General features: G+C 52.9%; 57 protein-coding genes, 2 pseudogenes and 1 riboswitch. Of the genes and pseudogenes, 53 read left to right on the forward strand and 6 right to left on the reverse strand.

Annotated features, from left to right (window positions below; all coding sequences use genetic code 11):
* Positions 1-81: 81 nt before the first annotated feature.
* From fakB to GJ1_RS01855, 17 genes are all read left to right on the forward strand, one after another.
* The gene (fakB, locus tag GJ1_RS01775) at positions 82-927 is read left to right on the forward strand and encodes a DegV family protein (RefSeq protein ID WP_066227634.1); all 846 of its coding nucleotides are present in this window, start codon (positions 82-84) and stop codon (positions 925-927) included.
* Positions 928-1,488: 561 nt separating this feature from the next.
* Entirely contained in the window at positions 1,489-2,862 is a 1,374-nt protein-coding gene (locus tag GJ1_RS01780) for an ATP-dependent helicase ComFA (RefSeq protein WP_066227637.1), read from the forward strand.
* Positions 2,859-3,551, forward strand: a complete 693-nt coding sequence (locus GJ1_RS01785) for a ComFC family protein (RefSeq protein WP_066227639.1) — start codon at positions 2,859-2,861, stop codon at positions 3,549-3,551. The genes GJ1_RS01780 and GJ1_RS01785 overlap by 4 nt, the downstream gene beginning before the upstream one ends.
* A gap of 392 nt (positions 3,552-3,943) precedes the next feature.
* Positions 3,944-6,154: a hypothetical protein gene (locus tag GJ1_RS01790; RefSeq protein ID WP_066227642.1), complete on the forward strand. Its 2,211-nt coding sequence runs from the start codon at positions 3,944-3,946 to the stop codon at positions 6,152-6,154.
* Positions 6,151-6,447, forward strand: a complete 297-nt coding sequence (locus GJ1_RS01795; RefSeq protein WP_066227645.1) for an EscU/YscU/HrcU family type III secretion system export apparatus switch protein — start codon at positions 6,151-6,153, stop codon at positions 6,445-6,447. Before GJ1_RS01790 ends, GJ1_RS01795 begins: the two co-directional genes overlap by 4 nt.
* Positions 6,448-6,503: 56 nt before the next feature.
* Positions 6,504-6,926: a flagellar export chaperone FliS gene (gene fliS / locus GJ1_RS01800; RefSeq protein WP_066227648.1), complete on the forward strand. Its 423-nt coding sequence runs from the start codon at positions 6,504-6,506 to the stop codon at positions 6,924-6,926.
* 22 nt (positions 6,927-6,948) lie between these two features.
* Positions 6,949-7,776 (forward strand): flagellin N-terminal helical domain-containing protein, encoded by an 828-nt coding sequence (locus GJ1_RS01805; RefSeq protein WP_066227653.1) that lies wholly within the window; start codon positions 6,949-6,951, stop codon positions 7,774-7,776.
* 79 nt (positions 7,777-7,855) lie between these two features.
* On the forward strand, positions 7,856-8,293 hold the full coding sequence (locus tag GJ1_RS01810) for a YaaR family protein (RefSeq protein WP_066227655.1): 438 nt from the start codon (positions 7,856-7,858) through the stop codon (positions 8,291-8,293).
* 133 nt (positions 8,294-8,426) lie between these two features.
* A complete protein-coding gene (locus GJ1_RS01815) occupies positions 8,427-8,837 on the forward strand; it encodes a TIGR03826 family flagellar region protein (RefSeq protein ID WP_066227861.1) in 411 nt (136 codons plus the stop codon).
* A 71-nt stretch (positions 8,838-8,908) separates the two neighbouring features.
* Positions 8,909-9,175, forward strand: a complete 267-nt coding sequence (gene flgM / locus GJ1_RS01820; protein WP_066227658.1) for a flagellar biosynthesis anti-sigma factor FlgM — start codon at positions 8,909-8,911, stop codon at positions 9,173-9,175.
* A 15-nt stretch (positions 9,176-9,190) separates the two neighbouring features.
* A complete protein-coding gene (locus tag GJ1_RS01825; protein ID WP_066227864.1) occupies positions 9,191-9,658 on the forward strand; it encodes a flagellar protein FlgN in 468 nt (155 codons plus the stop codon).
* Positions 9,659-9,669: 11 nt separating this feature from the next.
* Complete coding sequence (gene flgK, locus GJ1_RS01830; protein ID WP_066227660.1) at positions 9,670-11,265, forward strand: flagellar hook-associated protein FlgK; 1,596 nt, start codon at positions 9,670-9,672, stop codon at positions 11,263-11,265.
* 9 nt (positions 11,266-11,274) lie between these two features.
* Complete coding sequence (gene flgL, locus GJ1_RS01835; protein WP_066227663.1) at positions 11,275-12,168, forward strand: flagellar hook-associated protein FlgL; 894 nt, start codon at positions 11,275-11,277, stop codon at positions 12,166-12,168.
* A 43-nt stretch (positions 12,169-12,211) separates the two neighbouring features.
* Positions 12,212-12,766 (forward strand): DUF6470 family protein, encoded by a 555-nt coding sequence (locus tag GJ1_RS01840; RefSeq protein WP_066227666.1) that lies wholly within the window; start codon positions 12,212-12,214, stop codon positions 12,764-12,766.
* 21 nt (positions 12,767-12,787) lie between these two features.
* Complete coding sequence (fliW, locus tag GJ1_RS01845; protein WP_066227669.1) at positions 12,788-13,222, forward strand: flagellar assembly protein FliW; 435 nt, start codon at positions 12,788-12,790, stop codon at positions 13,220-13,222.
* A 13-nt stretch (positions 13,223-13,235) separates the two neighbouring features.
* The gene (gene csrA, locus GJ1_RS01850) at positions 13,236-13,475 is read left to right on the forward strand and encodes a carbon storage regulator CsrA (protein ID WP_066227676.1); all 240 of its coding nucleotides are present in this window, start codon (positions 13,236-13,238) and stop codon (positions 13,473-13,475) included.
* Between the two features lie 200 nt (positions 13,476-13,675).
* The gene (locus GJ1_RS01855) at positions 13,676-15,046 is read left to right on the forward strand and encodes a flagellin N-terminal helical domain-containing protein (protein WP_066227680.1); all 1,371 of its coding nucleotides are present in this window, start codon (positions 13,676-13,678) and stop codon (positions 15,044-15,046) included.
* Between the two features lie 449 nt (positions 15,047-15,495).
* On the opposite strand, the gene GJ1_RS01860 is transcribed toward GJ1_RS01855, so the two are convergent.
* Positions 15,496-15,921, reverse strand: a complete 426-nt coding sequence (locus GJ1_RS01860; RefSeq protein ID WP_157068342.1) for a hypothetical protein — start codon at positions 15,919-15,921, stop codon at positions 15,496-15,498.
* On the opposite strand from GJ1_RS01860, the pseudogene GJ1_RS01865 reads away from it, so the two are divergent.
* The 8 genes and pseudogenes from GJ1_RS01865 to GJ1_RS01895 all read left to right on the forward strand — a co-directional run.
* A pseudogene (locus GJ1_RS01865) lies at positions 15,920-16,612 on the forward strand (DegT/DnrJ/EryC1/StrS family aminotransferase); the annotation flags it as partial. The gene GJ1_RS01860 and the pseudogene GJ1_RS01865 overlap by 2 nt on opposite strands.
* Before the next feature lie 240 nt (positions 16,613-16,852).
* Positions 16,853-17,095 carry a hypothetical protein gene (locus GJ1_RS17500; RefSeq protein WP_083509916.1) on the forward strand — a complete coding sequence of 81 codons (243 nt, stop codon included), beginning with the start codon at positions 16,853-16,855 and terminating at the stop codon, positions 17,093-17,095.
* A gap of 32 nt (positions 17,096-17,127) precedes the next feature.
* Complete coding sequence (locus GJ1_RS01870; protein WP_245629323.1) at positions 17,128-17,574, forward strand: hypothetical protein; 447 nt, start codon at positions 17,128-17,130, stop codon at positions 17,572-17,574.
* A 307-nt stretch (positions 17,575-17,881) separates the two neighbouring features.
* Positions 17,882-18,241 carry a flagellar protein FlaG gene (flaG, locus tag GJ1_RS01875; protein WP_066227688.1) on the forward strand — a complete coding sequence of 120 codons (360 nt, stop codon included), beginning with the start codon at positions 17,882-17,884 and terminating at the stop codon, positions 18,239-18,241.
* Between the two features lie 15 nt (positions 18,242-18,256).
* Positions 18,257-19,861, forward strand: coding sequence for a flagellar hook-associated protein 2 (locus GJ1_RS01880; protein ID WP_066227692.1), 1,605 nt, complete (start codon positions 18,257-18,259; stop codon positions 19,859-19,861).
* Positions 19,862-20,020: 159 nt separating this feature from the next.
* Positions 20,021-20,422 (forward strand): flagellar export chaperone FliS, encoded by a 402-nt coding sequence (fliS, locus tag GJ1_RS01885; protein ID WP_066227695.1) that lies wholly within the window; start codon positions 20,021-20,023, stop codon positions 20,420-20,422.
* Complete coding sequence (gene fliT, locus GJ1_RS01890) at positions 20,422-20,775, forward strand: flagellar protein FliT (protein WP_044732651.1); 354 nt, start codon at positions 20,422-20,424, stop codon at positions 20,773-20,775. The genes fliS (GJ1_RS01885) and fliT overlap by 1 nt, the downstream gene beginning before the upstream one ends.
* 12 nt (positions 20,776-20,787) lie before the next feature.
* Complete coding sequence (locus GJ1_RS01895) at positions 20,788-21,174, forward strand: DUF8042 domain-containing protein (RefSeq protein WP_066227698.1); 387 nt, start codon at positions 20,788-20,790, stop codon at positions 21,172-21,174.
* Positions 21,175-21,229: 55 nt separating this feature from the next.
* Here the strand turns inward: GJ1_RS01895 and GJ1_RS01900 are convergent, their stop codons facing one another.
* Positions 21,230-22,309 carry an HD-GYP domain-containing protein gene (locus GJ1_RS01900; RefSeq protein ID WP_066227702.1) on the reverse strand — a complete coding sequence of 360 codons (1,080 nt, stop codon included), beginning with the start codon at positions 22,307-22,309 and terminating at the stop codon, positions 21,230-21,232.
* A gap of 173 nt (positions 22,310-22,482) precedes the next feature.
* Between GJ1_RS01900 and hpf the strand changes: the two genes are divergently transcribed.
* From hpf to merR, 14 genes and pseudogenes are all read left to right on the forward strand, one after another.
* A complete protein-coding gene (hpf, locus tag GJ1_RS01905) occupies positions 22,483-23,028 on the forward strand; it encodes a ribosome hibernation-promoting factor, HPF/YfiA family (protein ID WP_044732649.1) in 546 nt (181 codons plus the stop codon).
* Between the two features lie 82 nt (positions 23,029-23,110).
* Positions 23,111-23,626: a hypothetical protein gene (locus tag GJ1_RS01910; protein WP_066227704.1), complete on the forward strand. Its 516-nt coding sequence runs from the start codon at positions 23,111-23,113 to the stop codon at positions 23,624-23,626.
* 109 nt (positions 23,627-23,735) lie between these two features.
* Positions 23,736-26,249: a preprotein translocase subunit SecA gene (gene secA, locus GJ1_RS01915; RefSeq protein ID WP_066227707.1), complete on the forward strand. Its 2,514-nt coding sequence runs from the start codon at positions 23,736-23,738 to the stop codon at positions 26,247-26,249.
* A gap of 94 nt (positions 26,250-26,343) precedes the next feature.
* Positions 26,344-27,448 (forward strand): peptide chain release factor 2 gene (gene prfB, locus GJ1_RS01920; protein ID WP_157068343.1). Its coding sequence is split into 2 segments (ribosomal slippage): positions 26,344-26,418 and positions 26,420-27,448, totalling 1,104 coding nucleotides; the frame shifts between segments, so codons are not numbered across the junction.
* A 111-nt stretch (positions 27,449-27,559) separates the two neighbouring features.
* Entirely contained in the window at positions 27,560-27,817 is a 258-nt protein-coding gene (locus GJ1_RS01925; RefSeq protein WP_083509917.1) for a hypothetical protein, read from the forward strand.
* Positions 27,786-28,048: pseudogene (locus GJ1_RS01930) on the forward strand (type II toxin-antitoxin system RelE family toxin). Before GJ1_RS01925 ends, GJ1_RS01930 begins: the two are co-directional and overlap by 32 nt.
* Positions 28,049-28,184: 136 nt before the next feature.
* A complete protein-coding gene (locus tag GJ1_RS01935) occupies positions 28,185-29,048 on the forward strand; it encodes a YitT family protein (RefSeq protein WP_066227710.1) in 864 nt (287 codons plus the stop codon).
* A gap of 61 nt (positions 29,049-29,109) precedes the next feature.
* Positions 29,110-29,445, forward strand: a complete 336-nt coding sequence (cccB, locus tag GJ1_RS01940) for a cytochrome c551 (RefSeq protein ID WP_013146412.1) — start codon at positions 29,110-29,112, stop codon at positions 29,443-29,445.
* 252 nt (positions 29,446-29,697) lie between these two features.
* The gene (gene ftsE / locus GJ1_RS01945; RefSeq protein WP_066227713.1) at positions 29,698-30,393 is read left to right on the forward strand and encodes a cell division ATP-binding protein FtsE; all 696 of its coding nucleotides are present in this window, start codon (positions 29,698-29,700) and stop codon (positions 30,391-30,393) included.
* Positions 30,374-31,267, forward strand: coding sequence for a permease-like cell division protein FtsX (ftsX, locus tag GJ1_RS01950; protein WP_066227718.1), 894 nt, complete (start codon positions 30,374-30,376; stop codon positions 31,265-31,267). The genes ftsE and ftsX overlap by 20 nt, the downstream gene beginning before the upstream one ends.
* Positions 31,268-31,295: 28 nt before the next feature.
* Positions 31,296-32,594 carry a murein hydrolase activator EnvC family protein gene (locus tag GJ1_RS01955; RefSeq protein ID WP_066227721.1) on the forward strand — a complete coding sequence of 433 codons (1,299 nt, stop codon included), beginning with the start codon at positions 31,296-31,298 and terminating at the stop codon, positions 32,592-32,594.
* Positions 32,595-32,789: 195 nt separating this feature from the next.
* On the forward strand, positions 32,790-33,083 hold the full coding sequence (locus GJ1_RS01960) for a transporter (RefSeq protein WP_066227723.1): 294 nt from the start codon (positions 32,790-32,792) through the stop codon (positions 33,081-33,083).
* A 71-nt stretch (positions 33,084-33,154) separates the two neighbouring features.
* Positions 33,155-34,795, forward strand: coding sequence for a mercury(II) reductase (gene merA, locus GJ1_RS01965; RefSeq protein WP_066227727.1), 1,641 nt, complete (start codon positions 33,155-33,157; stop codon positions 34,793-34,795).
* Positions 34,796-34,997: 202 nt separating this feature from the next.
* Complete coding sequence (gene merR, locus GJ1_RS01970) at positions 34,998-35,426, forward strand: mercury resistance transcriptional regulator MerR (RefSeq protein WP_066227730.1); 429 nt, start codon at positions 34,998-35,000, stop codon at positions 35,424-35,426.
* Between the two features lie 246 nt (positions 35,427-35,672).
* Here the strand turns inward: merR and GJ1_RS01975 are convergent, their stop codons facing one another.
* Entirely contained in the window at positions 35,673-36,518 is an 846-nt protein-coding gene (locus tag GJ1_RS01975; RefSeq protein ID WP_066227732.1) for a thrombospondin type 3 repeat-containing protein, read from the reverse strand.
* A gap of 40 nt (positions 36,519-36,558) precedes the next feature.
* Positions 36,559-36,644: riboswitch (cyclic di-GMP riboswitch) on the reverse strand.
* Between the two features lie 479 nt (positions 36,645-37,123).
* Here GJ1_RS01975 and GJ1_RS01980 point away from each other — a divergent pair.
* The 3 genes from GJ1_RS01980 to GJ1_RS01990 all read left to right on the forward strand — a co-directional run bounded on the left by GJ1_RS01980 (position 37,124) and on the right by GJ1_RS01990 (position 40,914).
* Positions 37,124-38,185 (forward strand): RNA-guided endonuclease InsQ/TnpB family protein, encoded by a 1,062-nt coding sequence (locus tag GJ1_RS01980; RefSeq protein WP_066227734.1) that lies wholly within the window; start codon positions 37,124-37,126, stop codon positions 38,183-38,185.
* A 186-nt stretch (positions 38,186-38,371) separates the two neighbouring features.
* Complete coding sequence (locus GJ1_RS01985; RefSeq protein WP_066227737.1) at positions 38,372-39,085, forward strand: pirin family protein; 714 nt, start codon at positions 38,372-38,374, stop codon at positions 39,083-39,085.
* Positions 39,086-39,465: 380 nt separating this feature from the next.
* Entirely contained in the window at positions 39,466-40,914 is a 1,449-nt protein-coding gene (locus GJ1_RS01990; protein ID WP_066227740.1) for a S41 family peptidase, read from the forward strand.
* A 195-nt stretch (positions 40,915-41,109) separates the two neighbouring features.
* Here the strand turns inward: GJ1_RS01990 and GJ1_RS01995 are convergent, their stop codons facing one another.
* From GJ1_RS01995 to GJ1_RS02005, 3 genes are all read right to left on the reverse strand, one after another.
* The gene (locus tag GJ1_RS01995; RefSeq protein ID WP_066227743.1) at positions 41,110-42,102 is read right to left on the reverse strand and encodes a glycosyltransferase family 2 protein; all 993 of its coding nucleotides are present in this window, start codon (positions 42,100-42,102) and stop codon (positions 41,110-41,112) included.
* Between the two features lie 16 nt (positions 42,103-42,118).
* Complete coding sequence (locus GJ1_RS02000; protein WP_066227747.1) at positions 42,119-43,789, reverse strand: DUF6044 family protein; 1,671 nt, start codon at positions 43,787-43,789, stop codon at positions 42,119-42,121.
* A gap of 166 nt (positions 43,790-43,955) precedes the next feature.
* Entirely contained in the window at positions 43,956-44,477 is a 522-nt protein-coding gene (locus GJ1_RS02005) for a MerR family transcriptional regulator (RefSeq protein WP_066227750.1), read from the reverse strand.
* Positions 44,478-44,695: 218 nt separating this feature from the next.
* Between GJ1_RS02005 and GJ1_RS02010 the strand changes: the two genes are divergently transcribed.
* From GJ1_RS02010 to GJ1_RS02060, 11 genes are all read left to right on the forward strand, one after another.
* Positions 44,696-45,868, forward strand: coding sequence for a PDZ domain-containing protein (locus GJ1_RS02010; protein ID WP_066227753.1), 1,173 nt, complete (start codon positions 44,696-44,698; stop codon positions 45,866-45,868).
* Positions 45,869-45,881: 13 nt separating this feature from the next.
* Positions 45,882-46,109, forward strand: a complete 228-nt coding sequence (locus tag GJ1_RS02015; RefSeq protein WP_066227755.1) for a CsbA family protein — start codon at positions 45,882-45,884, stop codon at positions 46,107-46,109.
* A gap of 289 nt (positions 46,110-46,398) precedes the next feature.
* Entirely contained in the window at positions 46,399-48,375 is a 1,977-nt protein-coding gene (uvrB, locus tag GJ1_RS02020; protein ID WP_066227757.1) for an excinuclease ABC subunit UvrB, read from the forward strand.
* A gap of 7 nt (positions 48,376-48,382) precedes the next feature.
* Positions 48,383-51,250, forward strand: coding sequence for an excinuclease ABC subunit UvrA (gene uvrA, locus GJ1_RS02025; protein WP_066227760.1), 2,868 nt, complete (start codon positions 48,383-48,385; stop codon positions 51,248-51,250).
* 128 nt (positions 51,251-51,378) lie between these two features.
* Entirely contained in the window at positions 51,379-51,705 is a 327-nt protein-coding gene (locus GJ1_RS02030) for a magnetosome magnetite crystal formation protein family (protein WP_066227764.1), read from the forward strand.
* A 116-nt stretch (positions 51,706-51,821) separates the two neighbouring features.
* Positions 51,822-52,184 carry a phage holin family protein gene (locus GJ1_RS02035; RefSeq protein ID WP_011232553.1) on the forward strand — a complete coding sequence of 121 codons (363 nt, stop codon included), beginning with the start codon at positions 51,822-51,824 and terminating at the stop codon, positions 52,182-52,184.
* 205 nt (positions 52,185-52,389) lie between these two features.
* Positions 52,390-53,325, forward strand: coding sequence for an HPr(Ser) kinase/phosphatase (gene hprK, locus GJ1_RS02040; RefSeq protein ID WP_011232552.1), 936 nt, complete (start codon positions 52,390-52,392; stop codon positions 53,323-53,325).
* A gap of 68 nt (positions 53,326-53,393) precedes the next feature.
* Positions 53,394-54,203, forward strand: a complete 810-nt coding sequence (gene lgt / locus GJ1_RS02045) for a prolipoprotein diacylglyceryl transferase (RefSeq protein ID WP_066227767.1) — start codon at positions 53,394-53,396, stop codon at positions 54,201-54,203.
* Positions 54,204-54,270: 67 nt separating this feature from the next.
* The gene (locus GJ1_RS02050; RefSeq protein WP_066227770.1) at positions 54,271-55,209 is read left to right on the forward strand and encodes a nucleoside recognition domain-containing protein; all 939 of its coding nucleotides are present in this window, start codon (positions 54,271-54,273) and stop codon (positions 55,207-55,209) included.
* A complete protein-coding gene (gene ppaX, locus GJ1_RS02055; protein WP_066227774.1) occupies positions 55,206-55,850 on the forward strand; it encodes a pyrophosphatase PpaX in 645 nt (214 codons plus the stop codon). Before GJ1_RS02050 ends, ppaX begins: the two co-directional genes overlap by 4 nt.
* A gap of 20 nt (positions 55,851-55,870) precedes the next feature.
* Positions 55,871-56,368, forward strand: coding sequence for an acyltransferase (locus GJ1_RS02060; protein WP_066227869.1), 498 nt, complete (start codon positions 55,871-55,873; stop codon positions 56,366-56,368).
* Positions 56,369-57,047: the final 679 nt, after the last annotated feature.

Consider the following 57,047-nt stretch of genomic DNA (forward strand, 5'->3'; position numbering starts at 1 on the left):
CTCATTTGGATTGGTAGTAGTGGGCGTGTCTCCTTTTTGGTATAATGGAAGAAAATCCGAAATCAGGAAGGAATGGCGCCCGTGAAAACTGCGATTGTCACTGACAGCACGGCCTACTTGCCGAAAGAGGTGCGCGAGAGGCTTGGCATTCGTTTGATTCCGCTCAGCGTCATTTTCGGGGATGAGGCGTATCGTGAAGAAGTTGATATGACGGCGGATGAATTTTTCGCCAAAATCAAGCAGCACCCGGCGTTGCCGACGACTTCCCAGCCGTCGGTCGGCGAGTTCGTTGACTTGTTCACTGCCATTCGCGAGGAAGGGTATGACGCCGTCATCAGCATCCACCTATCGAGCGGCATCAGCGGCACGTACCAAGGGGCGGTCACTGCAGGAACAATGGTGGATGGCTTGCGCGTCTACGCGTACGACTCAGAAATCAGCTGCATGGCGCAAGGGTTTTACGCCATCGAAGCGGCTGAAATGGCGCAGGCGGGGCGGTCTCCAGAAGACATCATCGCCCGATTGGACGCCATCAAACGGACGTTGCGCGCCTACTTTATGGTCGACGACTTGGCCCACTTGCAGCGCGGCGGGCGGCTGTCGGGCGCCCAAGCGTTCATCGGCGGCCTCCTGCAGATCAAGCCGCTCCTCCATTTTGAGAACAAAGTGATCGTGCCGTTTGAAAAAATCCGCACGCGCAAAAAGGCGGTGAAACGCATCGAGGAATTGTTCGCTGAAGACGCGGACAAAGGCGTGCCGCTTAAAGCCGCCATCATCCACGCCAACCAGCCCGACGAGGCGAGCCGTTGGCGCGACGAACTGTCTGCTCGCTACCCGCACGTCGAATTTTGGATCAGCTATTTCGGCCCGGTCATCGCCACGCACGTCGGCGAAGGCGCGCTTGGGCTGACGTGGTATCAGACGTAATGGCTGCGACGAGTCCGGAGGCGGATCCTTGGGTCGTGCACAGCCATCAGCCGTAATCTGTCGCCAGGCGGTGCCGTTTTCAAGAATCGTTTCTGTTCGCACCGCCTGGCGCGGCCGATCGGCCGCTTGATTTTGTTCGTTTGCGGCGTTGTTTCTGTAGGAAAGTACGCAGCTTTCAGCCGTTGAGTTCATTCCCAATTGGAGGGCGAAACGCGCTCATGGACGCTTTCTGCCGATTTTTCGCTTCTGCTATGGCCTCGCTTGCTTTGTTTCGTCCGCCTCGGCAATGTATGTTAACGGTTCGCCTTCCTCTCTCTTTTGTCCTCATCACGCTCTTTCTTCGCTAGACGGTTTTTCTTGTCAACGTTTTGTTCTGGGCCGTTGCTCATCGATGTGCAGGCGTTGGCCAGTTCATTTTTTTAAAAGTCGTCATCGTGATTGCCTTTCTTGGTAGTACATTGTCGAGCGGTCTCTTGTCTTCGGGAATGTTGTCAATATTTCCTCGGGAATGTTGTCGAAAAACGTTGCATCCACATCGTTTCCGCGAAGGAGGAATGTTCATTGAATGTTTCCCCGCTTCTATCGTTTCTGCAAGGGTTCCGTCTTCCGAGGGAGCAGCTCCCGTTTTCCGAAAACGAAATCGAAGACGCCTTGCGCGCTGGATGGCTCGGCGAACAGCCCGGATTGACCCGAACGCCTCGCAGCTGGCGCTGTATGCGCTGCGGGAATGACGACCCGCTTCGTTTCGCTTCGTTTCCGTGCGCCCGCTGTGGAAAGAATTGCGTCTATTGCCGCAAATGTTTGTCAATGGGGCGGATCAGCGCTTGCACCCGCCTTGCGCACGTGTCACTTCCGCTTCCGTTCGAGCGGCACGAGGCGCCGCTTGCTTGGCAGGGAGAGCTATCCCCTGCTCAAGCGGAAGCCGCTATGGCCGTGCAACAAGCAGTATTGGATAGTCGTGAACTGATTGTTTGGGCCGTATGCGGTGCGGGGAAAACCGAGATATTGTTTCCCGCCATCGCCGCCGCGCTTGAGAAGGGCTGGCGCGTCTGCCTTGCCACGCCGCGGACCGATGTCGTCCGCGAGCTCGCCCCGCGCTTCCGCCAAGCGTTCCCGCGCGTTCCGCTCGCCGTGTGGCATGGCGGAAGCGACGAGCGCGGGCGGATTGCTTCCTTGGTTCTCTCCACCACCCACCAGTTGCTGCGGGCCTACCGCGTCTTTGACGTCATGATCGTCGATGAAGTCGACGCCTTCCCATACTCGGTCGAGCCGATGCTCGAATACGCCGTCAGTCAAGCGCGGAAAGAACAGGCGAGCCTCATTTATCTAACCGCCACCCCATCCCGCGCTTGGCAGCGCGACATCGCGCGCGGCAAGCGGCAAGCCGCCGTCATCCCCGCCCGCTACCACGGCCGTCCGCTTCCTGTCCCCGCGTTCGAATGGTGCGGAAACTGGCGCAAACAGCTCGAACGCGGCCGCTTGCCCGAAAATGTCCTCTCGTGGGTTCTCCACCGTCTGGAGCAAAGAAAACAAGCGTTTTTGTTCGTCCCCCATATCGATGAGCTCGAAGCCGTCACCCGCATCTTGCAGCGCGTCGATTCCCGCATCGTCGGCGTTCATGCCGAAGCCCCAGATCGTGCGGAACATGTTCAGGCGTTTCGCGATGGGCGCGTTCCGTTGTTGGTGACAACGACGATCCTTGAGCGCGGGGTGACGGTGCCGAACATCGATGTCGCGGTTCTCGGCGCTGAAGACCGCATCTTCACGGAAAGCGCCCTTGTGCAAATCGCTGGCCGCGTCGGTCGAAGCGCCGCGTTTCCCGATGGGGATGTCCGCTTTTTTCATCACGGAAAAACGCAGGAGATGGTGCGAGCGCGCCGCCACATCATCCGCATGAATGAAGAAGCGCGAAAAAGGGGGCTGTTGCGTACATGAACTGCCTTCTGTGCCATTCTCCATACAATCCAATTACAAATTGGCGCCAGCTTCTTTTCCTTGAAGACCCCGACGTTCTTTGCCCGCGCTGCCGCGGGTCGTTCAAACTCATTGACGGCCGACTTTGTGAGATATGCGGCCGCCTGCTTGAGGAGGCGGCGCCATCGCTGTGCGCCGATTGCCTCCGTTGGCAGGAAGATGAACAGTGGGGGAGGGTGCTCGTGAAAAACCGATCCGTATACACGTATAACGACTGGATGAAGGATGTCATCGCCTTATGGAAATTCCGCGGCGATTACGTGATCGTCGAGGCGTTCCGCCACCCGTTTGCCCGTGCGTTTGCCGAACATTTCGGCCGCGGCTGGCACGTTGTTCCGATCCCGTTAAGCCCCGAACGCCTGTGTGAGCGCGGCTTCAACCAAGCAGAAGCGCTCGCTTGTTTGCTTCCATTCCCATCTTTTCCTTGGCTCGCCCGCCGGCATTCAGAGAAACAATCGAAAAAATCGCGCCGAGAGCGGATGGAGACGGACAACCCGTTTTTTCTCCCGGGCCATCCGCCGCTAGCTGGGAAGCGAATCGTTCTGATCGATGACATTTATACAACGGGCATCACCGTCCGCCACGCCGCCCGCGTTTTGCTTGGGGCAGGGGCGGCCGAGGTGGGGGCGCTGACGCTTGTGCGGGCGTGAGAGAGACAAACATGTCTCGGCATACGACGCACGATGGGAGGTTTTGAGGAGCGCGCGCTTAGAAGGCTGGTGATTTCACCAAATATGCGGCTTCACAGTGTTTCTTAATGAGAAACCTTGTCACATCTGTTTCTTTTTTCGCACGATCACCAATCTATCAGGGGAAACCGTTATTTTTCATCAGTTCCTTAGGCGAGTGATGGATCAAGCGGTCACTATGCGTTTCGCGGGTAGTTTGGCGGACACAGGACCGAACACAACATCTTTTTTGCCCGATTCCATGTGGCTGACATGTTTAACGTGGGAGCTTTCTCAGTTGAAGACCATAAACATTTGGGCGAAACGTGCCGATATAAACAGTAGCAACCGAATTGAGCGGAAGGTGAATGGGGATGGAAATTCGCGGTGTGTTCATGGGACGTACGATCGCGGTTTCGGAACAGCCGTTGCAACAAGGCCAAACATACGAGGCAGCGATCAAAGAAGTCAAAGGCGGCGAAGCAGTCGTAAACATCAAAGGGACAGACGTGCGTGTTTGGACGGAAGGCACGTGGCCGGAGGAAGGGCGCGCAACGATCAAGATTGTCGGTGAACAAGACGGACTTCCTGTGGCGCGAATCGTTCCCCGCCCGCAACAAGAAGCGGCCGAACGGGCGATTCGCCCCGTTGTTTCTGAACCGTTGTCCCCTGAATGGAAACAAGTCGAATCTTGGTTGCAAAAACAAGGACAGCCGCTCACGAAAGAGGTCCTTTCCACGTTGCGGATGTTTTTCGCGGAAGCTCCGGGCACAGTAGAACAAAAATTGGACACCGTCCGCGCTGTCATGAATAAACAGTTGGAACTAACAAGCACTCACCTTGCCGCTGTTCACGAGGCATTGCATGGACAATCGTTTGGCGAGCAGTTGTTGGCCATTGCCAACACACTGGATCCAACATTTACGTTGGCCAGCCAAGAACAACAAAGCATGGCGGAGGAAGCCGCATTTGGACGCCGCATAGGCGCGACAGCGGATGTTTCAGGTGGGATAGAAAAACCCCAACAAACGCGCGAACAAGTGTTGTTTCAACGTTTGGCCGCCCTGCTGTTGGAACAGCGTGCAGAGGACATGGGGGGTGGTGAGGAACGGCTCGTCTTCTCTCCGGCACCAAGTGGAGCGACGGACAATGCGGGCCACTTTGCCCAGCAGATCGAGCAGTTGCATGAAGCTGTTCGCCGGGCGATCAAGCTGTTGAAGCAAGAACCTCATTTAGAAAAAGCGTTGAGTGCGGTTCAGACAGAGATCGGAGAGGCGATCCGGGCTCATCCTCACTGGGGGCAGACACTCGCTGAGGCATTGGCCAAAGCACGGGAATTTGTGGGAAAAGGAAGGGAGTTTGCCGCAAGGAAAACGGTGCTTGAAACATTGAGCGAAATGGAAGTGTCACTCTCTTCGCCGACGAACGATCGCCCGTTTGACGATGCATGGCAAACGAGCTTGCCGCTCGAAACAAAAGATGTTCTCGTGCGAACGGTGACGAAAAAAATGGCGCAGGCCGCTCGTGATTTTCAAACGGTCAAACGCGACGTGATGCGCCAATTAGAAACAACGCTCAAGCTGGCGGAAACAAGCGGGCCCGCCGCCCGCCTGCAGGCGAAATCGATGGTGGAGGCGATAATCAAACAGCTCGACAACGCCATTTTAAAAAGCGACATCATGCTGTTTACCGATATGACCACGGAAAAGCAGCTGATGAAAGCAAGCTCTGAACTGACCGAGGCGAAAAAGCGGCTCCAACAAGGAGACGTGGCCGGAGCGCGGAAAATCGTGAGCGATGTGAAGAACATGTTGTCCACTCTCGTGTTTAAACCGTCTGATGTGGAAGTGAAACACTTTGTGGTGGGACAAAGCGGGATGCAGCTGGATCCATCTAAAGCGTTTCTTGAGCAAGTGAACCGAGTGATGCGTCCGCCGGCTGATGGGCCATCGGCGCGGCACTTGTTTGACGCAATTCGCCGATTGGGCTTGACGCATGAGTACGAGGCGGCCCAATCGCTCGCATTAAACGGCAACGAGGAGAGAGCAGCTCCCATCAATATGAAAGAGGCGCTGTTGCGGATGGCGCAAAGCGGAAATGAATCGGTCGCGCGGCAGGCCGAACAGGTGTTGACGAATTTGACCGGCCAGCAGCTGCTCAATAAATGGGACGTTGGGGCAGGCGTGCAAAGCTTTTTTTTCTCCTTGCCGCTGTTATGGCACAACGAAGTGCGGAACGTCAACGTGTATGTCAACGCTCGCCAAGATGGCGAGCGAATCGACTGGGAAAACTGCCAGTTGTATTTCTTGCTGGAAACAAAGAAACTTGGAGATCTTGGCATTTTGCTTCAAGCCAATGAACGAAACTTGTCGATCACCCTTCGCAACGACCGCGATGATTTTGCCGAAAAAGCAAAGCCCTTTCTTGATGTGGCAAAAGAGAGATTGGAAGAAATCGGCTACCACGTCACAGGGATCAACGTGACGAGGCTGACCAATGACATAGAGAAGAAAGGAGAACAGGTGGCGCCCTCGGTTCCCCCATATCGAGCATTCACCGAAAGAGGGTATGATATCACGATATGATGACAGCGTATTTCAATCAAAAGAAGCGAAAAACAATGAGCGGCCCGACAGCGGCGGTCATCCGCTATCACGAAGCGAGCGGCCAGGCGCCGACATTGATTGCTCAAGGGAGCGGACGGGTGGCGCAAAAAATCATTGAACTGGCGAAACAGCACCACGTTCCTATTCAAGAAGATCCGCTGCTCGTGCAAAACTTGCTTCAGCTTGATCTTGGCGACCGCATCCCGCCGCAGTTGTACGCGGTGATTGCCGAAATTTTGATTTTGATTGAGGAAATTGAAAAAAATGATTAAACATGGTCAACTCATCGCCGATATAAATGGGAGAGGGCAAATGGGGGTGCACGGCGTTGGATTTTTTAACGGAAGAGTGGATTTATCAAAAAAACTCGCAGCAGTTGACGGCGTTGTTATATGAGGGGCTCATCGAATGCTTGGAAGAAGCCATTACGGCCATTGAACAAAAAGACCATTGGAGAGCGAACAAACAGTTGCAAAAAGGAAACGACATCCTCCACCGCCTCGGCGTTGGCTTGCGCTATGATGCCGGCATTATCGCTCATCAGTTGGATGCGCTCTATAACTATATGGCAGATCGCCTGATTGAGGCAAATATGAAAAAAGACGCCAAGATTGTTCGGGAAGTGCTGCAGCTAACCACCACGATCGCCACGGCGTGGAACGAGGCTCTGAAAAGCGGCGCCTCCTCCACGAAGACGGCGCTCAAGCCAAAAACAGCAGCCTACGAACAGTTTGTTGCATATGAGGAATAAAAAGAAAGAGGAGCGGATGTTCATGCGGATCAACCATAACATTCAGGCGCTGAACGCTTATCGCAACTTAGCTGCCAACCAAGCAAGCATTTCGAAAAACTTGGAGCGCCTCTCGTCCGGTCTGCGCATCAACCGTGCGGCTGACGATGCAGCTGGGCTGGCCATCTCGGAAAAAATGCGCTCGCAAATCCGTGGCTTGCAAATGGCGGAACGGAACGCCCTCGACGCGATCTCGTTGATCCAAACGGCGGAAGGGGCGTTAAACGAAGTCCACAGCATTCTTCAACGGATGCGGGAGCTTGCCGTGCAGGCGGCGAACGGGACGAACCAAGATACCGATCGCGAGGCGCTTGACAGCGAGTTTCAGCAGTTGATTGAAGAAATTGATCGTATCGGGCAAGATACGCAATTTAACAAAATGAATATTCTTGCTGCTGATCAAAATATCGATATTCAACTCGGAGCCAACAACGGGCAAACGTTGACATTATCTTGGAAACAGCAGTTAAAAGGCTCCCTTGGCGAGGACGCTGCAGACATTAGCAATTTAAATATTAAAACGGTTACTAATGCCCAGAATGCGATCACGACATTGGATAATGCCATCATCTCTGTATCCAAATCCCGCTCTAAGATGGGGGCTTATCAAAACCGCCTCGAGCATACGATCAACAACTTAACGACTGCCAATGAAAACTTAACGGCCGCCGAATCCCGCATCCGCGATACGGATATGGCGATGGAGATGGCCGAGTTTACGAAAAACAACATTTTGACCCAGGCGGCGCAGGCGATGCTGGCCCAATCGAACCAGCTGCCGCAAGGAATTTTGCAGTTGCTGAAAAGCTAATGCTACACTGGGCGGGGCAAGAAAGCCTCGCCCTTTTCCTATCGTTATGCGATAATGGTAGTAACGAGAGGTGATCGCGATGGAAGTGCAAAAGGTGACGCGCGCTGGGTTAGCGAACGTCAATCGCAAAGAGGAACCGGTGATGGAATCGGTGTCGTTTACCGAAGTGATGGCGAAAACGCGCCGCGATGTCATGTGGGAGCGCATCAACGAACAAGTCCGGCAAATTGAGGAGCAAGGAAAAAAGCTCGCCGAATCGCGGACGGTTGAAGATTTGCACAAATATAAGCAGCTCGTCAAGTCGTTTTTGGACGACGCGGTGAAAAACGGCCTCCAGCTCGAGGAACAACGTGGATTCAGCCGCGGCGGCCGGGCGCGAATTTATAAACTTGTGAAAGAAGTTGACCAAAAATTGATCGAGCTGACGAACGAAGTGCTGCAAAAAGAGCAGCGCGGGCTTGAGGTTTTGCGGCTCGTTGGTGAGATTCAAGGACTGATCATCAACATCTATACATGACCCATCGGCAGGCTGAAACGCCTCCATTGGCCATAGTGAGTCCAACATGCTACTGTGCGGCCGCATGAAAAAGCAGGAGAGCTTATATGATCAGACCAAGCCGTTTGATGTCGACAATCGGGAGGGGAAGACGATGGCGGAGTTGGCCAATTGCGCGAAGTGCGGGCGGTTGTTTGTCAAACACTCTGTCCGCGACGTATGTGAATCGTGCTATCAAGAGGAAGAGAGGCAGTTTGAGCGCGTCTACGCGTTTTTGCGCAAGCGGGAAAACCGCACGGCGACGATGGCGCAAGTCGTCGAAGCGACGGGCGTGGAGGAGAAGCTGATCATCAAATGGATTCGCGCGGGGCGGCTGCAGCTCGTCCATTTCCCGAACCTCGGCTACCCGTGCGATTCCTGCGGGGCGATCATCCGCGAAGGACGGCTGTGTGCGAGGTGTCTAAGCCAGCTGCAAGCCGATTTGCGCCGGACAGAGGCAGAAACGGAAAAAGAAGCCCGCTCCCGCCATGCCACTTATTACACCCAAGACCATCAAGAACGCTAAACATTTCCGCCAATTTTCCGATATAAATAGTAGTGCGAAGCGAAGAGCATCGGTCAAGCGAGGTGAACGAAATGAAAATCCATCATATCGGCCCGATGAGCGTCAATCCATACCAGCGCCAGCTCGCAAAAACAGAGCGGCTGGCGGCGGGGAAGGCGTCTAGCGATAAAGTGGAAATTTCGAAAGAAGCGAAAGAGCTGCAAGAAGCGGCAGGCTGGGAACAGGCGCGGCAGGCGAAACTCGAAGAGCTGCGGCAACAAATTGAAAGCGGCACATACCAAGTCGACCCGAAGGCGGTCGCGAAGCGGATGATCGACTATTACCGAAACAACCGATAAAGGAAGCGGGTCATGATGACGTTTACGACGCTCATCCGTCTTTTGCGGGCGCACATCGAGCTGCATGAAAGCTTGTTGGCGCTTTCGCGGCGGAAAACGGAAGCATTGAAGAAAAACGATATCGAGGCGCTGTCGGCCTTGCTTGCGGACGAGCAAAAACATATATTGGCCATTCGCCAACTCGAAGAACGGCGGCAGCGCTGGCTGAAGGAGGTGCTCGGCGACGAGGCGGCGACCGTCGTCCGATGCATCACCATGGCAAAAGGCAAGGAGCGCGAGGAGCTAAGCGAGTGCCATAAGCGGCTCAAAGCGACGGTGGAAGCGGTGGCCGAGGTGAATGAGTTGAATCGTCAGCTCATTGAGCAGTCGCTTCAGTTTGTCACCGCCATGATCGAGACGTTCGCTCCGACGCCGTCCACTTACAGCCGCACGCAACAATACACGCCGACGCCTGAGCGCCCGCTGTTTGAATCAAAAGCGTAAGGAGGGGAACAATGCTCTCGACATTCCATGGCCTTGAAGCCGCCCGGCGCGCTATGATGGCCCAACAAGCCGCCTTGTACACGACAGGGCATAACATCGCCAACGCCAATACGGAAGGGTACACACGACAGCGCGTCCAATTGCGGCCGACGCCGCCGTTCCCAACGCCTGGGCTCAACCACCCGAACATCCCTGGGCAAATGGGGACAGGGGTCGAAGCGTCGTCGGTTGAACGGGTGCGCGAATACTTTTTGGACGTCCAATACCGCGGCGAAAACAGCAAACTCGGCTATTGGGAAGCGCGGGCTGATGCGGTCGCTAAAATGGAAGATATTATGAACGAACCGTCCGACAGCGGACTGGCGAAAACGATGGACCAGTTTTGGCAAGCCCTCCAAGACTTGAGCACCCATCCGGAGAACGAAGGAGCGCGCTCCGTCGTCCGCCAGCGCGGATTGGCAGTTGTGGAGACGTTCCATTACTTGTCCAATTCACTCACGCAAATCCGTGAGGACATCGGTTCGCAAATCGGGGTGGCGGTGACGGAAATCAACTCCCTTTTGCGCCAAATCAGCGCCTTAAACGAACGAATTGCCGAAATCGAGCCGAATGGCTATTTGCCCAACGACTTGTATGATGAGCGCGATCGATTGATCGACCAGCTGTCGCAGTTCGTCGATATACAAGTCGAAAAACATCCGGTCGGCGGCAACGCCTCGCCCGCGGCGGAAGGAATATATGATGTCTATATGTTAAACGGCAATGAAAAAGTATATCTCGTGCAAGGGCGCACCTCCTCGGCCGTGTCGTTCCCGGACGGCAGCGATGTCGACGGCGATGGCGTGAAGGAAATGCCTCCTAATACGGGGGTGGGGAACATCACGATCGGCGCGAACACTGTCGCGTTTTCCTCCCTCCCGAACGGCAAACTGCGCGGGCTGATCGAAGGATATGGCTACCAAAACGGAACAGATGCCAACGGCCAACCGATCATCAAGGGGCTTTATCCCGACATGCTCGCCAATCTGGACAAGCTCGCCTACACGTTCGGCACCTTGTTCAACAACGTGCATCAACAAGGCTACGGCCTGAACGGAAGCACGAATCACCTGTTTTTTGCCGGGCTGGGCGGGGTGAACGGCGCGGCGAAAACGATCACGCTCGCAGCCGACATAGACGATTTAGCGAACATCGCCGCGGCGACGAAAAGCGGGGAGTCGGGAAATGGCAACAATGCCATCAATCTGGCCAACGTCCGCAGCCTGCTTTTGTCCAATGCAACCGTTTCGCTGCAAGACGGAATATCGGTCGACCTTGCATCGCTTAGCCTGCCGCTTTCCTCGGGAACGGTCGAAACGAACTACCAAGGCTGGATCGGGCAGCTTGGCGTTGACGGCGAACAGGCGAATCGAATGAAAAGCAACAGCGAAACGCTGCGCCAGTCGGTTGAAGAAAAGCGCCAGTCGGTGAGCTCGGTGTCGCTTGACGAAGAGATGATGAACATGATCAAATTCCAGCACGCCTACAACGCCGCGGCAAGGCAAATCACGGTGATTGACGAAATGCTCGATAAAATCATCAACGGCATGGGCGTGGTTGGAAGGTAGGTGGATATCATGCGCATCACGCAAAGCATGTTAGCGAACAATATGCTTAAACAAATCAGTCGAAGCTACGAGAATTTAGACAAATACCAAACCCAACTGTCGACGGGGAAAAAAATCACCCGTCCGTCCGACGATCCGGTCGTGGCGATGAAAGGGATCGCCTATCGCTCGAATTTGGCGGAAGTCGAGCAGTTCAAACGCAATTTTTCCGAAGCGTACAACTGGGTGGAGAACTCCGATTCCGCGCTCGATAAGGCGACGCAGGTGCTGCAGCGCATCCGCGAGCTCGTCGTTCAGGCGAGCAACGATACGTACGAAGAAACGCAGCGCCAGGCGATCGCCAAAGAAGTGCGGCAGCTGACGGAGCATTTGGTGACGATCGCCAATACGAAAGTCGGCGACAAATACATTTTCAACGGCGCGAAAACGACCGAACCGCCAGTCAAGGTGAATGCCGATGGCACGATTTCGGTGTCGACGAATGATCAACAGTTGAACATCGAGCTGGCCAAAGGCATTTACATCCCGGTCAACATTCCTCCTAGTGCGGCGTTTGGGGCAGGCAGCGGATTGTTTTCCGACTTGCAAAATTTGGCCGCTTCATTGGAAAATTCAAGCACGACAGGGGATGACCTAACGGGCTATTTAGACAAGCTCGACACCCATCTCACCAACTTGCTCGGTGTCCGCTCTGAACTTGGTGCGCGCATGAATCGGATCGAGCTGATGGAAGACCGCATCGACAGCCAACAAGTGATCGCGGAAAAAATGCTGTCGGACAACGAAGACGTCGATCTCGAAAAAGTCATCACCGACTTAAAAACGCAAGAAAGCGTCCACCGCGCGGCGTTGGCGGTCGGCGCGCGCGTCATCCAGCCGACATTGGTCGACTTTTTGCGCTAAGCTAGCTTCCCGCTAGCTTTTTTTCACCGAAAGGAGGAAGAAGATGCGCATTTCGCAGCTCAGGATGGAAGCGACGTACGCCAAGCTGGCGATCTCAACCGTTCCTGCAAAGCTTGACATCACCCAGCCGCCAGCTGAGGTGACGATCGAACAGCCGCCTGCCGAAATGAGCGTCACTTCTATTCCCGCGCGCTTGACGATCGACCAGTCGCTGGCATGGGCGGCGGTGAACAACAAGCACGTGTTCCAGTTGATCAAAGACGCCGCCGATCGCGGGCGCCAAGCGGTGCTTGATTACATCGAGCGCGCCGCCGTCCAAGGCGATGAGCTCATGCGCATTGAAAACGGCGGCGATCCGCTCGCCGATCAAGCCGCGGCCAACAGCGAAGGCTCCCCGTTCGAGTTTAACATCGCCCTCGTCCCGCCGCCGTTTAGCGTGAAGGTGGACTACGAACCCGGGCAGCTCGACATCGACTGGCACATCCAAAAGCCGCGCATTGCCGTGAACACGCATGCGCCGATCATCCGTTACCAACAAGGAACGGTCAAGATCGATCTCGCCCAGCGCCCGTCGCTTCACATAGACGTCGTCATTTGACGAAAACAGGAGGAACAAGCCATGAACATCGACACGAAATACCACGGAACGATGGCGGTGAACGAACAAGACATCATCCGCTTCCCCCACGGCCTGCCCGGATTCGCGGACGAGAAGCGGTTCGTCCTTCTCCCGCTCGCCGACACGCCGTTTGTCATCTTGCAGTCGGTCGACACGCCTGCCCTTGGGTTTGTGTTAATTGAGCCGTTTTCGTACTTTCCAGCGTACGAATTTGAACTCGACGAGGCAACGGTCGAACAGCTCGGCATCGAAAGCGAACGCGACGTCGCGGTGTACGTCATCCTCACCGTCGCCGAACCGTTCCACGAGACAACGGCCAACTTGCAGGCGCCGGTGGTCATCAACGTCCGAAAACGAACTGGCAAGCAAGTGATCTTAACCAACACCCCATACAAAACGAAACATCGCCTCTTCCCGGAAAAAGTGGCGACGTAAAGGAGGCGGCCCGATGCTTGTCTTAACGCGCAAAATCAAAGAAGCGATCCAAATCGGCGATGACATCGAAATCACCGTCCTCGCCATTCAAGGCGATCAGGTGAAGCTCGGCATCAACGCTCCAAAACATATCGACATCCACCGCAAAGAAGTGTATCTTGCCATCCAAGCGGAAAACAACGCTGCCTCCGAAGCGTCCGAAACGTCGCTTGCCGAACTGACCGCCAAGCTGAAACAATGGAACACCTCATAAACGAATCAGGCGCCCAAGCGGCGCTTTTTTTGTCACCATCGACAAAAAATTTAAATTTCCCTATTAAACTTCCAAAAAACGCGCCGATATAAAAAGTGAACGCGGCATAGCGAAGAAAGGCGGCCGACTTTCTTCCTATCCGCGGAATCTATCATTCCACAAGGACGTGGAAGAAAAATCATTTCAAGGAGGAAGAGAACATGAGAATCAACCACAACATCGCGGCGTTGAATACGTATCGCCAACTGACGATCGGTCAAGGCGCCGCAGCGAAAAACATGGAAAAACTGTCTTCCGGTCTGCGCATTAACCGTGCGGGCGATGACGCAGCAGGCTTGGCCATCTCGGAAAAAATGAGAGGGCAAATTCGTGGGTTGGAGCAAGCAAGCCGCAATGCGCAGGATGGGATCTCGTTGATCCAAACGGCAGAGGGTGCGTTGAATGAAACACATGCGATTTTGCAGCGGATGAGGGAGCTCGCAGTACAAGCTTCCAACGATACTAATACAGCAGATGATCGGGCAGAGATTCAAAAAGAAATCGATCAATTAGTGTCGGAAATTGACCGAATTTCTACCGACACGGAATTTAACACTAAAAAATTGTTAAATGGTGATATGGGCAAGGTAGCAACTAAAACGGGTGGTACGGCTGTTTTAACTAACCTACAGGCTACCGGTGCTGATTTAGATAGCGGTAACTATACTATTACATTAACAAATACTGGTACAGATACAATTACTGTAACATCAGGTGCAACAGCCGTAACTACCTCCACGATTCAAGATAACATTAGTGTGGCTAGTGGAGCAACTATTAAATATGGACAATACACATTAAACGTAACAAACTACAATAGCTCAGCTAATACAGCTGATTTCGAATTAATCGGTCCAGACGGGACAACTACTAGGGTTACAGGTTCTTCTACAAATTCAGGTACATTGAATATCGGCGGGCTTGCAATTGATGTAGGGACGGAGAATATTATTGGAAATGGTACAGTTAAGTTTACCTTGTCTGCAAATGGACTGGATATAGATTTATCTGGAGATAAGACGGTGAACTTAGCTACATTTAACTATACTGGTGGGACGATTAATCTTGGAGGATTTGAGTTTGAGTTGTTAACCAATCATGGCTCGACGGGTGATACTGCTAGTTATACTGTTGTGAATAATGCTGTTAAATTTCATATTGGTGCAAACTCTGATCAAAGTACTCAATTAGCCATTAACAATATGAGTTCAACTGCATTAGGCGTCAACGGTATCAACGTAACCAACCAGACTGGTGCTAACACAGCGATTACTACGATTGATAATGCTATTCAGCGTGTATCGTCGGAGCGTTCTAAACTGGGGGCAGTTCAAAATAGATTAGAACACACGATTAACAATTTAGGAACTGCTGCGGAAAACTTGACAGCGTCTGAATCCCGCATCCGCGACGTCGACATGGCGAAAGAAATGATGGAATTTACGAAAAACAACATTTTGGCGCAAGCGGCGCAAGCGATGTTGGCTCAAGCAAATAGCCAGCCGCAAGGAGTATTGCAGTTATTAAGATAACGGCTGGATATTTGCAGGGCGTCTTAGCTGGAAACGGCTAAGAGGATCACTGGGTGAATTGCTGGGACCCCCTAAAGCTTTCCTTGCCACAACGTAGCTGGAAACGGCAGGCGTGACGGCTTGAAAAAAGGAAAGATGCAACAATGGGCAACCAGCAGCCAAGCTCCTGTCCCGAAAGGGTGGAGAAGGTTCAACGACTAGGACATACCACCTAAGGCGAAACGCTATGGTGATGAAGTCCGTAGGGGAGGCAAGCGCCGAACCGAAGCGCCCAGCCCTTCGCCAGCGGCAAGCTGGAAAGGTGAAGATGTAGTCTACACAACGTTCGAAAGACGTTGAGGCATGGCAAGCCAACCAACAACCACAAGGAGTATTGCAATTGCTTCGTTAATCATAGCGAAACGCAAAGAGACCTTAGGTTATCTAGGGTCTCTTTTTTCATGAACACCTTATTTATCTTTTATCTCTCTCCATTTATACACAACAGACCAATAGCTTCTTTGCAGAGCGTCTGCGATTTCTTGGATCGTAGCTCCTTTTTGCTTCATTTCTTTCAATAACCGTATTTCTTCAATGGAATATGGTTTCACGCGCTCGGTGCTGCTAACGAAAATATCGAAATCCGGAAGCTTGCTTTTCCATTTGCGTTTCTCTGCTTTAAGTCGTTCGTTCCAGTTGGTTTTGTAATACATAGAAGGGCAGTCATGAATAACAGGGGCGATCGTTTCAAGAAAGTGGAACGTATCTTTGACCGATGTCGTTTTTAAAATACTGCCTTGGCCATCGGGACGTTTGCTTAAGCGAAACGTGATGCCGAAATGAGTAAAAATGTGGTTCTGTAATTGTTGCAGTTCATGGGGCGGGTAGCATTGCAAGGATGCCGCCCATTCTTTAGGAGCTTGTTATAAAGGAAAAAAAGTAGGCTCGTTAGCAGATATGACGATGTTCAGCTTTCATCCTGTCAAGCCTATTACGACGGGTGAGGGTGGCGTTATTGTCACTGATCATGAAGAATACTACCTTAAATTAAAACGTTTTCGTACGCATGGGATTACAACGGAGAATGTAAGAAAGAATGAAGGGCCTTGGTATTATGAGATGGTGGATCTTGGCTACAATTACCGAATGACGGATGTGCAGGCAGCGCTCGGGCTTAGCCAATTGACAAAGCTTGATGCATTTGTGCAGAAACGGCGGGAAATTGCCGCGATGTATCATGAGGCGTTTTCTCGCATTCCTGGGGTGCGCATTCCTTATCAGCTTCCGTATGTGGACTCAAGCTGGCATTTATACGTGCTTCAGTTGCAATTAGAGAATTTTCGGGTGGGACGCAAAGAGATATTTGAAGCGTTGCGGGCAGAAAATATCGGAGTGCACGTTCATTACATTCCGGTTTATTTTCACCCTTATTATCAACAATTAGGATATAAGAAAGGAATTTGCCCGGTTGCGGAAAAGTGGTATGAAGCGGTGTTAACGATTCCCCTTTTTCCGAAAATGAGCGAATATGATATTCGAACAGTTATGGAAGGGGTGAACAAAGTGCTCTCCTTTTATCGAAAATAACGAGGTTTGCCACCTCGTTTTCATTTTACGGAAGCAGCTTTCTGAGTTTTATTGGTGATCACGGCAGGAAGTTGCTATGGGAATGGAGAAAGTAAAAATACGGTTTCATGATTTAGGTATCGTTAAGGATTTTGGCCTCAGGTTATCAGGGGCAATATCGTCCTTGTTGTCAGGTTATCTTGTTCATTTCAAAACGTATGTTCATAATGAAAATAAAGACTGTTGCGTGGAGGTTGTATCATGTCTGGCAAAGAAAAGGTCGTTCATTTTAAATACTTGTTTCCCGATGACTATAATCCTGTCTACGTCAATGGGGCGCACGGCGGAATTTCTCCGCAGGGGGAGATTGTTGTGAACTTTTATTTTGAACGCCGTCCTTTGCCTCCCGTGCAGGGAAGTCTTCATCTACTGGGATCGATGGGTATTTTTGTTTGCCGAAACCCCAAGCAGTCCGTGCCCGTTTCCCCGTTTCGAAGCCATTGATTCGGGGAACAGTGGGAGAGGAATATGTTCGGTTGTCTGACGTTGAGGAAACAACAACGCCGATGAAAACGGCGATATGGCGAAATGAGCATTCTTTTGGACGGGTGACGCCGTTTATTTATGACCAAGTGCGAAAGGCAGAAAACATAGCCAAACTGCAAGCCATCAGAGAACTGGGGAACGATTGGAATGGAAATGGAGCGGATCCATTTTCCGATAAATTGATTGAGAAGGTCTTCAGTGTGATTCACACGGTCATTAAGCAGCCGAAGTTGTTCCCTACAGCGCGGGATAGCATTCAGCTTGAATTTGAAAAAGAAAATGGAGATTACTTGGAGCTTGAACTTTTTGAAAACAACATCAATATTTTTATTTCATATGCAGATGGGCGTGAAATGGAAACATCGATCCCATACGATGTGCGGGAGATCAATCGAATCATTGTTGACTTTTATGAAACTGCTCTAAAAGGACGGTGAAAAACGACTATGTTTGCCAAATCGATGGAGTTCGTCGGGAAATAAGAGCTGATTTTACAAGAGTTCTCAATTTGAGAAGAGCTGGTTTTGAACTGCTTTTTCTCATTAAATCACCGGCCTTCTAAATGCTCCACCCCCAACGTACTCATCTCCTTTGCTTTTCGCTGCCTTTCATTATACATCGAATTTCTCGGGAAGTTCACTTTTCTTTTTATCCATTGCATTTGTCTGCTTCGGCCTCTTCACACTTCCTGCATTTCATCCGATATAAACGGTAGAAAGCGTCTAAAACAAAGGAGCGGGTCGTATGACGATTGAACGGGTGTCTTCTTCTTTCCTTTCATATGAACCGACGCGAACCGAGCAGGTGAATCCAAAAGCCGAACTCTCGGCGGCGCGGCCGCAGGAGGCAGAGGCGTCGTCTCCTCTTGAGAGGCTGCCATCGGAGGAAACGCTTGAGAAAGTGGTCAACGGTTTGAATGAGTTGGTGCAGCCAAGCCATACGTCGGTTCGGTTTGAGCTGCATAAAGAGTTGAACGAGTATTACGTGCAAGTAATCGATGAAAAGACGCATGAGGTGATCCGCGAAATTCCGCCGAAAAAGCTGTTGGATATGTACGCGGCGATGATGGAGTTTGTCGGGCTTTTAGTGGATAAAAAAATTTAACGGTGGTGAGTCGAAATGGCGAATACGTTGCGCATCAGCGGCCTCGCGAGCGGGATGGACATTGACAAAATCGTGAGCGATTTGATGAAAGCGGAGCGGGCGCCGCTTGATAAGTTAAAGCAGAAAAAGCAGCTGCTCGAGTGGCAGCGTGATGATTATCGGGAGATGAATAAGCTGCTCAGCGAGTTAGATACATCGATCTTTGATGGAATCTATCGGCAGGCGACGTTTACGAAGCAGACGGTTATCAGTTCGAATGAAGCGGCTGTTTCTGTTCGAAACATTAGCTCTACTTCCCAATTGACATCAACTATCAAAGTGACACAACTAGCAGAGAATGCTTATATGTATGGAGCGGTTGCCGTAGGCAATGCCAATTTCGATCCATCCCAAACGTTGCTCAGTCAAGATAGCAACATCACGAAAAATAACGGCTACACGTTGAGCAGCGGGACAAAGGAGATTCGGATTAAGGCGATTAAGAGCGATGGCACGATGCCGACAGAGTGGACAACGATTCAATTTGATCCGAGTGTTGATTCATTAAACTCGTTGATTAATAAAATTAATAGCTCTCAGGCCGGGGTAGTGGCTTTTTACGATAGCCGAACGGGCAGAGTGTCATTGACGGCGAAAAATACAGGCGATGCGTCAGAAGGCGCTGAAATTGTAATTGATGATACCGCTGACAGGTTTTTGATTGACGTGTTAAAGCTACCTCAAGACAGTGATATTGCTGCTGCAACACCGGACCCGAGCGATAATACGATCATGTTGGGGAGAAAAGGAAAGAACGCTCAGTTTACAATTAACGGTTTACCAACGGAACGTCCAACGAATGTGTTTCAGATTAACGGGTATGAGTACACATTAAAGCAAACAACAGCAAGCGAAGTAACCGTGACTGCCTCGACGGACGTTGATGCCATTTTCAATTCGATCAAGTCATTCGTCGACAAATACAACGACACAATCGCCAAAATCAACGCCAAGCTGAAAGAAGAGCGCTATCGCGACTATCCGCCGCTTACGGACGAGCAAAAAGAGGCGATGACGGAAAAGCAAATCGAGCTGTGGGAAGAGAAGGCAAAAAGCGGCATGCTTCGCGGCGATTCGATTTTGTCCAGCGCCCTCAGCAAGATGCGCATGAACTTGTACACAAAAGTCGAAGGGGCGAACATCCCGAGCGGATTTTCGCAGCTGGCGCAAATTGGGATTACGACATCGTCGAACTACCTCGACGGCGGGAAGCTGATCATTGACGAGACGAAGCTGCGGGAGAAAATCAAGGAAAACCCCGATGCCGTGTATCAGCTGTTCAATCAAAACGGCGCGACGGATGCGGAAAAAGGCATCGCCCGCCGCCTGCGCGATACGATTAAGGAAACGATCGGGAAAATCGAACAAAAGGCGGGGAAGACGATTTGGACGAACCAGCAGTTTGCGATCGGGCGCGATTTAATTCAAATCAATGACCAAATTGACCGCTTCCAAGACCGCTTGAAACAAATTGAAGACCGCTACTACCGCCAATTCACAGCGATGGAAGAAGCGATCCAGCGCGCCAACCAGCAAAGCATGTACTTGATGAACGCCTTTGGCGGCGGCATGCAAGGATAACGATTGGCGGATGGGGACTGCAGGCGGCAATGGCGGTTGGCACTTGCTAATGAACGGGGGGATTAAGGGGTTTTGTATTGAAACTTTTGCCGAAACCGTCGTTTTTTCATCAGTCCTGTAAGGTGTCAAGCACTTGATGTGGAAAAGGAGTGACCGATGATGGCAACGAACAATCCGTATCAACACTACCAAGCGAACGCCGTGCAGACGGCGTCGCCTGGAGAGTTGACGCTGATGCTCTATAACGGCTGCTTGAAGTTTATCAAACTTGCGCGCCAGGCGATCGAAAACGGTGACATTGCGGCACGCAATGAAAACTTGATTAAAGCGCAAAACATCATTTTGGAACTGATGAAGACGTTGAAAATGGAGTATGATGTCGCCAAATCGATGATGACGATGTACGACTACATTTACCGCCGTCTCGTCGAGGCTAACGTGAAAAACGATGCGGCGATTTTGGACGAGGTCGAGGGGTATGTCGCCGAGTTTCGCGATACGTGGAAGCAAGTGATTCAGCTGAATCGGCAGCGGCAATACGCGGGAGGCGGGAAAGTATAATGGGGGTTGTGCGCGACGTTTGGCTTGTCACGAAGCAGCTGCTTGAGGCGGTGATGGCGCCATGGCCCCCTGAGGAGCGCGAGGCGCGGATGGCAGTGGTCGATGAGCTGTTGAGGCGGCGTGAGGCGCTGCTTCCGAAGCTGCGGCCGCCATACAGCGAGGAAGAACAGGAGCTTGGCTGTGAGATCATCGTTTGGAATCAAGAGATTGAAGCACGGCTGCGGCGGGTGTGCGAAGAGATTCGCCGCGATTTGCGGATGGCGGGGGCGAAGCGGCAGGCGACCGTTTGCTACGCTCACCCGTACGAGCAGCCGCTTTCGTTCGATGGGATGTTTTACGACAAACGGAGATAGGGTGGGGTGAGGATGGCGGAATTGACAAGCGCGGCGCTGGACATCATCCGCCAGTACGCATCGCTGCTTGAGACCGTTGAGGAAGGGCTCGATTACGTCACAGCGAGTTTTGCTGACCCGCAGCGGAGGCATGCGGATCGGTTGCTTGCGGATATTTTGCTGGCGCTTGGGAAAATCGGCGAGACGAACGTGTATTTAGAGCAGCTGTTCGCTGAGGAGAGCGATTTCGTCCGCCAACTTGAACGGTTTGCCGATGTGCTCGACGCGGCCGAGGCGCTCGATGGGAAGTTCGCCGACGCGGCGGCGAAAGAGCAAATTGTACGGGGATGGCTGTCGCCGGCGTTTCAGGCGTGGAAAATAGCTGTGGAGGGCGGCTTGCGGCGGTATCTCGTGCAGTAGGCGCAACGGGGCGGCTGGAAAGCAAAAAGGACAGCGGCGCGCTGCCCTTTTCGCTTCAGACGGCTTTGACGATCGTGACGTTCATCTCTTTTCGCAAGTCGATCTCATACGGGCTTTTCAACTCTTCGCCCGCCGGATTTTTAATAATCCGAACGACGGGGCGGAGCGGGAAACCCGGGAACACTTGCGAGACGACGCCGATATGCCCGGTGTTGAGCAAGACGGTCGTGGCGACCGGATAGATGGCGATGTAGGAGAGAAACAGCTTGATCAGTTCATAGTCCAAAAGGCCGCCGGCGGCGGATAAGTATTCGGCCGCTTCGTGCGGCGAATATTGCTTTCGATGGTAGCGGGCCGATGTCAAGGCGTCAAAGACGTCGGCGATGGCGACGATGCGGGCGTATTCGTGAATCTCGTTTCCGGATAAGGCGCGCGGGTAGCCGCTGCCGTCGCAACGCTCGTGGTGCTGCAAGGCGCAATGGGCGGAAAAGAGCGAAATGTTGCGCTGGCGCCGAAGCAGCTCAAAGCCGAGATAGGTGTGGCGGTGGACGATTTCCTTTTCTTCTTCGGTCAGTTCCCCTTTTTTCCGCCAAAGGCCATCGGGCAGCTGGGTCATGCCGATGTCAAACAGAAGCGCCCCGACGCCGAGGTCAAGCAGCTGTTGGGGGCTGTACCCTTTGGCGATGCCGATGACGCCGGCGATGGTGGCGACGTTGACCGAATGATGGAAAAAGTAGCCGTTTGAGATGACCAAATCCGACAAATTGATGAGCAAGTTCTCCTGCTTCAGCAAGTAATCCAAAATGTCTTTGAACACCTTCTCGTACTCTTTTCCTAAATCGAGCGAGGAGGCGCGGCGGAGCAGCTTTTTTTGCTCGATCAAAGCGGTCATCGTCTCGTACACTTTCTTGACCGCCTGCTGGCGCACGGTCGCGCTGATCAATGGCAGCGGACGGATGTCATATGTTTGCTTGTCGTCAATATAAATGTATTGAACCCCTTTTTGCGCTAAAGAACGGATGTAGCCGCTTGTCAGCCGCACGCCGCGCGACAAAAGCACGCTGCCGTTGGCGGCGAACAGATCAACGGCGAGCACATCGCCGCTTTTCGCATGGGAAATATGGACCTTTCGCATTCGATGACACACTTCGTACTTTCCGCATCATAAGAGTAAACACCTATTCCTATCTTACCATATTTTTCTGTGTTTTCACAAAATCTTCGAAAATATTTTTGATTGAAGCCGTGGTTTGATGGGTAATAAAAAAGTGTAGGGATTTACAGTTTGAAGATAAGGAGTGGTCAGCGATGATGTATCACATTCGCGGGGAAAACATCGAAGTAACTCCTGCGTTGCGCGAGTACGTGGAGAAAAAAATCGGCAAATTGGAGCGCTATTTCGACCGCACCGATGACGTGAATGTCCATGTCAATTTAAAAGTCTACAACGATGGACAAGGGAAAATCGAGGTGACCATTCCGATGCCGCATCTGTTGTTGCGCGCCGAGGAGCGGCATGACGATATGTATGCGGCGATCGATTTAGTGACGGATAAATTGGAGCGGCAAATCCGCAAACATAAAACGAAAGTCAATCGGAAGCTGCGCGATCGGGAGAAAGAGGCGAAGCTGGCTGCCCCTGTCCCGAGCGGCGCCGCGGCGGAGAATGAAGAGGAGTTTGAAATCGTGCGCACGAAGCACTTCAGCTTGAAGCCGATGGACAGCGAAGAAGCGATTTTGCAAATGAATTTGTTGGGGCACAACTTCTTCATTTTTACGAACGCCGAGACGAACCGGACGAACATCGTTTACCGCCGCAAAGACGGAAAGTACGGACTGATCGAGGCGAATTGAACAACCCTTCTATGCGCATCCCCTGCTTTTTTTGGCAGGGGATGTTATAATATGTGTGAAAGAAGCAAAAAGGGGGAGAACGATGGAGGAACTGCTGCGTCAAATATTGTCCAAGTTGGATAACATGGAAAAAGGATTTTTGGCTTTTCAAGAAGAAACTCGCCAACGTTTTGCGCAGATTGATGAACGGTTTGCCCAGATTGATAAGCGCTTTGCCCAGATTGACGAATGCTTTGCTCAAATGAATGAGCGTTTTGTGCAGATCGATGGCCGTTTAGCAGAAATGAGCGGGCAAATTGGTTCGCTGACGACTCACGTTGAAGCGCTTGAAGGCCGCGTCGATGAAATGAACGGGCGCATCAGCCGCCTTGAACAAGAAATGGAAGAGGTGAAAGCACGGTTAGACCGTGTGGAGGTGGAATTGGGAGAAGTGAAAGAGACGCTTCATCGAGTCGAAACGCAGCTTGTGGATGATGTGCAAATATTGCTTCGCAAAATTCATGAAAAAGTAGATGAGAAAAGTTTTGAAATTTATGCGCTTAACCGGCGTCTTCATCATGCGGAAGCGGCGATTGAGCAGCTTCAGTCCAAGGCGTGATCCCCTCTCTTGGACATGCCCCTCTCTAAGCCTGTGCAATAGTTGTCACCTCCCACTGCAAATGATATGATTAATAAGTGAGTCCATTGAAAAATAAGGAGCGTTTCCTATGCTTGGAGTCTTAAAAAAAGTATTTGACCCGAACAAGCGTCAGTTGGCAAGATTGGAGAAAATTGCGGATCAAGTCGATGCGCTCGGTCCGGAGATGGCAAGACTGACGGATGACCAGTTGCGGCAAAAAACCGAGGAATTCAAAGCCCGCTACCAACAAGGCGAATCGCTCGACGACCTGCTCGTTGAGGCGTTTGCCGTGGTGCGCGAAGGGGCGAAGCGCGTCCTCGGTTTGTACCCATATAAAGTGCAAATTATGGGCGGCGTCGTGTTGCATGAAGGCGACATCGCCGAGATGAAAACCGGGGAAGGGAAAACGTTGACGGCGACGATGCCCGTCTATTTGAACGCCTTGACGGGGCGCGGGGTGCATGTTGTGACGGTCAACGAATACTTAGCGACGCGCGACGCGACGGAGATGGGCAAGCTGTACGAGTTTTTGGGCATGACCGTCGGCTTGAACTTAAGCGGCATGTCGCGCGAAGAGAAGCAGGCGGCGTACAACGCCGACATTACGTACGGAACGAACAACGAGTTCGGCTTTGACTATTTGCGCGACAACATGGTGCTGTACAAAGAACATATTGTGCAGCGTCCGCTCTATTATGCGATCATCGACGAGGTCGACTCGATTTTGATCGATGAAGCGCGGACACCGCTCATCATTTCAGGGACGGCGCAGAAGTCGACCAAGCTGTATGTGCAGGCGAATGCGTTTGTCCGCACGTTGCGCAAAGATGTCGATTACACATACGATGAAAAGACGAAAAGCGTCCAGCTGACGGAAGAAGGAATAAACAAAGCCGAGCGGGCGTTTGGCATCGACAACTTGTTCGATTTGAAACACGTCACGCTCAACCACCACATTCAGCTGGCGCTGCGGGCGCACGTGACGATGCAGCGCGATGTCGACTACGTCGTGCAAGACGGAAAAGTGATCATCGTCGACCCGTTCACCGGGCGCTTGATGCACGGCCGCCGCTACAGCGATGGGCTTCATCAAGCCATTGAGGCGAAGGAAGGGCTCGAGATTCAAAACGAGTCGATGACCTTAGCCACGATTACGTTCCAAAACTATTTCCGCATGTACGAAAAGTTGGCGGGGATGACCGGAACGGCGAAGACGGAAGAGGAAGAGTTCCGCAACATTTACAACATGCGCGTCGTCGTCATTCCGACAAACCGCCCGGTCATCCGCGAAGACCGTCCGGATTTGATCTACCGGACGATGGAAGGGAAGTTCCGCGCCGTGGTCGAGGATATCGCCGCCCGCCATGCGAAAGGGCAGCCGGTGTTGGTCGGCACGGTGGCGATCGAGACGTCCGAGATGTTGTCAGAGATGCTCAAAAAGCGCGGCATCCCGCACAATGTCTTAAACGCGAAAAACCATGCGAAAGAGGCGGAGATCATCGCCCAAGCGGGGCAAAAAGGCGCGGTGACGATTGCGACGAACATGGCCGGGCGCGGGACGGATATTAAGCTCGGCGAAGGGGTCAAGGAGCTTGGCGGGCTTGCGGTCATCGGCACGGAGCGGCATGAGAGCCGGCGCATTGACAACCAGCTGCGCGGCCGCTCGGGGCGTCAAGGCGACCCTGGAGTGTCGCAGTTTTACTTGTCGCTTGAAGATGAGCTGATGCGCCGCTTTGGCTCCGAGAGCCTCATGGCGATGATGGACCGCCTGGGGATGGACGACTCGCAGCCGATTCAAAGCAAAATGGTGACGAAAGCGGTCGAGTCGGCGCAAAAGCGGGTCGAAGGCAACAACTTCGACGCCCGCAAACAGCTGCTTCAGTATGACGACGTCCTGCGCGAGCAGCGGGAAATCATTTACCGCCAGCGCTATGAAGTGCTTGATTCCGACAATTTGCGCGGCATCATCGAAAAGATGATTCAATCGGTGATCGAGCGCGTCGTCAACGCCCATACGCCGAAGGAAGAGGTTCCGGAAGAATGGAATTTGAAAGGACTCGTTGAGTATCTCAACGCTCATCTGCTTCCAGAAGGGGATGTGACGGAAGCCGACTTGCGCGGCAAAGAGCCGGAAGAGATGATCGAGCTCATTTGGGAGAAAGTAAAGGCGCGCTATGATGAGAAAGAAGCGCAAATCCCGCCGGAACAAATGCGCGAATTTGAACGCGTCGTCGTTTTGCGGGCCGTTGATATGAAATGGATGAACCATATCGACGCGATGGAGCAGCTCCGCCAAGGCATCCATTTGCGCGCCTACGGGCAAGTCGACCCGCTGCGCGAATACCAAATGGAAGGGTATGCGATGTTTGAAAACATGATCGCTTCGATTGAAGAGGAAGTCGCCACCTATATTATGAAGGCGGAAATCCATCACAATCTCGAGCGTCAGGAAGTGGCAAAAGGCGAAGCGGTCCACCCGAAAGAAGACGGCGAAGAGCCGAAGAGAAAACCGGTCCGCAAGGCGGTGCGCGTCGGCCGCAACGACCCGTGCCCGTGCGGCAGCGGGAAAAAATATAAACATTGTTGCGGAAGAGCGGTGTAACCGTTTATAAATATAAAAGGGGAGGCTTAGCCTCCCTTTTGAATGGCAGACATTCATCGTTGGCATACTATATTCATGATGAGGTGAGGACAACATGATTGATTTGGTCGAGATTAAGCAAGAGCTCGAGAAAATGGCTAAGCGATTAGCGGAAATCAGGGGGTCTCTTTGACCTCGAAGCGAAGCGGGCGCGCATTCGCGAATTAGAAGAACAGATGGCGGCGCCAAACTTTTGGGATGACCAAAAGGCGGCGCAGGCGGTCATTTCCGAGGCGAATGCGCTCAAAGACCTTGTCGAGGAATTTTCCTCGCTTGAAGAACGGTTTGACAACTTGGAAGTGACGTACGAATTGCTGAAAGAGGAGCCGGATGACGAACTCCAAGCCGAGCTCGTCGAGGAAGCGAAAAAGCTGACGAAAGACTTCAGCGAGTTCGAGCTGCAGCTGCTGCTTAACGAGCCGTACGATCAAAACAACGCCATTTTGGAGCTCCACCCGGGCGCGGGCGGCACGGAGTCGCAAGATTGGGCGTCGATGCTTTTGCGCATGTATACACGCTGGGCGGAGAAAAAAGGGTTTAAAGTCGAGACGCTCGATTACCTCCCGGGCGAGGAAGCGGGGATTAAAAGCGTGACGCTGCTCATTAAAGGGCATAACGCCTATGGCTACTTAAAGGCGGAAAAAGGGGTGCACCGTCTTGTGCGCATCTCCCCGTTTGACGCCTCGGGCCGACGCCATACGTCGTTTGTGTCGTGCGAGGTTGTGCCGGAATTGGATGATAACATTGAAATTGAGATCCGGCCGGAAGAGCTGAAAATCGACACATACCGCTCAAGCGGCGCGGGCGGGCAGCACGTCAACACGACCGATTCGGCGGTGCGCATCACCCACTTGCCGACGGGCATTGTCGTGACCTGCCAATCGGAGCGCTCGCAAATTAAAAACCGCGAAAAAGCGATGAATATGTTGAAGGCGAAATTGTACCAAAAGAAACTCGAGGAGCAGCAAGCCGAACTCGCCGAGCTGCGCGGCGAGCAAAAAGAAATCGGCTGGGGCAACCAAATCCGTTCGTACGTCTTCCATCCGTATTCGCTTGTCAAAGACCATCGGACGAACGTTGAGGTCGGCAACGTGCAAGCGGTGATGGATGGAGAAATTGATGTGTTTATTGACGCGTATTTGCGTGCGAAGTTGAAGTAAAGGGCGATCATCGGATCGTCCTTTTTTTCGCTTCAAAATCGTGTTTTGGCCTTTTGACGCATCTATGCTTTCGTGATACGCTGAAGGTAATGATAAGGAAAAAGGAGGGCGATGGCGTTGGCGGTACACAAACAAATGCTTTACGAATTGATTGATCAGCTGAACGAGTCGGATCATCAAACGGCGTACGATTTTTTGACATACTTGCTTGATCGGGCGAGACGGGAACGATTGGTGTGGGAACAGATCGATGAAACGGACGAAGAAGGGTTGACCGAAGAAGAGCGCCAGCAGCTGCAAAGCGATGAAGGATATATCGCTGGGAGAGACGCCAAGCGTGAATTCGGGCTACAAGTTGATCTACCGTAAGGCTGCAGTCAAATTCATTGCCCGTCAAGAAAAAAGAACGTGCAAGAACGGTTGGCTTTAGCGCTGCAAGGTCTGCTTGCAATCCCACCGCAGGGGGATATTAAAAAGATGAAGGGCCAAGAAGGATTATATCGGCTGCGAATCGGAACATATCGTGTTTTGTTTCGCATCAACCATGAAGAACGAATCATCTATATTGAGGCAATCGGCAACCGCGGCGATGTATATTGAGTTTTTGATTTTTCAGTTGGGGCGATCATCGGATCGTCCTTTTTTCCTTTACCATAGCAGATCGCTATCGCGTTAACCGGCTGTCATTTACTTGCCAAAACGGGCATGCTATACTCACAGAGGAAGGTGGGGAAGCATGCGCAAAAGAAGAGACAAGACCATGCCTCCGGCGGTGGAGGCGGCTTTGGAGTATGCGTATGTTCTTATCGGCGCGGCGATCGTCGCTGTGGCGTTTAACGTGTTTTTGCTGCCGAACCGGATCGCCTCGGGCGGAGTGAGCGGCATCAGCACGATTATGCACGCGCTGTTTGGCATTGAGCCTGCCTACGTCCAATGGGCGCTCAACATTCCGCTCTTTATCGCTGGCGTTGTGCTGCTGGGACGGCAGTTTGGCGTGAAAACGTTCGTCGGGACGGTGTTTTTGCCGCTTGTCGTCTATTTGACGAAAGGGATGGAGCCGGCGACGACCAATCCGCTTCTTGGCGCAATCTTTGGCGGCATCGGCGTCGGACTTGGCCTCGGCGTTGTCTTTCGCGGCCGCGCATCGACCGGCGGCACCGATTTGGCTGCGCAAATCATTCATAAATACACCGGGTTGTCGCTTGGAATGTGCGTCATTTTAATCGATGGTTTGATCGTTTTGACCGCGGCGTTTGTATTTGATATTGAACGGGCGCTCTATGCGTTGATCGCGTTGTATGTGACGAGCAAAACGATCGACCTCGTCCAAGTCGGGCTTGGGTATTCAAAAATCGCTCTTATTATTACAAAGGAAGAAGAAAAAGTGCGCCGCGCCATTTTGCACGAAATCGACCGCGGAGTGACGAGGCTGCCGGCGTACGGCGGCTACACGGAACATGAACGGCCGATGTTGATGTGCGTCGTCGCACAATCGGAGTTCACGAAATTGAAACAATTGGTCCGAACCATTGATCCGACAGCGTTTGTCATCGTTGCGAACGCCGCTGAGGTGCTCGGCGAAGGATTTCAACGTACGTAAAACGGGAGAAATCGGTTATAATAAATGAGAACGAAATTTTTGTTTTCAGGGGGAGTTCGCCATGAAATGGAAGTTGGCTGCGATGTTCCTTGGCGTTTCGCTCGCGCTTGCCGCGTGCGGCGGTGGCGGGGACAATGCCGGGGAGAAAAACGGTGGCAGCAACGGCGGAGGGGATACCGCAGCGGCTGCCGAGCAAATTTTTAAACAAAACTGTGCGTCCTGTCATGGACAAGACTTGTCGGGCGGGGTCGGCCCGAACTTGCAAAAGGTTGGAAGCAAGTATTCCAAAGATGAAATTAAAAACATTATCGCCAACGGCCGCGGCGCAATGCCGGCAGGAATCATTAAAGGGGAAGACGCCGACAAAGTGGCGGAATGGCTGGCCGCGAAAAAATAACGGGAACATGTTTTTAACGCTGTGAACATTTCAACCAAAGGAGATGCACCGCCTTGTTCGCTTAAGAACGGGGCGGTGTTTTCTGTTTTTGAATCTTTTGTCCTAGTTTCGCCAGTGTCCCTTCATTTGAAATATAAATGTAAAATTCGACAGCGGAAAATCGTGTTATAATAATCCTTGCGGAATTTTGCAAGATTCATTCGAAACAGCTCGAGAAATGGCAGCAAACGAGTCGAAAAATAGGTGATTGCGATGATTGAAATGCAAGATGTATACAAGACATATCCAAACGGCGTTGTTGCGTTGAACGGCATCAACGTTCGCATCAAGCAAGGAGAATTCGTCTATGTCGTTGGGCCCAGCGGAGCTGGGAAGTCGACGTTTATTAAAATGATGTACCGCGAGGAAAAGCCGACGAGCGGGAACATTATGGTCAATGGCGTCAACCTTGCCAAGCTCAAAGACAGCAAAGTCCCTCTTTTGCGCCGCCATATCGGCGTTGTATTCCAAGATTTCAAGCTGCTTCCGAAGCTCAATGTGTATGAAAATGTCGCCTTTGCCTTGGAAGTGATTGAAGAATCGCCGAAAGTGATCCGCAAAAAAGTGATGGAAGTACTCGACCTAGTCGGCCTCAAGCATAAAATCCGCTCTTATCCGAACGAATTGTCCGGGGGCGAACAACAGCGCGTCTCGATCGCCCGCTCAATCGTCAACTCCCCGAAGATCGTGATTGCCGACGAACCAACAGGAAACTTGGACCCGGAAACCTCATGGGGCATTGTCGAGTTGTTTGAAAAAATCAACGACCGGGGAACGACGATTGTGATGGCGACCCACAATAAAGAGATCGTCAACGCGACCCGGCGGCGCGTCATCGCCATCGAAAACGGGAAAATCGTCCGCGACGAGGCGAAGGGGGAATACGGCTATGACGCTTCATACGTTTAAGCGCCACGTCCGGGAAAGCATCAAAAGCCTTGGCCGCAACGGTTGGATGACGTTCGCGTCCGCGAGCGCCGTCACGGTGACGTTGTTGCTTGTCGGCGTCTTTTTTGCCGTCATGTTCAACATCAACCATTTTGCGCAAAAAGTTGAAAATGATGTGGAAATTCGCGTCCATATCGAGCTGACGGCTGACAGCCGGCAAAAAGACGCCTTGCGCCGGCGAATTGAAGCCATTCCAAACGTGAAGGAAGTCCGCTATTCATCGAAGGACGAAGAGTTGAAGCGGCTGATCAAAAGCATGGGAGACGAGGGTTCGTCGTTTCGGTTATTTGAACAGGACAACCCGTTGAGCGATGTATACGTCGTGAAAGCGGCCCATCCACAAGACACCGTGAAAATCGCCAAACAAATCGAAACATTGCCGTTCGTCCATAAAGTCAATTATGGACAAGGGACGGTCGAGAAGCTGTTTGATGCGCTCAAGGTGGCGCGCAATGTTGGGCTTGTGTTGATCCTTGGGTTGCTGTTTACGGCCATGTTTTTGATTTCCAACACGATCAAAATTACGATTTTCGCCCGCCGCCGCGAAATTGAAATTATGCGGCTTGTCGGGGCGACGAACGGGTTTATCCGCTGGCCGTTCTTTCTCGAAGGGCTATGGCTTGGGTTGCTCGGCGCTCTCTTCCCGATCGCGGCGCTTTCGATCGTGTACTACAACGTGTATGAAGTGTATGAACAGCGGGTTTCCTTGCCGTTTTTTGAACTTCTTCCGTTTTCGCCGTTTATGTGGCAGTTGAGCGGACTGTTGCTGGCGATCGGCGCGGGCATCGGCATTTGGGGAAGCGTCATGTCAGTGCGCAAGTTTTTGAAAGTGTAAAAAAGAGTCATAGGGAGAGGGGAAAACGATGAAAAAGAAAAACATGATGGCGCTCGCCGTCGTGGCGGCGCTCGGCCTTGGCGTTTTGCCGCCGGCGGCGAACGCCGTCAGCACTCGTGATATCGAACAAAAGCGAAACGAAATCGACGCGCTTCGCTCGAAGCGATCAGAGGTGCAGGAAAAGATCAGCGAGGCGCAAAAAAACATCGAAGCCCTTCAGTCGCAACAAAAACAAGTGGCCAATGATATTGAGAAGCTGAATGTCGCCATTGAGGAAACGAGCGGCAAAATCCGCAACGTCAGCGCCGATATTGACAAAACGGAGCAAGCCATTGACCAATTGAAACAAGAAATTGCCGAAATTCAAGAACGGATTGAAAAACGAAATGAAATTTTGAAAGAGCGGCTTCGTTCCTTGCAGGAAAGCGGCGGGGCGATCAGCTACTTGGAAGTGTTGCTTGGCGCGCAAAGCTTCAGCGACTTCATCGACCGGATGAGCGCAGTGACAACGATCATGGAAGCAGACCAGCAAATCATCCGCGAGCAGGAAGCCGATAAAGCGTTAAAAGAGAAAAAGGAAGCCGAATTGACGGAGAAGCGGAACAAGCTGCAAGCTGATTTGCAAGAATTGAAGCAGCTGCAATCGAAACTCGCCGGCCAGCTGGAACAGAAAAACCGCCTGATGGCCGATTTGAAGCAAAAAGAGGAAGAAGAGCATGATCATAAGATGGCGCTCGAAGAGGAAAAAGAGCTGATCTCCAAACAAGAAGCGGCGGTGAAAGAGCAGCTTGCTGAACTTGAGCGGCAAAAACGGGCTGAAGAAGAAGCGAAACAGAGAGGACATACATATGCCTCGCCAAACGGTGGAGGAGCGTCATCAGGAGAAACGCCATCCGGCGGCAGCACGCCGCCTGTCTCGAGCGGAGCGTTCACCCGCCCGGCCAACGGACCGATCACCTCGGGCTTTGGCTACCGGTTTGGCGGCACGGACTTCCATCCGGGAGTGGACATCGGCAAGCGCGCGCCGGTGGTGCCAGTGGTTGCCGCGGCCGATGGAATCGTATTCCGTTCCTATTATTCTAGCAACTACGGCAATGTCATTTTCATCAGCCATATCATTGACGGACAAACGTATACGACCGTGTACGCCCATCTGGAAGCACGTCTTGTCGGAGAAGGGCAACACGTCCGCAAAGGACAAATTATTGGCTACATGGGCAATACAGGGAATTCGACCGGTCCGCACCTTCATTTTGAATTGCACCGCGGCGGCTGGAACGAAGCGAAAACAAATGCGGTCAATCCGCTTGACTATATTCCTTTCTAATTTCGAGCAGTAGGTGGCATTGCGCAACTTGTCTGTCTTTTGGCAGGACAAGTTGCGTATTTTTTTGATTGATTCGACATCAAGGAAATAGTTTGGCCGCACCACATTCCCCCTTGACTCTGTACCTTAGTCCATCGTTTATAATGTTGAGCAAAGACGGGACCCCCCACCCCGTCATCGCAAGGAGGGAGAACGATGGAAATGGTCAAAAAATCGTTTTGGGCCGTGCTGGCCTTGCTCAGCTGCCCGTGCCATCTGGCCATTGTTCTGCCGTTGTTGGCCGGAACGTCGGTCGGCGTGTATTTGGCTCGACATCAAAGCCTTGCCATCGGTCTTTTTACGATGTTGTTTTTCTTTTCGCTGATGATGATATTTTATGAGCGAAAGCCAATGCGATCGAGCGAAACAGATAGCTGTTCCCCTGGAAAAACAGGAAACGGCCATGGGGCGTGCTGTGTTCCATTTAGAACGAATCATGGGGACGAGTGATATTGATTTCGTCATAAAGGTTTCGGACAAAATGGGAAAGGGAAATTCGTTGATAAGGAGTGTTTTTCACAATGAAAACGTATCGAATGGCCGTTCAAGGCATGACATGCACGGGCTGTGAGCAACATGTCGCCGCAGCGCTCAGTGAGATCGGAGCCAAACAGATTGATGTCAGCTTCTGGCGCGGCGAGGCGGTATTTGCGATTCCTGAAGGCACGGACGTTGATATGGCGAAGCAAGCGGTCAAAAACGCTCATTACGAGCCGGGAGAAATTAAGGAGATCACCGCATCAGCCAGCCCTGCCATCGATGGCGAGGGAGAGTATGACTACATGATCATCGGTTCTGGTGCGGCGGCGTTTTCTTCGGCGATCGAAGCGGTGAAATATGGGGCGAAAGTCGCCATGGTCGAACGCGGCACGGTCGGGGGGACGTGCGTCAATATCGGCTGCGTGCCGTCGAAGACGCTGCTTCGGGCTGGAGAAATCAACGCCTTGGCGCGGAATCACCCGTTTCTCGGCCTGCATACATCCGCCGGTCCGGTCGACTTGGCGCCGCTAGTGAAGCAAAAAAATGAACTGGTCGAGCAGCTTCGCCAAGCGAAATATGCCGATTTAATCGAGGAGTACGGGTTCGATTTCATCCAAGGAGAGGCTCGGTTTATCGATCACCAAACGATTGAAGTGAACGGCCAAACGCTGTCGGCGAAACGGTGTCTGATCGCTACGGGCGCTTCCCCGGCAGTGCCGGATATTCCGGGGCTTCATGATGTCGACTACTTGACCAGCACGACCTTGCTTGAACTGAAAAAAGTGCCGAAGCGGCTCGCCGTCATCGGCGCTGGCTATATCGGAATGGAGCTCGGGCAACTGTTCCACCATCTGGGTTCAGAGGTCACACTGATGCAGCGAAGCTCGCGCCTGTTGAAAGAGTGTGAGCCGGAAGTTTCCGAAGCGGTGACACGGGCGCTCGCGGAACAAGGCATCCGCATCATCACAGGCGCTTCGTTTGAACGGGTCGAACAAGACGGGAATACGAAAAAAGTGTATGTGAACGTGGATGGGCGCATCCGGGTCATCGAAGCGGATGAACTGCTCGTAGCTGCGGGGCGGACGCCGAATACGGCGGCGTTGAACTTGCCGGCGGCCGGCGTGGAGATTGGGGCGCGCGGGGAAATTTTGATCGACGAATACGCACGGACGACGAACCCGTCGATTTATGCGGCAGGCGATGTGACGCTCGGCCCGCAGTTCGTCTATGTCGCGGCCTATCAAGGCGCTGTTGCCGCGGCCAATGCCATAGGCGGGCTGAACAAGCGTTGGACGGACGCCGTCGTTCCGGCGGTGACGTTCACCCACCCGGCCGTTGCCACCGTCGGCTTGACCGAGCAGCGGGCGAAAGAAAACGGGTATGATGTGAAAACATCCGTCCTGCCGCTTGAAGCGGTGCCGCGTGCGATCGTCAACCGAGAAACGACGGGGGTGTTTAAACTTGTCGCTGAGGCCAGCACGGGCAAGCTGTTAGGCGCCCACGTTGTCGCGGAAAATGCCAGTGAGGTCATTTACGCCGCAACGTTGGCGATTCAATTCGGATTAACGATCGACGACCTTCGCCACACGCTTGTCCCGTATTTAACGATGGCGGAAGGGCTGAAATTGGCGACGCTTACGTTTGACCAAGACGTCTCGAAACTATCGTGCTGTGCGGGATGAAGCCTTTGAGCTGGGCCGCCGTTTCGCGGGGCGTTACGAGGGGATTGGAACCGATTGTTGTTGCGATTGCGACTAAGCTTAGCGGGAGCTGTCTGTTTGGCGGAACGCTTCCCCAAGCATGGAAGAAATGCCGGCCAAACTCCAATATTCACTTGACCCTGTACTATAGCGCAGAGTTTATGCTTTTTGGTGAGGTGGTTATGTGAGACATTACCGCATCGGCGAGCTGGCAGAAAAATGCAATGTCAATAAAGAAACGATCCGGTACTACGAACGGAAGGGGCTTATTCTGGAAACTGAGCGGACAGAGGGCGGATATCGCCTGTATACGGAGGAGACGATCCGGCGCATCCGGTTTATTAAGCAGCTGCAAGGGCTCGGGTTCACCTTGGCGGAAATTGATAAACTGCTCGGCGTTGTTGACCGGGATCGCGACCGGTGCAAAGACATGTACCAGTTTGTTGAGCAAAAAGTCGAGGAGATTCAAGCGAAAATTCGCGATTTGGTGCGGATCGAAGCGATGCTCCAGCAGTTAAAGGAATGTTGCCCTTATGAAGACAATTTATATAACTGCCCGATTATTGACCTGTTGCTGGAAGAACCCTCGGATGAGGGAAGGCAAAGAGAATGAGAGACTGTTTACTTGTTAAAAGAAAGAGGAGATAGGCACCGGCTTTGTTATTGATCGGTTCGGGCGTTTATTTTACTATGAAATTTTGGCCCTTTTAGCCGCAACAGCTCTGTGCGTCCTTCCACTGGCAACGGGGGGAAGAAAAAGGGTGATAAATAGGTGGTTGGAAGCTCCAACAAAAATACGGCTGCCCTCATCAGCCGGTTTCCCGGCCTTTCGGCAGCCGCTTGTCTGCTCAAGGCGCGATTATTGGCTGTTGTTTCCATCATCGTCGCCTACGTTACCGTCATCGTGGTCATCATCGTCTTGATCGTGATTTTGATCATGGCCTTGGTCATCGTCGTCCTCGTCATCGCCGGGCTGCCCATTGTTTTTTCCTTTATCTTGAGTTTGCTTGACGGACAGTTTCCGCGCCCAGCCGCTTCCGTATTTCCACTCGAGTTCGAGGCGGAACGGGACATCAAGGGAAAAGAGGGTTTGGATTTTGGCAATTACTTCATCGTTTGACAGCGACGGCGATGCTTGCAAGTCGTTAATGAGCGACTGGACATCACTTGCCGTCACTTCACCCGTCTGGTCTTTCATGCGCAAATGGGAATGGCGTTCAGACCAATGATAGTCGACTTTAATCGTTTGGTTGGCCGCCGTTTTGATTTGCAGCTCAAGCTTTTGGATGACATTGGCCAGCTTTGTTTTTCCTTGCTTTTCTGCTCCGTCTTTGATGCGGTCATTGTCGCTGTCAGCATCTTCCGGTTTGGTGCCAAGCGCCACTTCGGCGCCGTTTGTCAGTCCATCACGGTCGGTGTCTTCGTCTGCATCCAGTATTTTATCTTTGTCCGTGTCGTTTTTCGTCGGGTTCAGGTTGAGGTTGTACTCGACCCGGTTTGTTAAGCCGTCGCGGTCATTGTCTTGGTTGGCAACATTTTTCCCTAGGCCGAGTTTGTACTTCAGCTCCCAATCGTCTGGGATGCCGTCTTTGTTTTTATCGGCCCACTTCGGTTTGGATGACTGCTTCCCCTTGGCCTCGGCCGCTGTCCACCCTGATGAAACCAGCAAGGCAGCAGCGAGACAGCCAACTAACATTCGCTTCATGCTTTTCTTCCCCCTTCATCAGTTATAGATTGAAGATACGTTCGGCAGCTGGCTGGCATAGCGTCCTTCGCTGTAGCCCCTCTAGCTTTGCGCCACGCTGTTTCCAGCGTTTTGCCTTTTCGCCGTATCTTCTCGAAGGAGAAGATGCGGCGGTATCTATCTTTACTATAAGTTGTCCCGTTATCTAAGGTGAATCATTCTTTTGTCCTATTTTTCTGCCTAGCTTACGATTGACAGGCAAAGCGTTGTTTTATATAATTATCTCGAATTCGAGATTTATTCAATAATGAGGTTTAGTAGAACATCTACGTTGTTGGATTATTTCATCGGTCTCTATGGTGCTTTTATTACAGAAATCCCGCGCGAAAGGGGGGTGTCCCAAAAGGATCGGGACACCCTTGCTCATCACCATATATCGCCACGAAACAATGAATCATGCGCAATATGTTGTATTTCGTTTGAGAAGAATGACGCTTTTGGGTCAGCCCCGATGAAGCGCGTTGCAGTTCATTCATCGAACTGATATAGTCATGAGTACAGCAGGAAATGTATCAAGCGAAACCATCAAACGTTATGTGGAATCTCAAAAGAAAAGGGGGGAATTCATGCCCACGATCACACTAAGGTTAGAACTGCACAAACCAACGAAAGTCAAACAAGAAATGTATGAACGGATGACAGAAGTGAATACAGAGTTTGCGAATTGGCTGTTGAATCATCCCGAGCTGAATCAAGCGACGAGCAAAATTTTTAAAGAGTTTTCGTCACAACGATTTCCTTCTGCCATCGTGAATCAGACGATTCGAGAAGTAAAATCCCAAAAGAAAAAACAAAAGGCAAAGACGTTTCAAAAACGATGGTGTTGCTTCAACAACCAAAACTTAAAAATAGTAAAGAAGGGGGATTTCTACACGGTTGCTTTTCCAACATTGGAGAAAAAAATAGGCGTACCCGTTGTCGTGCGTCCCTATCAACAAACATGGCTTGATCGAATCATAGACGGGACTGCCAAACAAGGAACAGCTACACTCTATAAAAAGAAAAAGAAAAAGAAATGGTACGTAGCCATTCCCATCACGTTTGAAGTCAAACAACGGAAAGAAACAAACGTGATGGGCGTTGACTTAGGGCTTCGCTATATTGCCGTTGCCAGCGTTGGAACGAAATCGTTGTTCTTTAAAGGGAATCCATGCGCCTTCATACGCCGACGATACGCGGCTTTGCGAAGGAGATTAGGAAAAGCTAAGAAGCTCCATATGATTCGCAAAAACGGCGATAAAGAGTCCCGATGGATGAAAGATATGAACCATAAAATCAGCCGTCAAATCGTCCGTTTTGCGCTCGCCAACGGTGTTGGCGTGATTCGGATGGAAGATTTGGCGGGGATTCGGAAACGAGCCGCTTCGGCAAAAGAAGCAGGACGAAGTCTTCATTCATGGGCGTTTCATCAACTGCAAACCATGATTGCCTACAAAGCCGAAATGTCGGGCATTCGGGTGGAGTGGGTGAATCCGACCTATACGAGCCAAACGTGTAAATGTGGACATCGGGAAAAGGAAAATCGCAATGGCATCCACTTTAAGTGTAAAAAATGCGGATACACCATCCACGCCGACTTAAATGGCGCGATCAACATCGCCAAAGCGATTTCGGGTTTGAGCGCCTAACCTAGCGCACTGGTCACAGGTGCGCCGCCCATTGGGGTACATGCTAACCCGGTGGGATGGGCTGATGACACAGCCCCGAACTTGGGCGTTGTCCAAACCAGAAATGGATGAGGACGCGAACGACCCAAGAATCCCACGGCTTTAGCCGTGTGGAGTGTCAATTCAATTATGAAGGAGTGGACCTCGATGATCCGCATTGACCGGGCGTCGTCCCGTTATCATGCCGATTACGGTTGGTTGAAAACATATCATAGCTTCTCATTTGGCGAGTATTATGATCCAAACAACATCCAATTCGGACCGCTTCGGGTGTTAAACGACGATTTCGTCGCGCCAATGACCGGGTTTGGCGCCCATCCGCACCGCGAAATGGAAATTGTATCGATCGTGTTGAAAGGGTATTTGCAACATGAAGACAGCACGGGACATAAGGCGGTGACGACGTTTGGCGGCGTACAGCGGATGTCGGCCGGCACGGGCATCGTCCATTCGGAAGTGAACCCGTCGGCGACGGAAGAGGTGAACTTTTTGCAACTTTGGTTTTTGCCGGAACAATACGGATTGCCGCCGTCGTACGAGCGGACCGAGTTTCCGGTCGAGAAGATGAAAAACGCTTTGCTGCCGATTGTCACGAAACACCCGTCTTCCCCGGGGATCGCTCACATTCATCAAGATTTGACGATTTACCTTTCCGATTTGGAAGCCGGGCATGAGCTGACGTTTACTCAGCCGGAAGGGCGGAACATCTTTGTCTTTGTCATTGAGGGGGATTTGACGTTAAACGGCGAGGCCCATCTCGAGCGGCGCGATGCGGCCCGCATCACAGAAACGCCGGTTCTTCGCCTTGCAACGGACGAAGGGGCGCGGTTGATGCTCATCGACTTGCCAAAAGAGAAGTGAGAGGGCGGTTCATTGGCTTGGTTGCCATTTCGGATGCGGCCAAGAAGACGAATCAAGAAGAGGCATCGTTCGCCGTCAAGGGCGAGGGGTGCCTCTTTTTTCCGCTCTGTATGAGTTGAGAAATCAACAAGGAGCGTGTAAACTAGTAAAGGATAGACAACGCACTAGCATACTCGGTACAAGCCTGACATATGATGGAGATAAAGGCATGGCACGGCGTGAGGCGGTGCTTTTCCTTTTCATTTTTGTAGAAGCCGCCGTCGTTTAGGCGGAAGAGGCGTCCATTTGCTTCGCCGAAGGAAGAATGAGGAAAGCCCCCTTCTTGCGCCGCCGCAGGCAAGCGGCGGGGAAGGTTAAGCATAGGGTGAGGAGGAAGCAACGTGAAAAAATCGACGACGGCCGCATTGATGGCCATATCGATGCTTATTGGGGCGGGGGGGACGTACGCCGGCCTTCAGCTGGTGGACCGCCCGACGGAAGGCTCGCTTTCGGCGATTGTTTCGAATGAGCCGTCCGAGTCGACGAACGACAGCGAAGAGATGAAAAAAATCCGGCAAGCTTATGAGCTCATTAAGAATCGGTACGTTGAGAAAGTGGATGAAGAAAAACTGACGGAAGGCGCCATTCAAGGGATGATCAACACGCTCGATGATCCGTATTCCGTCTACATGGATGCGGAAACGACGGAGCAGTTCAACGAATCGCTTGATTCGTCGTTTGAGGGGATCGGCGCCGAAGTGAGCATGATCGACGGCAAGGTGACGATCGTTGCCCCGATCAAAAACTCGCCGGCAGAAAAAGCGGGTTTGAAGCCGAACGACCAAATTTTGCGCGTCAACGGGGAAAGCTTGGAAGGGCTTGATTTATATGAAGCGGTGTTGAAAATCCGCGGCAAAAAAGGGACAACGGTGGAGCTTGACATTTTGCGCCCCGGCGTCAAAAACGTGATGAAAGTCAAAGTCGTCCGCGATGAAATCCCGATTCAGACGGTGTATGACTCGATCAAAACGTACAACGGCAAAAAGGCGGGCTATTTGCAAATTACATCGTTTTCGGAAAACACGGCCGCTGATTTTAAAAAGAAATTGGCGAAGCTTGAAGCCGAACATATTGATGGCTTGATCATCGATGTGCGCGGCAACCCGGGCGGCTATTTGCAAAGCGTTGAGGAAATTTTGAAACAGCTCATTCCGAAAGGAAAACCATACGTGCAAATTGAAGAGCGCGATGGCGATCGGCAAAAGTTTTATTCCGATTTAACGGCGAAAAAACCATACCCGATCGTTGTGCTCATCGACAAAGGAAGCGCATCAGCATCGGAAATTTTGGCGGGGGCGATGAAGGAAGCGGGCGGCTACAAGCTTGTCGGCGAGGCAACGTTTGGCAAAGGAACGGTGCAGCAGGCGATTCCGATGGGCGATGGCAGCAACATCAAATTGACGCTTTACAAATGGCTGACGCCGGACGGGCATTGGATTCATAAAAAAGGGATCAAGCCGGATGTCGCGGTGGCGCAGCCGGATTATTTCCACGTCGCTCCGCTTCATGTGGAAAAACCGCTTCAATATGATATGAACGACGAGCAAATCGCCAATGCGCAAAAAATGCTCAAAGGGCTTGGCTTTGACCCTGGCCGCACGGACGGCTACTTCAGCAAAGAAACAGAGCGAGCCGTCAAAGCGTTCCAAAAAGCGAATCAGCTGCCGGTCACTGGGCGCATCGACGAAGCGACGGCGGATGTGCTGCAGGCAAAAATCATGGAAGCCGTCCGCGATCCGAAGCATGATGTGCAGCTGCAAAAAGCGCTTGGCGTGTTGTTTCAGTCGTAAGCGAGCCGATGGCGCCTAATGTAAGAGGTGTCCCAAAAGGATCGGGACACCTTTTCTTATTACCGTATATACGTATAATATGTTGTGTTTTGTTTTAGGCTGGACTTTCCGACATTCATCTCCCACTTATTTTTGGGCTGCGCCCTGCACAAAATGGAAGTGGGAGTCTTCTGTCGAGAAATGATCAATGGGTTCCTACAGGCGGACTGGCGTGTTCTCTCTTTCTGACGGAAGCGGCAGCTGCACTGTTTTTTCGATCGCAAACCGCGGCCGCCGTTTCACTTCTTGGTAGATTTTACCTATATATTCGCCGATAAGGCCGAGGCTCATGAGCACGAGCCCGCCGATGAACCAAACGGAAATCATGAGCGACGTCCAGCCCGATTCAGCGTGTCCAAGAAATTTGACGATCAGCGCGTACAGCCCGGCGGCACCGCTGATGAGGAAGGCCAAAAAACCGATGAGCGTAATGGCGCGAATCGGCGCGACGCTCAAGGACGTGATGCCGTCAAAGGCGAAGGCGAGCATCTTTTTGAGCGGGTATTTCGACTGTCCAGCCCACCGCTCATGTCGGTCGTAAAAGACGCACGTTGAGCGGAAGCCAACGAGCGGAACCAACCCGCGCAAAAAGAGATTGACCTCCGTGTAACGGCTCAGTTCATCGAGCGCCCGCTTGCTCATCAGGCGGAAATCGGCATGGTTGTAAATCAGCTCGATTCCGAGCGCCTGCATGAACCGATAAAAGGCTTGGGCGGTCGTACGCTTGAACCACGTGTCTGTCTTTCGGCTCCGCCGCACGCCGTAGACGATATCATAGCCTTCGCGATATTTTTGCACAAATTCGCGGATCGCCTCGACATCGTCTTGCAAATCGGCGTCAATGGACACGGCGCAATCCGCGTACGCGCGAACGGTTTCGAGCCCGGCGAGCAGCGCCCGTTGATGGCCGACGTTGCGAGAGAGCTTGATGCCGGCCACGAACGGGTTGCGCTCGCTTTCTTCTTCAATGAGCGCCCACGTCCGGTCGCGGCTGCCGTCGTCGACAAAAACGATATGGCTGCCGATGGCGATCGCTCCTTCCTCGAGCAGCTGCTCAAGCAAAGCGGTCAGCCGCCGGGACGTTTCCGGCAACACTTCTTCTTCGTTGTAGCATGGAACGACGATGGCTAACAACGGTTTGTCCACCATGTTTCTTGCCTCCCTTTCACTCCACTTCGTATACATAAATTTTCCAGACGGACTGTCGATCGGTGAACGCCCGCAAGAAGCGGAGATGGATGTCGCTGGCGTTCATGATCGGGACGGAGGAAAAAATGTACTTGCCGCCAAGCTGTTTGAACGCCTTTGTGTCGATCTCGAAATGACGGATGACTTTATGCGAGTGTTTCGTGAACATGTAATGTTTCCCGAGCTCTGCCGAAAACAAATAGACACGGTTGCCCCAATGGTCGAAATAGTCTTTCAGCACCGGGCTTTTGTCCAATTCTTTGGCGATGATGCGGCGAAACTTCCGCTTATACGATAACGGGTAAAAATTGTTGTACGTATCGAGCGTATAAAACCCGTTGTATTGAGCGATGGCCGGGTGAAGCCCAACGCTGGCGACGCGGTAGGACGATACAGGCTTGCCGATGTATTGCTTGATTTCTGTAAATAAATGTTCTGAATAAAACTGCTCGAACGACGGCGTGCCAGCGAGGCGATAGCGGATTTCCTCGTTGAACCCGCCAAGCAAAAGCAGCTGCAGCGCCAAGGCGATCGGCACGAGGCGCTTCCATGCGGTCCGTTCCTTGGCTAAGATTTGCAAGGCCAAGGCAAAATCGACGTAAATGACCATCGGCCGCAAAAAATGGAAGCGGGCGAAATTGAACGTATTCAAAAGCGAAATCCGTTCTTTCAGCGGCTGCCACCCTTTGTAAAACCAAAACGCATACCAAGCCGATAAGGCGATGTTCAACCAAAACAGCAAAAGGAAGCGCCGCTCCAATGGCCCACGCTGGCGGCGCAAAACGAGGAAAAACGCCGCCCAAAGCACCGGCAGGATGATCGGCCCATGAACGGTCATTACGTGCGTATGGCCGAGCACATAGTTTTTTAACGTCAACCGAAGGCAGTGGACGAAGCTGAGCCGCGAGGAGAGAAACTCGTTCCGGCTCGTCGGTTCGCCGCTGAAGACAAGCGAGTACACGAGGCGATACTCGATGGCCAAAAACAAGCTTGTCATCAGAACAATCGCAGTGAAAAACGGCTTGTTCCACCGCTTGCGGACAAGGCCGTCCCACAACCAAACAGCTGCCATAGCAGCCAAGAAAAAGAAAAACCCGAGCACAAAGCTGGCGTAAAACGGAAGCAGGACAATCGCAAGCCATTCCTTCCATGTCGCTTCTCCGTTGCGGATCGAAAGAAACGCCCAAAGCGCCAGCGGCATGCCGAGCGTGCTTAACATGCCGGACGGCCAAAACGGCGTCAGCGCAAAAGCAAGCGCCGCCCCGACGCGAATGAGCCATGATTCGGGAGCAGGCAAAAAATGTCGTCTTAGCAGCCAATACATGCCAAGAAAGGCGAATACCCTCGTGATCGTCTGGCTGAGCGCGTACGCCACCATGGACGGGAACAAAGCGTGCAGCCAAACGATGCCGCTGAATTCGGTGCCAAACGCGTTGCGCGGCAACCCGTTGATCACTTGCGGGATGACAGCATCAAGCGGGCCGAACAGTTGGCCGCTGCGAACGAGCACGCGATACCAGGCGATGTTCGAATCCATATTGTCGTGCACGCGAATATGGGCGTGTTCACCTAAAATGTACAGCGGAGAAAGGTATAGAGCCAATACGATGAACGCGATGGCGACCGCTTTTCGTTCCCTTTGTTCCATCTTGCGCCCTCCCTTTCCCATACGGGAAGATTGCACAACGTGATCCATTATAAACCGCTGGGATTAAAAAAGAATAAGAAAATTGTAAAGAAGTAGTGAAGGGGAGAAAAAGAGGAAAGGAAACAACCAAAAAAACACCCTGCGTCAAGCAGGGAGGATGGAACCATTAGGCAAACAACCCCATCACGCGTCCGAAGCCGCGCCGCTTGCGTTTTGTCTCTTCCGGCGGTTCATGGGGAGCCGGGGGTCGGGTATTCAACTGCTGTTCAAGCCGGGCGACAATCTGCTCCAACGCAGTGAGCCGGGTGGCGATTTCTTCCATTTCTTGGCGGTGGTGCAACAGTTGAATGGAGACGACATCATCTGCTTTTTGCTCCAGTTGCCGTTCAAGCTGGTCCAAGCGCGAGGAGACGCGGGCGATTTCGGGTTCGACATATCCTTGGAATAAAGCGTTAATGGGAACGTTGTTCCTCGGCGGCGTCGGAGGACGTTTCGGGGTCGGCGGCGCTTCCATGGCGGCGCCTTGTTCAAATTTGACCCGTTCGAGCAAGGCGATCGTTTTTTCATCAAACAAGTAGTGGCCGGCCTCGTTTTTCCGCAGCGGAATGTCGTATTTGCGCACCCAGCGCTGGATCGTTTTCGGCGACACACCAAGGCGGGCAGCGACGTCGGACGTTTTCAATTCCATCGTTTCATTCCTCCTTGTTTCGTCTTGTTTATACTTTTTCCTCTGCATCTTTCAAAATCCTTCCCGGCCGACAAAACTAGTGTTGATTCGGCAAAGAAAGTGGAAAACAGCAAAGATTCGCCATTAGCGAAAAAAGATGGCCGTGGGCATGGGAATTGGCCATGCCATTTGGTAGAATAGAAGATAAAGAATGATGAACGATGCAAGGGGTGAAGCGGATGGCAGCATGGTGGCTGGAATGGCTTGAGGGCGTCGCGTCGGTTTGGCGGCAGCCGCTTCTTTATTTCGGCGCCGCGCTCGCTTTGGCCGTCGGTTGGCGGCGGGTGAAGCGGGAGCGCCGCGATTTTCATGTGCGCGTATACAGCTTATGGAACGAATGGCGCGGGCTTTGGACGAAGGGATGGACGGCTGGCGCGGTGTTGTCGGCGGCGGCCGTCGGCATCGGGATCGCGGTGCCGCAAGAAGCGGTTTGGGCGGTGACGGTGCTGACGGTGCTCTTGAGTTTGACGATGGAAGCGCGGTTGTTGTCAGCGGCGTATACGGTAGGCGGCGCGCTTCTTGCGTTCGGTTTGGCGGAGCGAAGCGGCGCGTTGTCCCGCTGGTTTCCCGATGGCATGGCGGCGGCGCCGCTCTTGGCGGTGTGGCTGGCGTTGCTCTTGTTTTCGGAAGGATGGCTCATCATTCGCACGCGAAACGAGGCGGCCTCGCCGCAGCTTGCGAAAAGCAAGCGGGGAATGACGGTCGGCCTGCAATGGACGCAGCGGCTTTGGTTTGTGCCGGTCGTGCTGCCGGTATCAGGCGGTGCGCTGCCGCCAGCGTCTTGGTGGCCGTTCGTTTCGACGGGAGACGGTTATTCGTTTTGGCTCGTGCCGTTTCTTCTCGGCTTTTCCCAGCGCCGGCAGCACATGCTGCCGGCGGAAGCGGCGCGCGCGGAGGGGCGGCTCGTTGTTCGGCTAGCGTTTGTTGTCGCCCTATTTGCCGCTTCCGGCATATGGTATCCACCGCTGGCGATCGCGGCGGGGGTGGCGGCCATCATCGGCCGCGAATGGATCGCCTTTTCTGGGCATCGCGCCGACCGCGCACGCCCACCCCGATTTGCCCGCCATCCGCACGGCTTGGTGATTGTCGGCGTGCTTCCCGGCTCAAAAGCGGAAAAAATGGGGCTTTCGATCGGGGAGGTCATCATCAAAACAAACGGCGTCCCGGTGCGGACCGAAACGGAGTTTTATGAGGCGCTTCAGCGCAACCGCGCGTTCTGCAAGCTGGATGTCGTCGGACATAACGGCGAAGTCCGCTTCGTCCAAGGAGCGCTCTATGAGGATGAGCATCATGAACTCGGGCTGCTGTTCGTCCGTGATCGGAACGCCTCAGCGTCTGAAGCTGTTTCGTAAAGGAGAATGGACCATGTGGTTTTTGGCGGCACTCATCATTCCGTGTCTATTGGTGCTGTTGTTTGCGCGGGTGACGTACAATCGGTACATCGCTGTGCTGTTGACGACGGCGCTGCTTGTCGCTTCCTATTTTAAAGGCTATACGGATGAGCTGCATGAAATCGTCGCTGACATCGCATCGACGATCGCCGGCTTTCTTTGGACCGGCCGCATGCTCGACCGCCTGAAACAAAAGCAATAGGCAGCGCTTGTTCGGGCGGCCGTCCGTCCGTTTGCGCCAAACAGATGCCGCACGTCCCAAACAGGAGGCGCTGTCTGTTTTCATGAAGGAGGACAGCGCCTCGTTCCGTTTGTCGCGTTCGAAACAAGAAAAAGAAGCGGACCTTTGGCATGAATGGGTCCGCTTTTTTGCGTCTAGCGAATGGAAATCGCTGTGCAGACTGGTACGAATATGAGTTCGCGTTTTTCGTGCATGTATGGCCGCGATGTGATACAATGGGGAAAGATGGTACGAAGGAGGAGGCGAAACGGTGGAGGGCCGTTTTCAATTAGTGTCGCCATACGAACCGCAAGGCGATCAGCCTCAGGCGATCGCCAAGCTCGTTGACGGCCTGCGGCGCGGAGTGAAGCATCAAACGCTGCTTGGGGCGACGGGGACGGGCAAAACGTTTACGATCTCGAACGTGATCGCCCAAGTCAACAAACCGACGCTCGTCATCGCCCACAACAAAACGCTCGCCGGCCAATTGTACAGCGAGCTGAAAGAGTTTTTTCCGCACAACGCCGTCGAATATTTTGTCAGCTATTACGATTACTATCAGCCGGAAGCGTACGTGCCGCAGACGGATACGTACATTGAAAAAGACGCGAAAATCAACGATGAAATCGACAAATTGCGGCACTCGGCGACATCAGCCTTGTTTGAGCGCCGGGACGTGATTATCGTTGCGAGCGTGTCGTGCATTTACGGTTTAGGGTCGCCGGAAGAATATCGGGAGCTTGTCGTTTCATTGCGCGTCGGGATGGAAATCGAGCGCAACGCGTTGCTTCGGCGGCTCGTTGACATCCAATACGACCGCAATGACATCGATTTTCGCCGCGGCACGTTCCGCGTCCGCGGCGATGTTGTCGAAATTTTCCCCGCGTCGCGCGATGAACATTGCATTCGTGTCGAATTTTTCGGCGATGAAATCGACCGCATCCGCGAGGTGGACGCCTTAACCGGCGAGGTGCTCGGCGAGCGCGAGCATGTCGCGATTTTCCCGGCGTCGCACTTTGTCACGCGCGAGGAGAAAATGCGGCTCGCCATTCAAAACATCGAACAAGAGCTTGAGGAGCGGCTTGCCGAACTGCGCGCGCAAGGAAAGCTCTTAGAGGCGCAGCGGCTTGAGCAGCGGACGCGCTATGACCTTGAAATGATGCGCGAGATGGGCTTTTGTTCCGGCATCGAAAACTACTCGCGCCATTTGGCGCTGCGGCCGCCAGGCTCGACGCCGTATACATTGCTTGACTATTTTCCGGACGATTTTTTGATCATCGTTGATGAGTCGCACGTCACCTTGCCGCAGCTGCGCGGCATGTACAACGGCGACCGGGCGCGCAAGCAAGTGCTTGTCGACCACGGCTTCCGTCTGCCGTCGGCGCTTGACAACCGGCCGCTCACGTTTGAAGAGTTCGAGCAAAAAATCAATCAAATTATTTACGTCTCAGCGACGCCGGGGCCGTATGAGCTTGAACACAGCCCGGGCGTTGTCGAACAAATCATCCGCCCGACCGGGCTTCTCGACCCAACGATCGACGTCCGCCCGACGAAAGGGCAAATCGACGATTTGATCGGCGAAATTCGCGAGCGCGTCGAGCGGAACGAGCGGACGTTGGTGACGACGCTGACGAAAAAGATGGCGGAAGATTTGACCGATTATTTGAAAGAAGCGGGGATCAAGGTGGCGTATTTGCATTCGGAAATTAAGACGCTCGAGCGCATTGAAATCATCCGCGATTTGCGGCTCGGCAAATACGATGTATTGGTCGGCATCAACTTGCTTCGCGAAGGGCTCGACATCCCAGAAGTGTCGCTTGTCGCCATTTTGGACGCCGACAAAGAAGGGTTTTTGCGCTCGGAGCGCTCGCTCATCCAGACGATCGGCCGGGCGGCGCGCAACGCGAACGGCCATGTGATCATGTACGCCGATACGATCACGAAATCGATGGAAATCGCCATTCAAGAGACGAAGCGGCGCCGCGCGATTCAAGAAGAGTACAACCGAAAGCACGGCATCGTGCCGCGCACGGTGAAAAAGGAGATTCGCGACGTCATCCGCGCGACGTATGCGGCGGAAGAGACGGAGATGTACGAGGCAAAGCCGGCGGCAGCGATGACGAAACAAGAGCGGGAAGAGCTGATTCGAACGCTCGAAGCGGAAATGAAAGAGGCGGCCAAAGCGCTCGACTTCGAGCGGGCCGCCCAGCTGCGCGATATCATTTTCGAATTGAAAGCGGAAGGGTGATGGCCGGATGAACGGAATGGATAAAATTGTCGTCAAAGGGGCGCGCGCCCACAACTTGAAAAACATTGACGTCGAAATCCCGCGCGGCAAGCTCGTCGTCTTGACCGGGCTGTCCGGGTCGGGGAAGTCGTCGCTGGCGTTTGATACGATTTACGCGGAAGGCCAGCGCCGCTACGTCGAATCGCTGTCGGCGTATGCCCGCCAGTTTTTAGGGCAGATGGAAAAACCGGACGTCGATGCGATTGAAGGGTTGTCGCCGGCCATTTCGATCGATCAAAAAACGACGAGCCGCAACCCGCGCTCAACCGTCGGCACGGTGACGGAAATTTACGATTATTTACGGCTGCTGTTCGCCCGCATCGGCCGCCCCATTTGCCCGACGCACGGCATTGAAATCCAATCGCAGACGATCGAGCAAATGGTCGACCGGCTGCTCGCTTACCCGGAGCGGACGAAAATGCAAATTTTGGCGCCGATCGTCTCGGGAAAAAAAGGGACGCACGCCAAGACATTGGAGGATATTCGCAAACAAGGGTATGTGCGCGTCCGCATTGACGGCGAGATGCGCGAGTTGACGGAGGACATTGAGCTGGAAAAAAACAAAAAACATTCGATTGATGTCGTCGTCGACCGCATCATCATCAAAGACGGCATCGCCGCCAGGCTTGCCGATTCGCTTGAGACGGCGCTGAAGCTCGCCGACGGCAAAGTGGTCGTTGACGTGATCGGCGAGGGGGAGCTCTTGTTCAGCGAAAAGCACGCTTGTCCGTACTGCGGCTTTTCGATCGGGGAGCTTGAACCGCGTCTGTTTTCGTTCAACAGTCCATTCGGCGCCTGCCCGGACTGCGACGGGCTCGGGGCGAAGCTCGAAGTGGATCTCGATTTGGTCATCCCGAACGATGAGCTGACGTTAAAAGAACACGCCATCGCTCCGTGGGAGCCGCAAAGCTCGCAATATTACCCGCAGCTGCTCGAAGCCGTGTGCCGCCATTACGGCATCCCGATGGACGTGCCGGTCAGAGATTTGCCAAAAGAGCAGCTCGATAAAATTTTGTACGGCAGCGGCGGGGAGCCGATTTACTTCCGCTATACGAATGATTTCGGGCAAGTGCGCGAACAATACATCGCATTTGAAGGCGTCATTCCGAACGTCGAACGCCGCTATCGCGAGACGAGCTCGGACTACATCCGCGAGCAGATGGAAAAGTATATGGCGGAACAACCATGTCCGACATGCCAAGGCTACCGGCTGAAAAAAGAAAGCCTGGCCGTCCTTGTCGGCGGCAAGCATATCGGCGAGGTCACCGCCATGTCGGTGACCGAGGCGCTCGCCTTTTTTGACGGTCTCGAGCTGACGGAAAAAGAAGCGCAAATCGCCCGCCTCATTTTGCGTGAAATTCGCGACCGGCTCGGCTTTTTGCAAAACGTCGGCCTCGACTATTTGACGCTCAGCCGCTCGGCAGGAACGCTCTCCGGCGGCGAGGCGCAGCGCATCCGCTTGGCGACGCAGATCGGCTCGCGGCTGACGGGGGTGCTGTACGTGCTCGACGAGCCGTCGATCGGGCTTCATCAGCGCGACAACGACCGGCTGATCGCGACGTTGAAAAGCATGCGCGACCTCGGCAATACGCTCATTGTGGTGGAGCACGACGAGGATACCATGCTGGCCGCGGACTATTTGATTGACATTGGTCCGGGGGCGGGCATCCACGGCGGCGAGGTCGTCGCCGCCGGCACGCCGGAAGAAGTGATGAACGACCCGAATTCGCTCACCGGTCAGTATTTGTCGGGAAAAAAATTCATCCCGATTCCAGCCGAACGGCGTCGCCCGGACGGACGTTGGCTTGAGGTTATCGGCGCGCGGGAGCACAACTTGAAAAACGTCTCGGTGAAAATCCCGCTCGGCACGTTTATCGCCGTCACCGGGGTGTCGGGCTCGGGCAAAAGCACGCTTGTGAACGAAGTGCTGTATAAGGCGCTCGCGCAAAAGCTGCACCGGGCGAAGGCGAAACCGGGCGAGCACCGCGGCATCCGCGGGCTGGAGCATCTCGATAAAGTCATTGACATCGACCAGTCGCCGATCGGCCGCACGCCACGCTCGAACCCGGCGACGTACACCGGGGTGTTTGACGACATCCGCGACGTGTTTGCCTCGACGAACGAAGCGAAAGTACGCGGCTACAAAAAAGGGCGGTTCAGCTTCAATGTCAAAGGCGGGCGCTGCGAGGCGTGCCATGGCGATGGCATCATCAAAATTGAGATGCACTTTTTGCCGGACGTGTACGTCCCGTGCGAAGTGTGCCACGGCAAGCGGTACAACCGGGAGACGCTCGAGGTGACATACAAAGGGAAAAACATCGCCGAGGTGCTGGACATGACGGTCGAAGATGCGCTCGACTTTTTCGCCCATATCCCAAAAATTAAGCGCAAGCTCGAGACGCTGTATGACGTCGGCCTCGGCTATATGAAGCTCGGCCAGCCGGCGACGACGCTCTCGGGCGGCGAGGCGCAGCGCGTCAAGCTCGCCGCTGAGCTGCACCGGCGCTCGAACGGCCGGACGCTCTACATTTTGGACGAGCCGACGACCGGGCTTCATGTCGATGACATCGCCCGGCTTCTCGACGTGCTCCACCGGCTCGTCGACAACGGCGATACCGTGCTTGTCATTGAACATAACTTGGACGTCATCAAAACCGCGGACTATATCATTGACTTAGGTCCGGAAGGCGGCGACCGAGGCGGACAAATCGTCGCTGTCGGCACGCCGGAAGAGGTGGCCGAGGTGGAGGAGTCGCACACCGGCCGCTACTTAAAACCGATTCTCGAGCGCGACCGGGCGCGCATGCAGGCGCAATATGAAGAGGTGAAGGCGTAAAGGCCTTTGCGGCTTTGTCCGCCGCTTGGGGCACCGGCGGCCGCCGCCTTTTTTTGCCGTCGGCAGGAAACTTTTCCTAGCGGCCGTCGTATATACAGGTAAAGGAAACTTGGAAAGGGGATTGCCGATTGTCGACGAACAAAGTGTTGTCCGCGCTTTGTTATTTCAGCGTCTTTTTTGCGCCGTTCATTTTGCCGATTGTCGTCTATTTTGTTGTCGAAGATCTTGAAGTCAAACGCCATGCCAAGCGGTCGCTCGTGTCGCATTTGATTCCGGCCGTTACGATCCTCTTGTTCATTGCGTTGGCCGCGTCGCCGGTGCTATTCGGCCATTGGGGCGAGGAATCGCTTCTTTTTGGCGGCGGGCTCGTCTGGCTTGGGTTCCTCGTTGCCGGGGCGGTGAACTTCGTTGTTGTGATTTGGAATGTCATTAAGGGGATTCAAGTGTTAAAATAGAAAACAACAGCCCTGCTGAAAAAAGACGATGACTGATTGCCATCGGTTCGGTTCGAGGCAAGATATGTCGAGGAGGGCGTTTCAAGGCGGAAGATTACAGAAAAGATGGTGATGGGATGCTCAATTGGCTGATCGGTGTGTTTATCAATACGGTGCTGCTGATGGCGATTGACGGCTATTTTGACGATATTCATTTCAGCGGCATCGGCGCAGCGTTTTTAGCGAGCGTGATTTTGGCGGTGTTAAATGCCGTCGTTCGCCCAGTGCTCATCTTGTTGACGCTGCCGGTGACGGTGTTGACGCTTGGGTTGTTTTTGTTTGTCATTAACGCCATCACGCTCATGATGACCGCAGGGCTGATGGGCGATGCGTTTCAAATCGGCGGCTTCGGCACGGCGCTGCTCGCCTCGATCGTCTTGTCGTTTTTCCATCTGCTCGTGCAAAAAGCGATCATCGAGCCGCTGCGCAACCGGTCGTAATGGGGGCGCATGCTCGAACATAGGCAGAAGCGGTGTTTGATCGTTTATGGCTGGCGGAATGACGACGGTGTTTCATTCGATCGGTTTTGCTTGATCGGGACGGGGTGAACCGTCCCTGTTTTGTTTCCCCGAATGTTTTCCATTCAATGACGGGACGAAACGTGCTACAATGGAAAAAGATGAGGAAAGGGGAGAAAGGCGACGTATGCCGAAAGTGCGGACGAAAGACATCATTGAGCAGTTCCAGCTCGAGCTCGTAAGCGGCGCCGAGGGCATTTATCGGCCGATTACGACGAGCGACTTGTCGCGGCCGGGGATTGAAATGGCCGGCTATTTCGCCTACTATCCGGCGGAGCGCCTGCAGCTGCTCGGACGGACGGAGCTGTCGTTTTACGAAACGTTGACGCCGGAAGAAAAAAAGTCGCGGATGGAGCGGCTTTGCACGGACATTACGCCGGGCATCATCGTCTCGCGCGGACTTGAGGTGCCGCCGGAGCTGATCGAAGCGTCCGAGCGTCAGTCGGTGCCGGTGATGCGCTCGACGATGAAAACGACCCGTCTGTCAAGCCGGTTGACAAACTATTTAGAAAGCAAGCTCGCTCCGACGACGGCGGTGCACGGGGTGCTTGTCGATGTGTACGGCGTCGGGGTATTGATCACCGGCAAAAGCGGCGTCGGCAAAAGCGAAACGGCGCTCGAACTTGTGAAACGCGGCCATCGTCTTGTCGCCGACGACTGCGTCGAAATCCGTCAAGAAGATGAAGACACGCTCGTCGGCAGCGCGCCCGAACTGATTGAACATTTGCTCGAGATTCGCGGCCTTGGCATCATTAATATGATGACGCTGTTCGGCGCAGGGGCGGTGCGGACGCATAAGCGCATTTCGCTCGTCGTCGACTTGGAGCTTTGGGACCCGGAGAAGCAGTACGACCGGCTTGGTTTGGAAGAAGAAAAGGTAAAAATTTTAGATACCGAACTGCCGAAATTAACGATTCCGGTCCGCCCGGGGCGCAACTTGGCGGTGATCGTCGAAGTGGCGGCGATGAACTTCCGGTTGAAGCGGCTCGGGGTCAACGCGGCCGAGGAGTTTTCCGCACGGCTGAGCGACGCCATCGAAGACGGCGCGCATGATTACGATTGATCGGCAGCCGTGTTCTTGTAGCTGGAGAAACAAGTTCGGTTTTGTACGGAGCATAGGAGGTGGAAACGATGGAATCAACGATTCAGCCGCTCGACCGCGTGTTTTTGCATCTCGGTCCGATTACGATTTATTGGTACGGCGTCATTATCGGCACGGGCGTCTTGATCGGCTTATGGCTGGCGACGCGCGAAGGGGTGCGGCGCGGCTTGCCGAAAGAGACGTTTGTCGATTTAGTGCTGTTTGCCGTGCCGATCGCCATTGTATGCGCGCGGGCGTACTACGTGCTGTTTGAATGGAGCTATTATTCAAAACACTTGTCAGAGATCCCAAAAATTTGGCAGGGGGGCCTCGCCATTCACGGCGGCTTGATCGGGGCGGTGGCAACAGGCGCGGTGTTTGCCCGCGTGCGCGGGCTGTCGTTTTGGAAGCTCGCTGATATTGCTGCGCCGAGCATCATTTTAGGCCAGGCGATCGGGCGCTGGGGCAATTTTATGAACCAAGAGGCGCACGGCGGGCCAGTGTCGCGCGCGTTTCTGGAAAGCTTGCACTTGCCGGATTGGATCATCAACCAAATGTACATTGACGGCCGCTATTGGCATCCGACGTTTTTGTACGAATCGCTTTGGAATTTGGCCGGTTTTTGTCTTTTGCTTTGGCTCCGGCGTGTGAACTTGCGGCGCGGGGAGCTGTTTTTGTCGTATTTGATTTGGTATTCCGTCGGCCGCTTCTGGATTGAAGGGATGCGGACCGACAGCTTGATGCTCACTAGCGATTTGCGCGCGGCGCAAGTGATGTCGGTGGCGCTCATCGTTCTTTCCATTGTGTTATGGATTGTGAGGCGGGCAAAAGGATGGGCCAAGGAGCGGTATCAAGATTAACAGTGGTTTTTACCGACGTTGATCGGCCGCACCGCGACATGAAGATGAGCAAAGGAGAGAGGAGAACATGACAGGAACGTTGCAGCGCGGTGTGCTCGCCGGGCTGAAGACCGCATGGGCGCTTGGCAAAATCATTTTTCCGGTGACGCTCATTTTAGCGCTGTTGCAGCCGACGCCGCTCTTTTCATGGCTCATTGATTTTGTCACCCCGTTCATGAAATGGTTCGGCTTATCCGGCGATGCGGCCGTGCCGCTTGTGCTCGGCAATTTGCTTGGGCTGTATGCGGCGATCGGGGCGATGCTGACGATCGAGTTTACGGTGAAAGAAGTGCTAATTCTAGCTGTCATGCTTTCGTTTTCCCATAACTTGATCGTCGAGTCATCCGTCGCCTCGCGCACCGGGATGAGCGTCTGGCTCATGATCGTCGTGCGTGTCGGTTTGGCCATTGTATCCGGTCTATTGATCGCTCATCTATGGGACGGGGGGCAGGAGATCGCCCAATATGGGTTTGTCACGCATGAAGCCGCGCCGCCGTCCGGTTGGGGAGAGATCATCTTGGCGGCGCTGAAAAAAGCGGCCACCGGCATCGTGCAGCTTGTCATGATTGTCATTCCGCTCATGACGGTCATTCAAATTTTAAAAGAACGCCACTGGATCGAGACGGTTTCGCGCTGGATGGCGCCGGCGACGAAAGCGCTCGGCATGAGCGCGAACACATCGCTCACGCTCGCGGCCGGGTTTGTGTTCGGCCTCGCTTACGGAGCTGGCGTCATGATTCAAGCGGCGAAAGAAGACGGCGTCTCGAAGCGCGATTTGACGCTGGCGTTCATTTTTCTCGTGTCTTGCCATGCGGTCGTCGAAGATACGCTCATTTTCGTCCCGCTTGGCATTCCCGTATGGCCGCTGTTAGTGATCCGCTTGATTACAGCCGTGCTGTTGACGATGGCGGTGGCGCACATTTGGCGCCGCATTGAACATCCGACTAGAAAGGAAGCCGCTTCATGACGATTCGCACGATTTTGTTTGATCTTGACGGCACGTTGATTGATACAAATGAGCTCATCATCCAGTCGTTTTTGCATACGCTAGGGATGTATTACCCGGGCCGCTACGGGCGTGAGGACGTCTTGCCGTTTATCGGTCCATCGCTGTATGAAACGTTCGGCTCGCTTGACCCGGAACGAGCCGAGGAGATGGTGGCCGCCTATCGCGCGTTCAACCATGCCCATCATGACGAATTGATCCGCGAGTTTGACACGGTGTATGAGACGATTGAAACGCTCCATCGCCACGGCTTCCGCCTTGGCGTCGTGACGACGAAAATGCATGACACCGCGCTGATGGGCTTGCGAAAAACGCGTTTAGAGCCGTTTTTTTCATGCGTCATTGGCTTGGACGACGTCGAACGGCCGAAGCCGGATCCCGAGCCCATTTATAAAGCGCTCGAGGCGTTGCAGTCAACGCCTTCGGAAGCGCTCATGGTCGGAGACAACTACCACGACATTTTGGCCGGCAAAAACGCCGGGGTAAAAACAGCCGGCGTCGCCTGGGCGATTAAAGGCCGCGACCATTTGGAACAATATGAACCGGACTATATGTTGGAAAAAATGAGCGATTTGTTGGCCATTGTCGGCATCAACGAATGAAAGGAGGAATCGTCCTCCCGGTGAGACGGACGACAAAATACCCCGTTCAAGGGGCGAACTCGCTCTGGCAATTGTACCGCACCGTATCGTTTTGGAAAGTGCTGAAAAACGTCATCATCATTCAAATCGGGCGCTACACGCCGTTTTTGCCGCTGAAAAACTGGCTGTACCGCACCTTTCTCGGCATGAAAATCGGCGAGCAAACGGCGCTCGCCTTTATGGTCATGCCGGATATTCTCTTCCCGGAAAAAATCCAAATCGGCCGCAATTGTGTCATCGGCTACAACACGACGATTCTCGCCCACGAATATTTAGTGGACGAATACCGACTTGGCGATGTGGTGATCGGCGACGAGGTGATGATCGGCGCCAACTCGACCATTTTGCCCGGTGTGGTGATCGGCGACCGCGCGGTAGTGGCCGCTGGGACGGTCGTCCATAAAGACGTCCCGCCCGGGGCGATGGTCGCCGGCTGTCCGATGCGCATCGTCCGCACGAACGAACCGCCTTCCGATTGAATGGGGGCGGGTTTTTCTTTGGAAAAAAGAGATTTCCAGAAAAAGTGATGAAAAGGGTTGACATATTATTCTTTTTTTTTTTTTTGGCTCTTCACCAAAAGTTGTACTTGACTGTTTCAAAACACACTTTCCTTACGCCAGTAAGGAGAAAATTAGTAAATCGACATTTTGGATGCATAGTGGCTCAAGAAAACGCCTCGCTTGTCAAGTACACGTTGTGGTGATGAACCATTTATTTAGACAAAAATAAGGATTTATCAATAACGAATAATCTGTTGATAATTATTTTTTATGAGGCTCAAAAATATAGCATACTTAAGTTTCCGAAACATTATCAAATTCGCTTGGACTTTTTCAAGGAACTCGAACTTTTGAAAACATTGAATTTTATTGTGATTAGTGTTATTGACTTTGATGGAAAGGAATATTTTAAATTAGAAATTCCAATTGATAAGTCTAAAAGTGTACTAACATATACAAAGGAATCCATTTTAAAGCACGGCTAACCTGTTAGGTGAGAATATGAATATACACTTTTTTAGCTTTTTAATATTTGCATTATTGTTTGGAAGAACCATTGAATATTATGTAGAGAAATACATTCAGTCGCCATTGTTTCAAAGCGTTATAATCATTTTGTTGATTACTATATTTTTTACAGTGAGTGGTTTTATTTATA

Source organism: Geobacillus jurassicus NBRC 107829 (genome assembly GCF_001544315.1).
GTDB classification, from domain to species: Bacteria; Bacillota; Bacilli; order Bacillales; family Anoxybacillaceae; genus Geobacillus; species Geobacillus jurassicus.

What these genes read in the sequence shown, in the direction of transcription:
- GJ1_RS01925 (WP_083509917.1), top strand. Translation starts at nt 27,560, where the DNA reads ATGGCGTTGGCGGTACACAAACAAATGCTTTACGAATTGATTGATCAG.
- GJ1_RS01895 (WP_066227698.1), top strand. Translation starts at nt 20,788, where the DNA reads ATGGCGGAATTGACAAGCGCGGCGCTGGACATCATCCGCCAGTACGCA.
- ftsE (WP_066227713.1), top strand. Translation starts at nt 29,698, where the DNA reads ATGATTGAAATGCAAGATGTATACAAGACATATCCAAACGGCGTTGTT.
- ftsX (WP_066227718.1), top strand. Translation starts at nt 30,374, where the DNA reads ATGACGCTTCATACGTTTAAGCGCCACGTCCGGGAAAGCATCAAAAGC.
- GJ1_RS01825 (WP_066227864.1), top strand. Translation starts at nt 9,191, where the DNA reads ATGACGTTTACGACGCTCATCCGTCTTTTGCGGGCGCACATCGAGCTG.
- hprK (WP_011232552.1), top strand. Translation starts at nt 52,390, where the DNA reads ATGCCGAAAGTGCGGACGAAAGACATCATTGAGCAGTTCCAGCTCGAG.
- csrA (WP_066227676.1), top strand. Translation starts at nt 13,236, where the DNA reads ATGCTTGTCTTAACGCGCAAAATCAAAGAAGCGATCCAAATCGGCGAT.
- ppaX (WP_066227774.1), top strand. Translation starts at nt 55,206, where the DNA reads ATGACGATTCGCACGATTTTGTTTGATCTTGACGGCACGTTGATTGAT.
- hpf (WP_044732649.1), top strand. Translation starts at nt 22,483, where the DNA reads ATGATGTATCACATTCGCGGGGAAAACATCGAAGTAACTCCTGCGTTG.
- GJ1_RS01855 (WP_066227680.1), top strand. Translation starts at nt 13,676, where the DNA reads ATGAGAATCAACCACAACATCGCGGCGTTGAATACGTATCGCCAACTG.
- GJ1_RS02005 (WP_066227750.1), bottom strand. Translation starts at nt 44,477, where the DNA reads ATGGAATTGAAAACGTCCGACGTCGCTGCCCGCCTTGGTGTGTCGCCG.
- flaG (WP_066227688.1), top strand. Translation starts at nt 17,882, where the DNA reads ATGACGATTGAACGGGTGTCTTCTTCTTTCCTTTCATATGAACCGACG.
- GJ1_RS01815 (WP_066227861.1), top strand. Translation starts at nt 8,427, where the DNA reads ATGGCGGAGTTGGCCAATTGCGCGAAGTGCGGGCGGTTGTTTGTCAAA.
- GJ1_RS01935 (WP_066227710.1), top strand. Translation starts at nt 28,185, where the DNA reads ATGCGCAAAAGAAGAGACAAGACCATGCCTCCGGCGGTGGAGGCGGCT.
- cccB (WP_013146412.1), top strand. Translation starts at nt 29,110, where the DNA reads ATGAAATGGAAGTTGGCTGCGATGTTCCTTGGCGTTTCGCTCGCGCTT.
- fliT (WP_044732651.1), top strand. Translation starts at nt 20,422, where the DNA reads ATGGGGGTTGTGCGCGACGTTTGGCTTGTCACGAAGCAGCTGCTTGAG.
- fliW (WP_066227669.1), top strand. Translation starts at nt 12,788, where the DNA reads ATGAACATCGACACGAAATACCACGGAACGATGGCGGTGAACGAACAA.
- GJ1_RS01785 (WP_066227639.1), top strand. Translation starts at nt 2,859, where the DNA reads ATGAACTGCCTTCTGTGCCATTCTCCATACAATCCAATTACAAATTGG.
- GJ1_RS01840 (WP_066227666.1), top strand. Translation starts at nt 12,212, where the DNA reads ATGCGCATTTCGCAGCTCAGGATGGAAGCGACGTACGCCAAGCTGGCG.
- GJ1_RS01980 (WP_066227734.1), top strand. Translation starts at nt 37,124, where the DNA reads ATGCCCACGATCACACTAAGGTTAGAACTGCACAAACCAACGAAAGTC.
- lgt (WP_066227767.1), top strand. Translation starts at nt 53,394, where the DNA reads ATGGAATCAACGATTCAGCCGCTCGACCGCGTGTTTTTGCATCTCGGT.
- GJ1_RS01790 (WP_066227642.1), top strand. Translation starts at nt 3,944, where the DNA reads ATGGAAATTCGCGGTGTGTTCATGGGACGTACGATCGCGGTTTCGGAA.
- GJ1_RS01880 (WP_066227692.1), top strand. Translation starts at nt 18,257, where the DNA reads ATGGCGAATACGTTGCGCATCAGCGGCCTCGCGAGCGGGATGGACATT.
- GJ1_RS02050 (WP_066227770.1), top strand. Translation starts at nt 54,271, where the DNA reads ATGACAGGAACGTTGCAGCGCGGTGTGCTCGCCGGGCTGAAGACCGCA.
- GJ1_RS01900 (WP_066227702.1), bottom strand. Translation starts at nt 22,309, where the DNA reads ATGCGAAAGGTCCATATTTCCCATGCGAAAAGCGGCGATGTGCTCGCC.
- GJ1_RS17500 (WP_083509916.1), top strand. Translation starts at nt 16,853, where the DNA reads ATGTCTGGCAAAGAAAAGGTCGTTCATTTTAAATACTTGTTTCCCGAT.
- GJ1_RS01975 (WP_066227732.1), bottom strand. Translation starts at nt 36,518, where the DNA reads ATGAAGCGAATGTTAGTTGGCTGTCTCGCTGCTGCCTTGCTGGTTTCA.
- GJ1_RS01985 (WP_066227737.1), top strand. Translation starts at nt 38,372, where the DNA reads ATGATCCGCATTGACCGGGCGTCGTCCCGTTATCATGCCGATTACGGT.
- GJ1_RS01995 (WP_066227743.1), bottom strand. Translation starts at nt 42,102, where the DNA reads ATGGTGGACAAACCGTTGTTAGCCATCGTCGTTCCATGCTACAACGAA.
- fliS (WP_066227695.1), top strand. Translation starts at nt 20,021, where the DNA reads ATGGCAACGAACAATCCGTATCAACACTACCAAGCGAACGCCGTGCAG.
- merA (WP_066227727.1), top strand. Translation starts at nt 33,155, where the DNA reads ATGAAAACGTATCGAATGGCCGTTCAAGGCATGACATGCACGGGCTGT.
- uvrA (WP_066227760.1), top strand. Translation starts at nt 48,383, where the DNA reads ATGAACGGAATGGATAAAATTGTCGTCAAAGGGGCGCGCGCCCACAAC.
- GJ1_RS01955 (WP_066227721.1), top strand. Translation starts at nt 31,296, where the DNA reads ATGAAAAAGAAAAACATGATGGCGCTCGCCGTCGTGGCGGCGCTCGGC.
- flgK (WP_066227660.1), top strand. Translation starts at nt 9,670, where the DNA reads ATGCTCTCGACATTCCATGGCCTTGAAGCCGCCCGGCGCGCTATGATG.
- GJ1_RS02035 (WP_011232553.1), top strand. Translation starts at nt 51,822, where the DNA reads ATGCTCAATTGGCTGATCGGTGTGTTTATCAATACGGTGCTGCTGATG.
- GJ1_RS02015 (WP_066227755.1), top strand. Translation starts at nt 45,882, where the DNA reads ATGTGGTTTTTGGCGGCACTCATCATTCCGTGTCTATTGGTGCTGTTG.
- GJ1_RS01805 (WP_066227653.1), top strand. Translation starts at nt 6,949, where the DNA reads ATGCGGATCAACCATAACATTCAGGCGCTGAACGCTTATCGCAACTTA.
- GJ1_RS01810 (WP_066227655.1), top strand. Translation starts at nt 7,856, where the DNA reads ATGGAAGTGCAAAAGGTGACGCGCGCTGGGTTAGCGAACGTCAATCGC.
- GJ1_RS01795 (WP_066227645.1), top strand. Translation starts at nt 6,151, where the DNA reads ATGATGACAGCGTATTTCAATCAAAAGAAGCGAAAAACAATGAGCGGC.
- GJ1_RS01910 (WP_066227704.1), top strand. Translation starts at nt 23,111, where the DNA reads ATGGAGGAACTGCTGCGTCAAATATTGTCCAAGTTGGATAACATGGAA.
- flgL (WP_066227663.1), top strand. Translation starts at nt 11,275, where the DNA reads ATGCGCATCACGCAAAGCATGTTAGCGAACAATATGCTTAAACAAATC.
- GJ1_RS02000 (WP_066227747.1), bottom strand. Translation starts at nt 43,789, where the DNA reads ATGGAACAAAGGGAACGAAAAGCGGTCGCCATCGCGTTCATCGTATTG.
- GJ1_RS02010 (WP_066227753.1), top strand. Translation starts at nt 44,696, where the DNA reads ATGGCAGCATGGTGGCTGGAATGGCTTGAGGGCGTCGCGTCGGTTTGG.
- GJ1_RS01960 (WP_066227723.1), top strand. Translation starts at nt 32,790, where the DNA reads ATGGAAATGGTCAAAAAATCGTTTTGGGCCGTGCTGGCCTTGCTCAGC.
- secA (WP_066227707.1), top strand. Translation starts at nt 23,736, where the DNA reads ATGCTTGGAGTCTTAAAAAAAGTATTTGACCCGAACAAGCGTCAGTTG.
- flgM (WP_066227658.1), top strand. Translation starts at nt 8,909, where the DNA reads ATGAAAATCCATCATATCGGCCCGATGAGCGTCAATCCATACCAGCGC.